Raw genomic sequence first — 57,237 nt, forward strand, 5'->3', positions numbered from 1 at the left:
GCCCGGGTGGACGGCGAGCCGTGGCGGCTGGTGCGGGTCGCGCCGCTCGACCCGGCGGCGTCCGCGACGGCCGGGCCGTACTGCTGCTCGCCCAGCCACGGCGGCCTGCTGGTCCGTTTCACCGGCTGGCGGCGGGGGCCAGCGGACGAGGCGCTGCACCCGGAGGGTTAGCCCGGTCACCGGCGGGTGTGAGCAAGACTCACCCGGGTACTACCCCCGGATCTCCGGCACCCGTGTGGAAGGACCGCCATGGCCCTCGCCCAGAACGTCGATCCGAACCAGTTCACCGGGCTGACCGGGTGGGTGGCGAGCGTGATCGACGCGTGGGGCGCGGTCGGCGTGGCGCTGCTCGTGGCGCTGGAGAGCATCATCCCGCCGATCCCGAGCGAGATCGTGCTGGCGATGGCGGGCTACCTGTCCGCCGAGGGCCGGTTCAACGTGGTGGTGATCGTGCTGGCCGCGACCGCCGGTTCGCTGCTCGGCGCGCTGGTGCTCTACTGGCTCGGCGCGGCGCTCGGCGAGGACCGGCTCAAGCGGTGGCTCGACCACATCCCGCTGGTCGACCTGGAGGACCTGGAGAAGGCGGACCGCTGGTTCGAGCGGCACGGCCGCTGGGCGGTGCTGATCGGCCGGGTGGTGCCGGTGGTCCGCAGCCTGGTGTCGATCCCGGCCGGCGCGAACCGTATGCCGCTGGGCGAGTTCATCCTGCTCACCACGCTCGGCAGCGGGGTGTGGAACACGCTGATCGTGGGCGCCGGCTTCCTGCTCGGCTCACGCTGGGAGGACGTCGACCGCTACAGCCAGTGGTTCAACTACGCGATCTTCGCGGTCTTCGGCGTGATGATCGTGAGCTGGGCGGTGAAGAAGGTGCGCCGGCGGCGCGCCCGGCAGTCGGTGACCACCGGGCGCTGACCGCCGGGTCGATCAGCGGCGGAACGTGAACCAGTTGACGTTGACGAAGTCCGACGGCTGGCCGCTGCTGAACGTGAGGTAGACGGTGTGCCGGCCGGTCACCGCGCCCACGTTGCCGGGCACCGAGGTCCAGGTCTGCCAGCCACCGGTGTTGCCGACCGCGAAGCTGCCGATCGGCGTCGCGGTGGGGCTGTCCACCCGCACCTCCACCAGGCCGCTCACCCCGGCCGCCGCGCCGGACGCGACCCGGGCCACGAAGTCGCGTGGCGGCGTGGAGCCGAAGTCCACGTTGTCGTAGCGGGCCCAGTCACCGTTGGCCAGGAAGCCGATGTCCTGCCCGCCCTCGGCGCACGTCTCCACCTGCACGCCGTTCTGCGCGTTGAACGACTCGGCCTGGATGGTCGCGTACGCGTCCCGCACCCCGCCCGGCGGCGGCGTGGTCGGCGTCGGCGACGGGTTGCTCCCGCCGCCCCGGGAGTAGACCGCCACGTAGTCGACGAGCATCGGCCGGCCGGAGACGGTCGACGCGGTCGGCGTGGCGGAGCCGGCAACGCCGTTCGGGAAGCCGCCGCCCATCGCCACGTTGAGCAGCAGGAAGTAGCCGGCGTGACTGGTCATCTGGGTCCAGTACGGCTCACCGACCTGGGTCTGGGTGACGGTGTGGAACTGCTGGCCGTCGACGTACCAGCGCAGTTGCTGCGGGCTCACCGAGGTGTCCCACTCGAACCGGTAGGTGTGGAACGCCGACTGGCAGGTGCTGCCCGGGCAGGCGCGGGACGCGCCCCGGCCGTTGAACTCGTCGCACGGGCCGCCCGGCGCGACGCCGCAGTGCAGCACGCCCCAGACCGAGTTGATCCCGTTGACGTTCTCCATCACGTCGAACTCGCCGATGCCGGGCCAGTTCTGGTAGTTGCCCCGGTAGGGCGAGCCGAGCGCCCAGAACGCCGGCCAGTAGCCGGCCGCCGCCGCGCCGGTGACGTTGGGCATCTGGATGCGGCCCTCGATCGCCAGCACGCCGCCGCTCGACGGCTTGAAGTTGCTGCGTACCGTCTCGATCCGGGCCGACGTCCAGCGGCCGGCGCTGTCCTTCAGCGGGGTGATGCGCAGGTTGCCGGCACCGTCCTGGGACAGGTTGGCGGTGCTGGAGGTGTAGGTCTGGATCTCGCCGGTGCCCCAGTTTGCCGGGCCGCCCGGGTAGCTGGTGCCGGTGTCGACGATCCAGTTGGCGGACGAGGGCAGCGTGCCGGCCGCGCCGGTGAAGTCGTCGCTCCACACCAGGTTCCACCCGGCGGGCGGGGACGGCACGGCGGCCTGCGCGGTCATCTGGACGCCGGCGAGCGCGGTGGTGGCGGCGAGCACGGTCGCGGCCAGGGCGAGCCGGCGGCGGGACCGGGGCACGGTGGTGGGGGCGGCCGGGGCCGCCGGAATCGGGTTCATCGGGGTGCCTCTCTGCGGGGACGGGGCGGAGAGCGCTCTCTGAGAGCGATTTGTACGCGCCTGCCCCCGCATTTGTCAACAATCTTCAATGAATGCCGGTGGCGGCGACGGTCAGGAGGACTCGCGGACCAGCGGGAAGGGCAACGTCTCCCGGATCGAACGGCCGGTCAGCAGCATCACCAGGCGGTCCACGCCGAGCCCCAGCCCGCCGGTCGGCGGCATCGCGTACTCCAAAGCGGTGAGGAAGTCCTCGTCCAGCTCCATTGCCTCCGGGTCGCCGCCGGCCGCCTGCAACGACTGCGCGGTGAGCCGCCGCCGCTGCTCGGTCGGATCGACCAGCTCGGAGTACGCCGTGCCCAGCTCCATCCCGTACGCCACCAGGTCCCAGCGTTCGGCCAACCGGGGATCACGCCGGTGCTGCCGGGTCAACGGCGACACCTCGGTCGGGAAGTCGAGATAGAACGTCGGCGCCTCGGTACGCGCCTCGACCAGCCGCTCGTACAGCTCCAGCAGCACCGCGCCGGCCGACCAGCGCGGATCGAACGGCACCCCGGCCGCGTCGGCCAGCTTGCGCAACGCGGCCAACTCGGTGTCGGCGGTGACCTCCTCGCCCAGCGCGGCCGAGACCGCCTCGTGCACCGTGACCGCCCGCCACTCGCCGCCCAGGTCGACCAGCTCGCCGCCGGGCCGGCGGGCCACCGGCGCACCGTGCACCGCGGTCGCCGCCGCCACGATCAGCTCCCGGGCCAACGCCCGCATGTCCTGGTAGTCGGCGTACGCCTGGTACGCCTCCAGCACGGTGAACTCCGGGTTGTGGGTGGCGTCCACGCCCTCGTTGCGGAACGCCCGGCCCAACTCGTAGACCCGCTCGATGCCGCCCACGGCGAGCCGCTTCAGATACAGCTCCGGCGCGATCCGCAGACTCAACCGCAGGTCGTACGCGTTGATGTGGGTGACGAACGGGCGGGCGTTCGCGCCACCGTGCACCCGTTGCAGGATCGGCGTCTCCACCTCCAGGAAGTCCCGCCCGGCCAGCCCGACGCGCAGGCTGTGCAGCGTCGCGCTCCGGGCCCGCACCATCTCCCGGGCCGCCGGGTCCAGCGCCAGGTCCAGGTACCGCTGCCGGACCCGGGCCTCCGGATCGGCCAGCCCGTGGTGCTTGTCCGGCAGCGGGCGCAGGCACTTGGCGGTCAGCTCCCAGCCGGTCACCCGCACCGACACCTCGCCACGTCGGGTCGCGTACACCTCGCCGGTGGCGCCCACGTGGTCGCCGATGTCGACAGTCGACCGCCACCGGTCCAGGTCGTGCTCCAGCATCAACTGAAGATCGCCGCTGCCGTCCCGGATCGTGGCGAACAGGACCCGCCCGTGGTCGCGGACCAGCAGCACCCGCCCGGCCACCGCCACCGTCTCGCCGGCACCGGTGTCCGGGGCCAGCCCGGCGTGCCGGTCCCGCACCGCCGCGCAGGTCGCGGTGCGCGGATAGCCCACCGGGTACGGGTCGACGCCGGCGGCCCGCAACCGGTCGAGCTTCGCCACGCGTACCCGGATCTGCTCCGGCCGACGCGCGGCGGGCGGCTCCGGCGGGACGGCCCGGACCGCCGCGGCGGCCGGCGGCACGTAGCCGATCCCACCGCCGGCCGGCGGCACCCCGTGCAGCGGCGTGGGCCGCCCACCGGGCAGGGCCAGGAAGCCCTCCGCGGCGACCGCCGCGAGACCGACCCGAGCCAGCTCGCGGCGCTCGGCGAAGCAGAGGTAGCGCGGCGTCCAGTGCGGTTGGTACTTCGCGTTGGAGAGGTAGAGCGACTCGAGCTGCCACCAGCGGGAGAAGAAGAGCAGCGTGTGCCGCCAGGCCCGGATGATCGGACCGGCGCCGATCCGCGCGCCCTGCTCGAACACCGACCGGAACGCGGCGAAGTTGAGCGACACCCGGTCGACGCCGAGGCGCGGGCCGGCGGCCAGCAGCGCGGCCACCATGAACTCGGTGACGCCGTTCTCGGCGGCGCGGTCCCGGCGCATCAGGTCCAGCGAGACGCCGTGCGTGCCCCACGGGCTGAACGAGAGCAGCCCGCGCACCCGGCCCGCGCCGTCGCACGCCTCGACCAGCACGCAGTCACCGTCGGCCGGGTCACCGAGCCGGCCCAACGCCATCGAGAAGCCGCGCTCGTGCCCGGTGTCCCGCCACGCGGTGGCCAGCCCGGCCACCTCGGCCAGCTCCTCCGGCGGGATCTCGGCGTGCCGGCGGACCCGGGCGGTGTAGCCGGCCCGCTCGACCCGGTGCACCGCCTGCCGGACCGGCCGCATGTCCCGGCCGTCCAGGTCGAACTCCCGGGTGTGCAGGATCGCCTCGTCGCCGAGCTGGAGCACCTTCAGGCCGTGCCGGCGGTACGCCCGCGCGCCGGCCTCGCTGGCGCCGAGCACCGCCGGCGTCCAGGCGTACGCCCGGGAGTGCTCCAGCCACGCCTCGATGGCCGGCCCCCACGCCTCCGGGTCGCCGACCGGGTCGCCGCTGGCCAGGCTGACGCCGTTGACCACCCGGTAGGTGAGCGCGGCCTTGCCGCTGGCCGAGAAGACGGCGGCCTTGTCCCGCCGGGTGGCGAAGTAGCCGAGCGAGTCCCGCTCGCCGTGCCGGGCCAGCAGCTCCCGGATCCGCTCCTCCTCACCGGCGTGCAGCACCGCGTTGGCCCGCTGCGAGCGGACCAGCGTGAACAGCGCGGCCAGGAACGCCGTCGCGCCGAACGCGCCGAGCAGCAGGTTGACCCAGCCGGGCGCCTGCCCCCGACGGGTCAGGTCCAGCGTGATCGCGCCACCGAAGACCTTCTCCACCGCGTAGCCCAGCCGGTCCGACCAGGTGTGCAGGCTGCCCGGCTCGACCAGGAGCAGCAGATAGCCCAGGCCGACGAAGACGGCGGCCAGGCCGGCGAGCACGCCCAGCGCACGCCAGGTGCTGCCGGACCGGACCCGGGCGTAGAACTCCCGCCGCGCGGCCACCAGCAGCGCCACCGCGGCGGCGGCGAACGCGATGCCGACCCAGACGCCGATCGTCTCCAGCGTGCCGAAGAGGCGCTGGCCGGCGGCGTGGTTCAGCTCGTTGGCGCCCACCAGCAGCAGCAGCCCACCTGCCGTCAGGCCGACCACCAGCGTGAGACTGAAGTAGACCAGCAGCACCCACCAGGCCAGCCGCTTGCGCCGCCTCGCGGCGGCGGCCAGGACGCCGAGGAAGACCGCGTACGCGAGGTTCGCCGGCGCGGGCACCAGCAGCGCGTCGATCGCGGTGCGGACCGGTTGGACGTCGGCGGCCACCGCGCTGCTCAGCGCCGCCAGCGCGCAGACCGCCGCGATCACCGCGAGCAGGATCGCGAAGCCGCGTGGAACCTGGGCGCGAACGCCGGTCACCGTGCGCGACGTGCCGTTCGGAGTCACCACGACCTCCTCCGGCCCGGCGACCGCCCGCCGGGCCGGCTCATCGTAGTCCCGCGTCCCGTCACCCGACGGCCCTCCGCGGCACGGCGGCACACGACCGACCGGGCGAATCGGGCCGACACGCCGTCCGACGCGTTTTCGGGCATCGACACGGTGGGTAACAGAGCGTCGACCACGCGGCACGGTGTCGCGGCCGGTCGGAAAGAGGCGGTGGTGGCGATGAGCGGCTCAGTGGCGGAGCGGGAACGGCACGCCGCCGAGGGCGGGACGGACCTGCTGACGGTCGGCGTGGAGGAGGAGTTCCTGCTCGCCGATCCACACACCGGCACCGCCGTGCCCGCCGTCGAGCTGGTGATGGAGCAGGTGCCGGCCGAGCTGCGCGGCCAGGTGGAACGCGAGTTCCAGACCAGCCAGATCGAGATCGGCAGCCCGCCGGGGCTGGAGCTGTCCTCGATCCGGCACTCGCTGGGGATGCTCCGCGCCGAGTTGGCCGACGCGGCCGAGCGGGCCGGCGTACGCCTGCTGGCGATCGGCACCGGGCCGGTCGACGGACCGGTGCCGGCGGTGGTGGACAAGCCGCGCTTCGACCGGATGATCGAACGGTTCCGGCTGCTGGTGCCCGGTCCGGGCAACAACGGCATGCACGTGCACGTCGGCGTGCCGGACCCGGACACCGGCGTGCAGGTGCTCAACCACGTCCGGCCCTGGCTGCCGACCCTCCAGGCGGTCACCACCAACTCCCCGTTCTCCCGGGGCGAGGACACCGGCTACGCGAGCTGGCGCTCGATCGAGTGGGAACGCTGGCCGTCGGTGGCGCCCACGCCCTACCTGGAGTCGCACGAGCACTACCAGCGGCTGATCCGGCAGCTCATCGCCAGCGGCGTGATGCTCGACGAGGGAATGCTCTACTGGTACGCCCGGCTCTCCGCCAAGTACCCGACCGTGGAGATCAGGATCGGCGACGTCTGCCCGTCGGTGGACGACGCGGTGCTGGTGGCCGCGCTGGTCCGGGGCCTGGTCGCGACCGCGCTTACCGACATCGCGGCCGGCCGGCGGGCCGTCAACACCGACCACCACCTGCTGGTCGCCGCGCACTGGCGGGCCGCCCACGACGGGCTGGAGGGCCAGGGCGTCGACCTGACCGACGGCGAGCTGCGCCCGGCCTGGGAGCTGCTGGAGCGACTCGTCGACCGGCTCCGCCCGGAGCTGGAGCGGCACGGCGACCTCGACCGGGTGACCGAGCTGCTGGACGGGCTGCACCGGCACGGCAGCGGCGCGGCCCGGCAGCGGGCGGTGTTCGCCAAGACCGGCAAGCTGGTCGACGTGGTCGCGGACGTGGCCCGGCAGACCCGTGGTTGAGCTGCCCCGCGGCCCGGTCGGGGCGTGACAGGATGAGCGGCGTGGCGGAGCGGATGATCGTCGTCGGCGGGGACGCCGCCGGCATGTCGGCGGCCTCCCAGGCGCGGCGCCGCCGCGACCGGGCGGACCTGGAGATCGTCGCGTTCGAGCGGGGACACTTCACGTCCTACTCGGCCTGCGGCATCCCGTACTGGGTGAGCGGCCTGGTGCCGGAACGCGACCAACTCGTCGCCCGCACCCCGGCCGCGTTCCGCGACGACTTCGACATCGACGTCCGGACCCGGCACGAGGTCACCGCCATCGACCTGGGCCGCCGCGAGGTGGTCGCCCGGGACCTCGACGGCGGCGGCGAGGTCCGCGCCGGCTTCGACACGCTGGTGTACGCCACCGGCGCCACCCCCGTGCAGCCGGAGTGGGCCCGCGACGAGGTGGCCGGCGTGTTCGGCGTGCAGACGCTCGACGACGGCGCCGCGGTGCTCGACTGGCTCGAACGCGAGCCCCGACCGCGGCACGCGGTGGTGGTCGGCGGCGGCTACGTCGGCGTGGAGATGGCCGAGGCGCTGGTGCACCGCGGGCTCACGGTCCAGTTGGTCGAGCAGTCCGCGCAGCCGATGGCGACCGTGGACCCGGACATGGGCGAGCTGGTCGGCGAGGCGATGCGGCAGGTCGGCATCGGCATCCGCACCGGGACGACGGTCACCGGCCTGGAGGAACGGGACGGTCGGATCGCCGCGGTGGTCACCGACGCGGGGCCGATCCCCGCCGACGTCGTGGTGCTGGGTCTCGGCGTACGCCCCAACACCCGGCTCGCCGAGGCCGCCGGCCTGCCGCTCGGGCCGTCCGGCGCGATCCGGGTGGACCGCCGGATGCGGGTGCCCGGCGCGCCCGGCGTCTGGGCGGCCGGCGACTGCGTGGAGAGCCTGCACCGGGTCAGCGGCATGCCGGTGCACGTCCCGCTCGGCACGCACGCCAACAAGCAGGGCCGGGTCGCCGGGATCAACATCGGCGGCGGGTACGCCACGTTCCCCGGCGTGATCGGCACCGCCGTCACCAAGGTCTGCGAGCTGGAGGTCGGGCGCACCGGGCTGCGCGAGCGGGACGCCACCGAGGCCGGGTTCGAGTTCGTCACGGTGACGGCCGAGTCGACGAACCGGGCCGGCTACTACCCGGGCGCGCAGAAGATGACCGTGAAGCTGATCGCCGAGCGGCCCGGCGGGCGGCTGCTCGGGGCGCAGATCGTCGGCTGGTCCGAGGCGGCCAAACGGATCGACGCGCTGGCCGTGGCGCTGTGGAACGGCATGACGGTGGACGAGATGACCGCGCTCGACCTCGGTTACGCGCCCCCGTACGCCCCGGTCTGGGACCCGGTGCTGATCGCCGCCCGCAAGGCCGTCGACGCCCTCGCCGAGCGGTAAGGAAGGGCCCCTTCTTAACGCCTCCGGTAGAGAAGGGGGCCCTTCTCACCTTCCGGTTCCGGCTCTGTCGGAGGGCGGGGTTAGCGTGTGCGCGCTGTCGGTTCGGCACTCGCTCGGAGGTAACCCCCATGTCGCAGGAGACGACCTACCTTGAACTGTCCGAAGTGGACGGAGGCGCGCACAAGTTCTACGAGGTGGTGGTGGACGACGCGGCGATGACCGTCCGCTTCGGACGGATCGGTGACCAGGGGCAGGTGAAGACCAGCGCCTACCCGGACAACGCCCGGGCCCGGGCCGCCGCGGCGAAGAAGATCGGCGAGAAGGTCCGCAAGGGCTACGTCCCCGCGGTGCCCGGCGTACGCCGGAAGCGGCCGGTCTCCCGCCGGGAGATCGTGAGCACCCGCTCCACCGCCCGTACCGCCCCGGTCCTCTGGCGGTACGCCTCGGGCGCGCCCGCCTTCGGCATCTTCGTGGACGGGCGGCACTGCATGGTCGGCAACGAGCACGGCGTGATCACCACGCTGGACCACGACGCCCGGATGGTGAACCAGGTCCGGCTCCCCGACGGCGTGAAGTGCATCGTCGCCGACGACGCCTGGGTCTACGCCGGCTGCGACGACGGCAACGTCTACGACCTCTCCGGCAAGGTGCCCCGGGCGGCGTACGCGATCGCACCGGAGATCGACATCTACTGGCTGGACATCCACGACGGCATCCTCGGCGTCTCGGACCGCGAGGGCGGCGTCGCCGCGTTCGACCACGAGGACGAGTTCCTCTGGCGCCGGGCCGGGCGCGGCCGGTCCGCCTGGATGGTGCGCTGCGACGCCGACGCGCTCTACCACGGTCACTCGCAGGGCGTCACCGGCTACGACTGGCGCACCGGGCGGGAGCTGTGGCACACCGGCACCGGGGCGGTGCTCTTCGGCTGGCAGGAGCGCGACACGGTGTTCGCCGGCACCGGCACCCGGGAGGTGGTGCGACTGCGCAAGGACGGCCGGGCCGAGCGGACGTACCGCTGTGACGCCCCGGTCTTCTCGTGTGCCACCGCCGAGGACGGTCGGTACGTCTTCGCCGGGGACAGCGCCTCCTCGATCTACTGCTTCGACGCGGCCGGCAACCGGCTGTGGAAGCTCGGCACCGGCTGCGGCTCGGCGTACTCCATGCAGTATCACGACCAGCGGCTCTACGTGGTGACCACCAGCGGCTACCTGGCCTGCATCGACGCCGGCGAGGCGGCGATCCGGGCGGCCGAGGCGGGCGACGTGCCCGAGGTGGTGGACGTCAAGGCACCGGCTCGGCTGCCCGAGCCGGCCGCCTGGGCCACGGTCGAGGTGACCACCGACAGCCGGGACGGCGTGCTGGTGCAGTGCGTCGAGCACGGCGGCCGGCTGCGGGTCCACGTCCTCTCCGACGGCTATCAGCGGGACTGGTCGGTCCAGTTCCCCAAGGGCATCCGGGAACCCGGGGCCCGCTACCTGGTCAGCGAGGTCCGCGAGTCCGGCCGGGGTGGCTTCTACCGGGCGTACGGCGACATCCGCCGGCTGCGGTGACCGGGTCCCGGCGGGGCGGGGCGGGGCGGGTCGGGGCGGCGCCGGTCGCCGCACTCGGTCAGGATGGCCGGATGCGGTGGGAGATCCCGGACGGGTTGCGGTGGACCGAGCGGACGCCGCTCGGGCGGGCCTGGCTGGCGGAGCTGCCGGACCGGTTGGCGGAGTGCGTGGCGCAGTGGGAGCTGACGGCCGTCGGGCCGCCGTTCGCCTACGCGTTCGCCTCGCTGGCCCTGCCGGCCGAGCTGCCGGACGGCACGCGGGCGGTGCTGAAACTGCAGTACCCGGACGACGACAGCGTCCACGAGGCCACCGCGCTGGCACACTGGGCCGGCCGGGGCGCGATCCGGCTGCTCGCCCACGACGCCGACCGCCGCGCGCTGCTGGTGGAGCGCTGCGACCCGGGCGTACCACTGCACACGCTGGCGCTCGACGACGCGCTCGACGCCGCGGTCGGCCTGCTGCCCCGGCTCGCGGTGCCGGCCGGACCACCGCTCACGCCGCTCGCCGAGGAGGCGGCCGGCTGGGCCGAGCGGATGCCGGCCAACTGGCGACGGACCAACCGGCCGTACGAGCGGCGGCTGCTCGACGCCGCCCTCGGCCTGCTCGCCGAGCTGGCCCCGGACCAGGGCGAGCAGGTGCTGGTCAACCAGGATCTGCACGCCGGCAACGTGCTGGCGGCCGACCGCGAGCCGTGGCTGGTCATCGACCCGAAGCCGCTTGTCGGTGAGCGGGAGTTCGCGGTGGTGCCGCTGGTCCGCGGCGCCGAGCTGGGGCACTCCCCCGCGGCGGTGCGGCACCGGCTCGACCGGCTCAGCGCCGAGCTGGGCCTGGACCGGGCCCGGGTCCGCGGCTGGGCGATCGGCCAGACGCTGGCCTGGAGCGTCGGCGGCGACCAGGTCTTCCCCGGCAACATCGAGGCGGCCCGCTGGCTGCTCGACGAGTGCTGACTCAGCCGGCCTGGCAGGTGGGGCACCAGTAGAGGTTGCGACCGGCCAGCGTGCCCCGGCTCACCGGGGTGCCGCAGACGTGGCAGGGCTCGCCCGGGCGGCGGTAGACGTACACCTCGCCGCCGTGCCGGTCGACGCGCGGTGCCCGGCCGGTGGCCTCCGGCAGGTCCGCGTCGCGCACGGTGTCGATCCGGCCGCGCTCGACCGCGCGGGTCATCAGCATCACCAGGTCCGCCCAGAGTTCCGCCCAGCCGGCCGGCGTCAGCTCCCGTCCGGGCAGCAGCGGTGGCAGCCCGGCGCGGAACAGCGCCTCGGTCACGAAGATCAGCCCGGTGCCGGCCACCACGGACTGGTCCAGCAGCAGCGCGGCGAGCGGGGTGGGGCTGCGCCGGATCCGCGCGTACGCCCGGTCCGGGTCGGCGTCGGCGCGCAGCGGGTCCGGGCCGAGCCGGCCACGCAGCGCCGCCACCTCGGGCGGAGTGAGCAGCTCGCAGGCGGCGGGGCCGCGCAGCTCCAACCAGTTGCGGTCGCTGTGCAGGCGCAGCCGGAGCTGGCCGACCGGGGCCGGCGGCTCCCCCGGCCCGTCGGCGAACCTGCCGTACAGCCCGAGGTGCACGTGCAGCGTCAGCTCGCCGGCGTAGTGGTGCAGCAGGTGCTTGCCGTACGCCTCGGTGCCGTCCAGGACGGTGCCGGTGAGCCGGGCCGCGCCCTCGGCGAAGCGCCCCTGCGGGCTGTCGGCGTGCACCTTGTCGCCGGCGAACAGCTCGGCGTGGCGGGCGGCGAGTCGGTGGATGGAGTGTCCCTCTGGCACGGGTGCCAAGCGTAGTCAGCGGTTCTCACCGCTGCCGGCTGACCGCCGCCAGGTCGAGCAGGTGGGCCAGGCGGTACCGCAGCACCCGCGCCTGCCCGACCGACAACACCACGGCGGAGGCCGCGCCGCTCAGGCGCACCATCGTCTCGGCGGCGGGATGCAGCGCCCGCACCAGCCCCACCTGGACGACGGACGACTCCGAGCGGTTGGTGTCCACCCGGCCGGCCCGGGAGCAGTGTCGGCCGCGGAGCCGGCAACGGTCCCGGTCGCACCAACGCGGGTGGGCCAGGTCGTCCGGGGCGGCGAGGGCACCGGTCGGATAGACGAACACATGCCCGCAGGGCCGCGACATCCCAGGACCCACACCGATCGGGTACGCGTCCAGCCCGGCCCGGCCCAACACGGCGACGGCGTGCGGGGTGTGTGCCGCGCAGGTGTACGCGCAGGCGTCCAGCGAGTCCGTCGTGTACAGCTCGATCCGCAGCGTCGCCGGTGCTCCGCACTCGGGCAGGGTGGGTAGGTTGCTCACGGGTCGCCTCCTAGCTGGGCGATCAAGGCCCCCGGCCAACGCCGCAATCGCTGACCGGGGGCCACTTTCGTGCCGTTCGACCAAACGTACATCCAATAGACGTCTAGATGCTAGACGTCTATTGGCTGGACATCCCCGGGCACGTACAGATCATGTGCGTGTCTACGCTGCCGCCCATGACGAGTCCGCTCAACAGCGTGCCGCTCTACCGGCAGTTGGCGGACCTGCTTGCCAAGCAGATCGAAGAGGGCACGTTACGTCCAGGACAGCCGCTGCCGAGTGAACTCCACTTGCAGCAGACCTACGGCGTAGCCCGGGGAACCGTGCGGATGGCGATGCGTGAGCTGCGGGATCGCGGTCTCGTCGTCACCGTTCACGCACGGGGAACCTTCGTCGCTGAGCAGCGGTAGCGACCGCAGCGCGGGACGCCATTGAATCGACGTCTGTCGAATGACAGACTGACTCCGGTCGCGCTCGGGAGCCGGTGCGAGCCGCTCGATCCAGCAGGAGAGTGACGCGCGGGGTGGTGCGCCACCCGGCGCCGGGCAGTCCTCTCCGGCAGTCCGCCGTGCCGCCGTCGCGCCGCCGGGCCGGTTGAACGCCACCACCGCCGGCCGCGCCGCGGGGGCCGCAGTTCAGCTCAGGAGCGCAGATGATCCGTACCCTCGGCGCGGCTCTGGCCGCCGCCCTCACCCTGACCGGCCTGGCCGCCTCGACCGGCGCCGCCCGCCCGCCCGCCACCGTCCTGACGACGCCCGCGCCCACTCCGACGCTGGTGTGCCCGCCGGCGCTGCCGGTCGGGGGCCAGGTGACCGGCGCCACCGCCACCAGTCTCACCATCAGCTACTCGATGCTGCTCAGCCCGCCCTGCGGTTACGACCCGCCGCTGGTCGTCAGCCTCTTCACCAGCCGCGAGGACGCCACCGGCTGGCGTAATCCGGTGGCCGAGGCCGTTACCGGGCCGGAGCGGTACGGGACGGTGACCGTCGGCGGGCTGACCCCGGACACCGACTACTGGTTCCGGTTCAGCGACCCCCACGGCACGCGCGACCCGTACTTCATCGGTGGACCGGCGCGGACGCTGCCGACGTCGACGTGCACCGCGACGGTCACCATCGACAGCCGGTGGTACGGCGGCTTCATCGCCACGGTCACCGTGCGCAACACCGGGACCCAGCCCACCGGCGGCTGGGTCGTCTCGTGGCGGTGGACCGGTGACGAGCGCATCGAGTCGATCTGGGGCGGGGTGGCGGAACGCGCCGGCGAGAACGTCACGGTCCGCAACGCCTCCTGGAACGGGACGCTGGCGCCGGGCGGCTCGACCACGTTCGGCGTGCTGGTGGCCGCCAGCAGCGCGTCCGCCGGCATCTCGCCGGTCTGCGGTCGGTGACCGGCATGCGGTCGACGGATCGGGCGGTCCCCCACGGAGGGAACGACCGGATGAGCCGGGGCGGACGACTCGGGGCGGTCCTGGCGGCGCTCGCCGTGGCCGTCGCGGCGGCGCTTGTCGGGCCAGCCACGGGCGCGCAGGCGGCGCCGGTGACCGTCACCAACGGCACGCAGTTCACCGACACGAGCGGCGCGGTGGTGCACGCCCACGGCGGCGGCGTCCTCAAGGTCGACAACTACTACTACTGGTTCGGCGAGAACCGGAACCCGGACAACACGTTCCGGGCGGTCTCCGTCTACCGCTCCACGGACCTGCGCACCTGGGAGTTCCGCAACAACGTGCTGACCCAGGCGTCGGCGGCCGAACTGCAGCGGGCCAACATCGAACGGCCGAAGGTCATCTACAACGCCGGCACCGGCCGGTTCGTGATGTGGATGCACAAGGAGAACGGGTCCGACTACAACGAGGCCCGGGCCGCCGTCGCGTCGTCGGCCACGGTGGACGGCAACTACACCTACCACGGCAGCTTCCGGCCGCTCGGGCAGCACATGTCCCGGGACATCACGCTTTACAACGACAACGGCACCGCGTACATGATCTCGGCCGCCAACGAGAACCGCGACCTGAACATCTACCGGCTCACCTCGGACTACCTCAACGTCGCCGGCCTGGTGGGCAACTTCTGGGCCGGCGCGACCCGCGAGGCGCCCGCGATGTTCAAACGGGGCGGCACGTACTTCCTGCTGACCTCCGCCGCGACGGGCTGGAGCCCGAACCAGGCCCGGTACGCCACCGCGCCGAGCATCTCCGGTCCGTGGAGCGGCTGGACCGACGTGGGCAACGGCACCACGTTCAACTCCCAGCCCGCCTTCGTGCTGCCGATCCAGGGCACCGCCACCACCAGCTACCTCTACCTGGGTGACCGGTGGGCGGGGGCGTGGGGTGGGCCGGTCAACGACTCGCAGTACGTGTGGCTGCCGATCTCGTTCCCGACCAGCACCAGCATGAGCCTGACCTGGTACCCGTCGGTCACCATCGACACGGCCGCGGGGACGGTGACCGGCGACACACCGGTCTCGTACCGGGTCACCGCCCGGCACAGCGGTCGGGTGCTGGACGTGATCGGCAACTCCACCGCGAACAACGCCGAGGTCAAGCAGTGGGCGTGGAACGGCGGCGGGAACCAGCGGTGGGAGTTCCAGGACGTCGGCGGCGGCTGGTTCCGCCTGGTGAACGCCAACAGCGGCAAGTGTCTCGACGTCGCCGACGCGTCCACCGCCGACGGCGCGAACATCATCCAGTACACCTGCGGCGGCGGCGCGAACCAGCAGTGGCAGTGGGCCGCGGTCGGCAGCTGGTTCCAGCTCCGGGCCCGGCACAGCGGCAAGTGCCTGGACGTGGTCAACGCCGCCACCGGCGACGGCGCGGACGTCCAGCAGCTCACCTGCGGCGGGGGCACCAACCAGCAGTGGTCACGCACCCAGTCCTGACGACGCCCACGTGACGGAGCCGGGCTGTCCCCGCCGGCCGGACGCCGGCCGGGCGGGCCCGGTTCCGTCACCGGGTGTCGACTTCCGCACGTCTGGGTACCTCCGCACTGTCATGCGCGGCCTCCGCGCCTGGATCAGGAGGTACCAACGTGAACATCCTGTCCCGCCGGAACTCTCCGGCGCGTAGTACCGATGTGAACGGCGACGGGGTCGTGGACGCCCACGACGGGCCCCCGGCCGCCGACGGAACCCCGCTCGCGGACGGAACGGCCGACCGGCCGGTGGTGACCGACCGCGACGCGGTGCGGACCACGTACCGCAGCGGCGCGACCGCCACCGAGGCGGAGCGGGCCGCCGACGCCGGACCGGTCGCCGACGCGAGGCCGGTCACCGACCCCGGACCGGTCACCGACGCCGCGCGCGTCGAGACCGCGCCCCGCACCGGTGAGGCGGAGCGGCGGGCGGCGCAGCGGGCCGCCGCGGCCCGGGCGGCGACCAGCCGGCCGTCGGGTCGGAGCACGCGGACCGTCGACCCGGAACCCACCCGGGAGCAGGCCGTCGACCTGGACGGGGACGGCCGCCCGGACCGTGCCGTCGACCTGGACGGCGACGGTCGCCCCGATCGTGCCGTCGACCTGGATCGGGACGGCCGCCCGGACCGTCCCGTCGACCTGGACGGCGACGGCCGCCCCGACCGGGAACTCGACCCGGAGCTGACGAAGAAGCCGCGGGCCAGCCTGCTCGCCACGCTCGGTCTGATCGTGTCCGTGGTCGGCGCGCTCTTCGTGCTCTCCGGCACGCTGGCCGGCTACGGCATCGGGCTCGGCGCGGTCGGCGCGGTGCTCGCGGTGCTGGGTCTGATCGCCACCCGACGCCGGCACGTGGCCGGGAAGACCGACGCGCTGATCGGCATCATGGTCGGCCTGGCCGCCGTGGTGCTCGGCATCGTGGCGATGACCGGCCAGTTCGACTGGCCGACCACGGACGGCGAGTGGGCGGGCCGCTTCCGCGAGTGGCTTGATTCACAGTTTGTCGATCGATTCTGAGGGCACTGTTCCACTCGCCGGCAGCGACCGGCAGCCCGACAAAAGCTCCGGTGGTTCACCGGGCAGCTCCGGTGGTTCACCGGCAGGGCAACACCCTTTCGGGGGGCGGCGATTCGCCGCCCCCCGAAGTGTTTTCCCCGTCCCGCCGACGTGTGGACTCCCCGCCCACTCCCACTACCAGAGACAAATGTTCCACCCGTCGAGATCCCCATAGATCTTGGTACGTTTCGGCCCCCATAGGGGCCATTTCCTACCAAGATCTCGGCCGTTCGGGCTTTTCGGGCGCAGTACGCCCGCGTGCCGGGGTGGCTGGGGCGGGAGGGCTGGGGGCGACGGGACGGCTGGAGGCGAGTCGCGCGCCGGCTGCGGGAGCGCGCGGACTGACGCCAGTTCGCCGAGCCGGCGGCAACCTGAGGCGCCCGACGCGCGAGGGAAGCACGACGAGGAAGTAGAACGGGCGGAGTGCGTGGACGCAACAATCGGTCGATGAAGCGTCGTTAGACGCAATGATCAGCTGCTCGACGCACGGTTTCGCGGTGGAAGTCGACGCACCGGGCCGCATACGGTTGACCCACGGCGCCAGCCCGTGGGCCGACCGTGGCCGGGCGCGCCCGACCCTGGGAGCACCACATGACGATGGACGTTACCCGCCAGCGCTTCCTGATGTGCCGGCCGACGTACTTCGCCGTCGACTACGCGATCAACCCGTGGATGGACCCCACCGCCCCGGTCGACGCCGACCTGGCGATCCGGCAGTGGGAGCAGCTCCACCAGACGTACCTCGACCTGGGCCACGAGGTCGAGCTGATCGACCCGGTCGCCGGCCTGCCGGACATGGTGTTCGCGGCCAACGGCGGCACCGTGATCGACGACAAGGCCATGGCGGTGCAGTTCCGCGACCCGCAGCGCGCCGACGAGGCGCCCGCGTACCGGGCCTGGTTCGAGGCCGCCGGCTTCGAGATGTACGACCCGAAGCACCTCAACGAGGGCGAGGGCGACGTCCTGCTGGTCGGCGACCACCTGCTCGCCGGCACCGGGTTCCGCACCGCGCACGCGTCGCACGCGCAGCTCCAGGAGGTCTTCGGCTACCCGGTGGTCACCATGCAGTTGGTGGACGCCCGCTTCTACCACCTGGACACCGCGCTGACCGTGCTCGACGAGCGGACCGTGGCGTACCTGCCGGAGGCGTTCTCGCCGGGCAGCCAGGCGGTGCTGCGCCGGCTCTTCCCGGACGCGATCCACGCGACCATGGCCGACGCCGAGGTGCTGGGCCTGAACGCGGTCAGCGACGGCCGGCACGTGGTGCTGCCGGCGCAGGCCACCGACCTGGCCGCGAAGCTGCGCGACCGGGGTTACGAGACCATCGGGATCGACCTGTCCGAGCTTCGCAAGGCCGGCGGCGGACCGAAGTGCTGCACGTTGCGACTCCGTCAGGGAAAGGCGATCAAGTGATCATCGACGACATGCTGCGGACACCCTCCGCGGTCCGGGACGCGGAACGCCACACGGCGCACAACTACCACCCGCTGCCCGTGGTGATCTCCTCGGCGGAGGGCGCCTGGCTGACCGACGTGGACGGCCGCCGCTACCTGGACTGCCTGGCCGGCTACTCGGCGCTGAACTTCGGCCACCGGCACCCGAAGCTGATCGAGGCGGCGCACGCCCAGCTCGACCGGCTCACGCTGACCAGCCGCGCGTTCATCCACGACCAGTTCGCCGACTTCTGCCGGGAGCTGGCCGCGCTCTGCGGCAAGGAGCTGGTCCTGCCGATGAACACCGGCGCCGAGGCGGTGGAGACCGGCATCAAGGTCGCCCGCAAGTGGGGCTACCAGGTCAAGGGCGTCACGCCGGGCCAGGCCAACATCGTGGTGGCGGAGGGGAACTTCCACGGCCGTACCACCACCATCGTCAGCTTCTCCACCGACGAGGACGCGCGGGCCGACTTCGGGCCGTACACGCCGGGCTTCACCGTGGTTCCCTACGGCGACCTGGCCGCGCTGACCGCGGCGATCGACGAGAACACGGTGGCCGTGCTGCTGGAGCCGATCCAGGGCGAGCAGGGCGTCGTGGTGCCGCCGGAGGGCTACCTGCCCGGCGTGCGCGAGGTCTGCACCGAGCGGAACGTGCTGTTCATCGCCGACGAGATCCAGTCCGGGCTGGGGCGCACCGGCGCCACGTTCGCCTGCGACCTGGAGGGCGTCGTCCCGGACATGTACCTGCTGGGCAAGGCGCTCGGCGGCGGCATCGTGCCGGTCTCCGCGGTGGCCGCGAACGCCGACGTGCTGGGCGTGCTCCAGCCGGGTCAGCACGGCTCCACGTTCGGCGGCAACCCGCTGGCCTGTGCGGTCGCCACCGAGGTGGTCCGGCTGCTCGCCACCGGCGAGTTCCAGCGCCGCTCGGCCGTGCTGGGCGAGCGGCTGAAGGCCGGCCTGGAGGCGCTGCTCGGCAAGGGCCTCGTCGCGGTCCGGGTGCGCGGCCTCTGGGCCGGCGTCGACATCGACCCGGCGCTGATGAGCGGCCGGCAGGCGTGCGAGCGGCTGATGGAGCGCGGGGTGCTGGCCAAGGACACCCACGGCTCGACCATCCGGCTCGCCCCGCCGCTGGTGATCACCGCCGACGAGATCGACCACGCGGTGGCGCAGCTCACCGCCGTGCTGGCCGGCTGACGGCGTACGCGGAAAAGGGCGCCGGGACCACGACGGTCCCGGCGCCCTTCGCGCTCGTGGGTCAGGGACGCGGCAGCCGCATCGCCATGGTCGGCGCCTCGGCCATCACCGAGTTCGGCGTGTACGTCGCGTCGCTGGCCGTCTCGGCGGCCCGCCCGATCTGCACGCCCGGGTAGAGCTCGATCAGGTCGCCCTCGCCCAACGACCGGGACTGCTGGGGCGGCAGCGGGATCCGCTCCGTCTCGACCATCGACCCGCCCGGCCGGATGCCGGAGCCGTTGGTGCTGGTGTCGGTGACCACCACCTCGCCGCCGCGCCCCAGGTCGAACCGGACGTGGCTGCGGCTGATCCAGCGGCGGGCCTCGTCGTTGAGCCACTGGCCGAGCGTCACGCCGCCGGGGCCGTCCGGGGCCCGGCCGACCGCCACCGGCTCGGCCTCGGTGAGCACGAACCGCTTCCGCACCAGCCCGCCGATCCGCACCGCCAGCACCTCGCTGCGCGGGCGCTGCCCGGCGTCGGAGAGGCGGCTGCCGTGCCGGGGGCAGGTCGGCGCGCCGGTGCGCAACGTGGGCGGCGGCTGTTCGGACGGGGTCCGGTCGATCGCGGCCAGGTCGGCGAAGGCGCCGCCACCCCCGCCGCCGCCGAACAGCGCGCAGCCCGGCTCGGGGCAGCGCCACTGCCGGGAGAGCAGCTTGACGCCGGCCGGTGAACGGGAGCCGGTGACCGGGTCCTGGCCGCCGCCGACGTGCGCGATGAACACCGGCCCGCCGGCGCCGGGCACCGGCGCGAGCACCCGGCCGGCCTGGCCGACCCACGGGTAACGGCCGACGAGCCCGTCCAGCCGGGCGCGGGTGAGCACCGGCAGGCCGAGCAGGTCGGCCACCTCCAGCATCCGGTCGCCGGGCTGGTCGAGCACCTCCACCAGGCCGTCGTCGGCCCAGCGGCGGACCACCATCCGCTCGTTGGAGGTCAGGTCGGCGTCGGACAGCAGCGCCCGGTGCACGATCGCGTAGACCTGGACGCTGTCCTCGCCGATCTGCCGGGACAACGCGTCGATCACCATCCCGAGCCGCAGCAGGCTGGCCGGCCGCCCGCCGTCCAGGTTCTGCCAGCGGATCACCTCGGCCAGGTCGACCACGGCCCGCGCCAGCAACGGGTCGGTGCAGACCCGCCCCTCGATGGCGTCCAGCACCTTGCTGATCTCGAATCTCATGCCGCGCTCCGCACCATGTCGTCGCTTGACCCGGTCGGGGCCGGTCGCCCACCGGGCCGCGCGTCACCCCGGCGACGCGCCGTCCCACCACTGCGACGACCCTACCGGCCGCGTCCGACGGCGGCGTTCCCCCGCACGCCGGAAGCGGCGCACGCCACCGGCCGGGCCGGGCGGGGACACCCCTCGACGCCCCCGCCCGGCCCGCCCGACTCAGCCCGCGCGCAGCGGTCGCCCCACGTCGTGCAGATGCGCCAACCCCTGCCGGTACGACTCGACCAGCCCGGCCTCCGCGTACGGGATGCCCTGCTCGGCGCAGTACGCCCGGACCAGCGGGCGGGCCCGGCGCAGGTTGGCGCGCGGCAGGTTCGGGAACAGGTGGTGCTCGATCTGGTGGTTGAGGCCGCCCAGCGCCAGGTCGACGAACCGGCCGCCGCGCACGTTGCGGGCGGTGAGCACCTGCTTGCGGAGATAGTCGAGGTCGTCGTCGGCGGTGGGCATCGGCATGCCCTTGTGGTTCGGGGCGAACGCGCACCCCATGTAGAGCCCCCAGAGTCCCTGGTGCACGGCGGCGAAGAGCAGCGCCTTGCCCGGTGACATCACCGCCAGCAGCAGGCCGACGTAGCCGGCGGTGTGCGCCGCGAGCAGCGTCGCCTCCACGGCCCGGTGCCGCACCGGTACGCGCCACCGGCCGTCCGGCTGCCGACCGACCAGCGCCCGTACGCTCGCCACGTGCAGCGCCAGCCCTTCCAGCAGCAGCATCGGGAAGAACAGCCACGCCTGCCGCCGGGCCAGCCACCGGCTCAGTCCCCGGGTCGCCTGCGCCTGCTCGTACGTCCAGACCAGCGCGCCCGCGCCGACGTCCGGGTCCTCGTCGGCGTGGTTCGGGTTGGCGTGGTGCCGGTTGTGCTTGTCCACCCACCAGCCGTAGCTGAGCCCCACGGCGAGGTTGCCGGCGACCAGGCCGGCCACCTCGCTGGGCCCGCGCCGGCGGAACATCTGCCGGTGCCCGGCGTCGTGCCCGAGGAACGCCACCTGGGTGGTGGCCACCGCCATGACGGCCGCCAGCGGCAGTTGCCACCAGGAGTCGCCGACGACCGCCACCAACGCCCAGCCGGCCAGGAACGCGCCCAGGGTGAGCGCGATGCGGACCGCGTACCGGCCCGGCCGCCTGTCGAACAACCCGGCCTCGGCGACCCGGCGGGACAGCCGCGCGTAGTCGCTGCCCCGCCGGCCCTCCGGTGCCGCCACCGTCGAAGTCGTCATCCGCGATCCCCCCGCTTGGCCGTGGGCCCCGTCCGATCGTGACCCTCGGTGACCATCGTGCCGAAATTCGTGGCCCTGGGTAATCCCGTCATCCCCCGAACCACCGGTGGGGTTGCCCCCACCCCCGTGGGTTGCGGTCAGGTCAGGCGGGTGACGGCGGCACGCAGGCGGGCCAGGTCGCGGCGGCGTCGCTCGTACGTGGCGGCCAGACCGATCAGCGCCAGGCCCCCCAGCGCGAGGAAGACCCAGCGGGGCAGCAGGTCCCAGCTCCGGGCCAGCTCGTGCAGCGCCAGCGGCACCAGCGTGGCCGCGCCCAGCAGGACCGGCGCCTGCCAGCGCCGGACCGCGCCGCCGAGCACCGCGCCGAGCGCCACCGCGCCCAGCGCCAGCCGGCGCAGCGGCTGCGGGTCCGGTGCCGCCAGCACCGAGACCAGGCTGGGCAGCAGCGCCGCGCCGAGCCCCGGCCCGAGCGCCAGCCAGCTCGTCAGCCCGGGCCGGCGCCGCAACGCGAACAGGCCCGCGCCGAGGGCGAGCGCCGCCGCCGGCACCGTGTACGCCTCCAGCACCGCCACCCCGCCGGCCGCCAGCAGCAGCCAGCCGCCGAGCAGCTCGCTGCCGCCCGCGACCGCCGCGAGAGCGGCGCGCCGGCCCGGCGTCTCACCACGGCGCAGCACCCGGACCGCCACGACGACGCCCCAGAGTGCGCAGACCGACGCCGCGTACCGCAGCGCGCCGCCGGTGAGCAGCAGCGCGAGCAGCGCCACCGCCTGCGCCACCCCGTCCAGCACCGCACCCGTCGCCGTCCACCGCGTCCACTGCGTCGATCTTGGAGTTGTGGCGCCCACGATGTCGGAATCGCGCTTCTTGCGAACGACCACAAGTCCAAGATCGACGAATCGGGGCGTGACCCGCAGCGCCGGCGCGGCGTGCAGGGTCACCGCCGCGACGGCCAGCACCGCGAACCCGGCGGTACGCAACGGCAGGCCGCCGGCCAGCGGCGCGGTGACCGCGAAGGCGGTGGCCGCGGCCACCGCGCCCATCCAGCCGCCGAGCCGGACCGCGCCCGACCACCCGGTCACGCCCACCACCACGCCGGCCACCACCAGCGCCCCCAGCCCGGCCAGCGTCCCCGCCCGGGTGGCGACCAGCCCGCCGAACCCGAACCCGCCGAGCACCGCCCCCGTCAGCACCAGCACCGGCAACCACCAACCCGGGGCCGACGTCGGGCGCGCCCCCGCCGGTTTCGCCGTTCGCGCCCCCGCCGGGCCCGGGACCGACGCCGGAGCGTCGCCCACCGAGGTGGCCTGGCCCGGACCCGCCGTGGCGGCGGTCAGCAGCGCGGCCAGGCCGGTGCCGAACGCCACCGCCGGCACCACCGGCCAGGGCGCGCCGGCCGCCGCGAGCAGCACCGGCAGGGCCACCGCGCCGAACGGCAGCGCCGCCCGCACGCGCCGGCCGACCGGCGTCCCGATCCGGGCGTACGCCGCCGCGGCGACGCCGAGCAGCAGCAGGGTCAACCCGGCCCGGGCCGCCTCCGCCGGAGCCGCCGTGCCGGCCGGTGCCCCGGACCAGGGCCGGACCGGCAGCTCCCCCAGCACCGCCAGCGCGCCCGGCGCGGCGGCCAGCCCGGCCAGCCCGGCCAGCGCCGCGCCGACCACCCGCGGGGCGTACGCCGGCCGGGTCGTCCCACCGCCAGCGGCCAGCGCCAGCAGCACTCCCGCCGCCGCGTAGAGCGCCACCGGTTCCCGGCCCGGCACGACCAGCGGCCCGAGGCCGAGCGCGGCGAGCGCCACCGCGAGCGCCGTCGAGGCGTACCCGGTCAGGTCGGGCCACCGGCGGCGGACCGCCAGCACGGCGACCACCGGCACCACGACGGCGGTCGCCCCGCCCCGCAGTTGCCACCAGGTCGGCGCGTGAAGGCCGAGCAGCGCGACGGCCACCGCCGCCGGTACGGCGAGCAGCGCCACGGCCAGCGCCAGCCCGGCGACGACCGGCTGGGCGCCCGCACCGCGCCGGCCGAGTGCCGCCACCGCCACGCCGAGCACTGCCGTCACCGCGAGCACCGCGACGGCACCGGCCGGCGCGGCGCAGCCGACCAGCAGCGCGTGCCCGACCAGCACCGCCCCCGCCGACGCGGCGACTCCGACGACGACCCGGCCCCGGCGCGGCCGGGCCACGGCACCCAGCAGCAGCGCGGCGGCCACCGTGAGGTCGGCGACCAGAACCGCCGGCCACGGCGTGCCCACCACGGCCGGCGCGGCGAGGACGGCCAACCCGGCGGTCACCACCCCGACCAGCGGTCGGGCGGCCCGGGGCGTCAGCAGCGCCACCGCGCCGGCGACGAGCAGCAACGCGGGCGGCAACTGCCAGCCCCAGGACGGCACGGAACCGCCCGGCCGGGCCCGGACCGCGGCGACCGCGACCGCCGCGGCCGTCACCCCGGTCAGTACGACGGTGACCTGTCCCAGCCCGGCGGCCACCGCGAGCGCACCGATCCGCGGCCCGGTCCGCAGCCGCGCCGGAAGCGCCCGGACCGCGCCGGCCAGCACCGCCACCGTGAGCCCGGCCGCGAGCAGCAGCAGCCCGGGACGCTCGGCGGCGACCGGACGTACAAGCGCGGCGGCCAGCACCGGCACCAGCAGCCCGGCGGCCACCGCGCGCCACATCCGGCCACCGGCCGCGTACGCGCCCGCCACCAGGGCGAGCGTCACCACCAGCAGTGGACCGCCGGCCAGCAGCGGGGTGCCGCCCGCGCGGCCGACCGCCAGCGGCACCAGCGCGAAGCCGGCGGCCAGGGCCAGCGCCGCTCCGTGCCCGAGCCAGCCCAGCACCTGCCCGGCCCACACCGCCCCGCCGGCCGGGCCCGTGCCGGCGCCACCCCCCAGGCGCGCGCCGCCGGCACGGGCGGTCCGGCGGCGCAGGGCGACCACCACCGCCAGGTCACCGAGCGCCAGCACGGTCAGGGCCAACGCCCAACCGGCCGCCGCCGGCCGGGCCGCCGCCACCGCCAGCGGCAGCACCGGCTGGGCCGCCAGCCACGCCGCGAACCACGGCGCGGTCAGGCGGCTGAGTCGCCCGTAGCCGGCCGCCACGGCAGCGCTGACGGCCGCGACCAGCGCGGCGTACCGGCTGCCCGGCCAGCCGGCGACCCCGAACAGGTCCACCGACCAGGCGGCGTACCCGTCCAGGAGCACCAGCAGCAGCCCCACCGCGGCGATCGTCTCGGCGGTGCCGCGCAGCCCGCGCGCCCGGGCCAGCAGCGGCGCGGCGAGGGCCAGCACGGTGACGGCGAGCAGGATCAGCGCCCGGCCGGCCACCCCGAACGCGGCCCAGGCGACCGCGGTGAAGACGATCGCGGCGGTGCCGAGCAGCAGTCCTCCGAGCACGAAGAGCAGACCCTGCACCGCCCGGCCGGACGTCTCCGCGCCACCGGCCCGGGCCGTTCCGGCGACGGGCGGCGCCGGCCGCACCGGCTGCACCGGCCGCACCGGCCGCACCGGCTGCGACGGGTGCACCGGCTGCGACGGGTGCACCGGCTGCGACGGGTGCATCGGCGCCCCGGCGGTGACCGTCCGGGGCGCGGGGATCTCCAGGCGGATCCGGGCGGCCAGCGCCGCCCGTCGCTGCCGGACCGTGGACAGCCGGCCGGCCAGCTCCTGGTACGCGACCCGGGCCGCGTCCACCCGCGGGGTCAGCGCGGCGATCTCCCGGTCCAGCCGGACCACCTCGGCGGCGGGCGGGTAGGGCGGGCGACCGCAGGCGCGGCAGCCGGCGACGAGGTCGGCCGGTGCGCCGCACCCGGGGCAGGGGTAGCCGGTGTTCTCCACCCGGTCAGCCTCGCCGGTGGCGGGGCGGGCGGACAGAGTAGGGGTACCTAGGGCCGGGTGTGTTCGCGTACCCAGGCGGTGTAGTCCGGGTTGCCGCTGTCCTCCCGGGCGACCAGGATCTCCGGCACCTCGTACGGGTGGCTGGCCCGGATCTGGTCGACAAGCGCGTCCACCCGGTCCGGCGTGGTCTTGAAACGCACCGACCACTCGGCGGTGGTCTGGATCGCCGACTGCCACCAGTAGGTGCTGTCCACCGGGCCGCCGACCTGGGCACACGCCGCCAGGCGGCCGGCGACGGCCGCAGCCGCCAACACGTCCGCCACCCGGCGGGCATCCACCACCGTCGTCACCACGCAGATCTGGTCCACCAGCGCACCCTACGCGGCGTCCGGGCCGCGCCGCCGTATCCGGGCACGAAAGCCGCTCAGGCGTCGACCGTGCCGTCCCGGGTGGCGGCGATCCACTTGTCGATCCGGGCCCACCAGTCGAACAGCCAGTCGATGCGCTCCTGCTTGCCGGCGGGGATCTCCTCCGGCGGCACGGACCAGAACCGCATCACGATCCGCTTGTCCATCGGCAGCTCACGCCACACGTCCGCGACCGTGAGCAACTGGTCCAGGCCGGTGTGCGCCACGAAGATCACCCCGGCGTCCGGCGCGGCGTCCAGCGCGGCCAGCAGTCCACCGGGCTGCGGGGCGAGCACGTGCTGCATCCGCTCGGCCCGCAGCGCCATCCGCTCCAGCCCGAGCGACCGCAGCCGGGCGATCGCCCGCAGCCGGCGCGACGGGGTGAAGTTGCCGCCCTCGGGGAAGATCACGAAGGCGTCGTCGTCGTCGAGGCCGGTGGCCAGGTGGCTGATCTGCCGTACCGCCGAGTCCCGGCCGTCCGCGCCGGGCGCGATGAACCGGTTGGGCAGCCGGTTGAGCAGCACGTCGATCGCCGGGTCCCACTGGAGGCTCTCCTTGAGCACGATCCGGGGCTCCCGGTGGAACCAGTTCACCAGCGCGTGGATCAGGATGAACGAGTCACCCGGCCCGGCGTGCCGGCAGAGGACCAGCTCGGGGCGGCCGGGCAGCGCGGTGTCCGGGTCGGTGCCGACCACGTCGATGCTCAGCCGCAGCGTCCACCGGGCCTGCCAGAACAACACCCGCAGGAAGCGGCCGGCGACCACGTAGTGGGCCCGCTGGAACGCCGGCGAACGCTTGTACCGGCCGAACCCGGACGCCAGCCAGAGCACGAAGAGCGTGAGCAGCGCGGCGGCGTCCCAGACCAGGTAGACGGTGCCGATCCAGAGCAGCCGCAGCGGGCGCAGCCGTCCCGGCACCAGCGGCGACGCGGCCAACGCCAGCAGCGCCCAACCGGGCAGCGTGGTGACCACGGCGACGGCGAGCAGCACGACGCCGGGCGCGAGCAGCAGTCGGCGTACCCAGCGGGGTGGCAGCGGCATCAACGCTCCAGCGCGGTGTCCAGGTAACGGCGGGAGGCGGTGTACGCCCGGCTGATCCGCCGCCCCACGGCCGCCATGTCCCGGTACGCCCACGGGCTGTCGTCGCGCGGCTCCAACCCGCCGGTCGGCAGCACGTGCACCTCGACGCCGTCGGGCAGCGCCGCCATCTCCCGGGCGAACCGGTGCCGGCGGGCGATCTCGAACGCGACCTGGGCGACCTCCCACGGCCGGCGCGGCGGGCTCAGCTCGCGCTCGATCCGGCCCACCTGGAGCACGAAGATCTGCGTCGCGCCGGCCGCCACCGCCTCGCCGACCGGGATCGAGTTGACCACCCCGCCGTCGATGTAGTGCTGGCCGGCGATCTGGGCGGGTGGCAGCAGCCCGGGCACCGAGGCGGACGCGAGCACCGCCGGCACCACCGGCCCCTCGGAGAACCAGTACTCGGCGGCGCGCTCGATGTTCGCCGCGCAGCACCGGAACGGCACGGCCAGGTCGGCGAACGTGGTCGCCTCACCCAGTTCGCTCTCCAGCAGGCGGCGCAGTGGGCGGGGCGAGTGCAGGTGGGTCCGCGCGGCGAAGCGGCGTAGCTGCCGGGCGACCGAGTCGCCGTACACCTCGCTCGCCTCCGGGGAGGCCCAGAGCCGGACCAGCCGGTCGGTGACCGCCTCGGTCGGGTCGGCGGCGACCAGGGCGCCGTTGACCGCGCCGATCGAGGTGCCGAGCACCAGGTCGGGCCGGATCCGGGCACGGAACAGGGCGCGCAGCATGCCGACCTCGACCGCCCCCAGCACTCCCCCGCCACCGAGCACGAACGCCACCGGACCGCCTGCCATGCCGTTCATCCTGGCACGGGCCGCGCAGTCCGGCCCGGCGTGCCCGGCCGGGCACGGTGGGCCACGGCCGACGCGCGGATCGTGACCGGCTTCCGGACGCCCGTTGACAGGCCGGACACATTCCCGCAACCTGGTAGCGCTCCCGAGCCCAGGCAGGTGCGAGGTGAAGGCGACACTCCAAGCCGGCCGTCTGCTGGCCCGGCGGTACCGGCTCATCGACCGGATCGGCGCCGGCGGCATGTCGGTGATCTGGCGGGCCCGCGACGAGGTGCTCGACCGGGTGGTGGCGGTGAAGGTGCTCGCCCCCTCGCTCGCCGCCGACGCCCGGTTCCGCGACATGGTGCGCGAGGAGGCCCGCTCGGCCGCGCAGCTCGACCACCCGCACGTCACCGCCGTGCACGACTACGGCGAGACGGTCGCGCCGGACGGCTCGATCACCTCGTTCGTGGTGATGGAGCTGCTCAGCGGCGAGGAGTTGGAGCACCGGCTGACCGAGGGGCCGCTGCCCTGGGCGGCGGCGGTGGAGACGGGCGCGCAGGTGGCCGAGGCGCTGGCCGCGGCGCACCGGCTCGGCATCGTGCACCGCGACGTCACCCCCGCCAACGTGATGATGACCGGCGTCGGGGCGAAGGTGCTCGACTTCGGCATCGCCACCCGGGTCGGGGCACCGGACGAGGACGAGGACGGCGGCACGTTCGGCACCCCGGCGTACGTGGCGCCGGAACGGCTGGACGGGGCACCGGCCCAGCCCGCCACCGACGTCTACTCGCTCGGCGTGCTGCTCTTCGAGACACTGACCGGCCAGCCGCCGTACCCGGCGGACACCTGGGAGCAGCTCAGCGCCGCGCTGGCGGAGCACGCGCCGCCCACGCTGGACGGCGTACCCGGGCTGCCCCGGCCCGTCGCGGAGATCTGCCTGCGTTGCCTGGCCCGCGATCCGCGGGACCGGCCCACCGCGCACCGGGTGGCGGCCGTGCTCCGCGACCAGTTGCTCCCCGCCGATCCGCAGGCCGCCACCATGCTGGCGCCGACCATGACGCTGCCCGCGCTGAGCCGGACAGCGGCCCCGCCGACCCAGCCGGTCCCCGCCCCGCCCGGTCCGGCGGGCGGACCCGGTCCGGCGGGCGGACCCGGTCCGGCGGGCGGACCCGGTCCGGCGGGCGGACCCGGTCCGGCGGGCGAACCGGCGCCGGTCGGTGGGCCGGGCCGACGCCGCGTCCTCGCGCTGGCGGGGGCCGGGGTGGTGCTGGTCGCCGCCGCCGCGTTGCTGGTGCCGGCGTTGACGCCGGACCGGCCGGTCGAGCCCCGGGTGCTGCCGACCGCCGGGCCGGTGGAGACACCCACCGGCGTGCCGACCGGTGACGGGGACCCGGCCACCACGCCGCCGCCCGAGCCGACCCGCGCGCCGGCCACCACCGTCCCGGCCGCGCCGACCGACGAGCCGGCGGACGCGGCCGAGCGGGTGGACGGGCTGATCGAGGCCGGGCTGACCGACGGTCAGATCCGCAGCGACGTCGGCGTGGACCTGCGCAACCTGCTGCGCAACGCGGTGGCCGCGAGCGGCGAGGACGAGGTGACCGCCGCGGTGGAGCGACTCCGCGGCAAGATCGCCGAGCGTCGACGCGAGGGCAGCATCACCCCCGGGTACGCGCGGCAACTCGACGCCGCGGCAGCGGCGCTCGTGGTCGGGCGCACCTGACCGGTCAACCGGTGACGAGCCCCGCGACCGCCCGCGGGCCGTCGGTCGTCGCCCGCCCGGCCAGGAAGCCCCGGTACACCGCCTCGTACCCGGCGGCCATCCGCTCCACCGAGAAGCTCTCGGCGACGTGCGCGACGCAGTCGGCCGGGTCCAGGTCGGCGACCGCGCGCAGCGCCGCCGGCAACTCGTCGGCGGCGTCGCACACCAGCCCGGTGACCCCGGTACGGACCAGTTCCGGCACCGCGCCCCGGCGCAGCGCCACCACCGGCGTACCGGTCGCCATGGCCTCCACCATCACCATGCCGAACGGCTCCGCCCACTGGATCGGCATGATCAGGCAACGCGCGTCGAGCAGCAGCCGCAGCACCGCCTCGCGCTCGGCGTTCACCACAAGCGTCACGTCCTCGCCCAGCAACGGCTCCACCACCTGCTCCAGGTAGCGGCGCTCGGTCGGTTCGTTGCACTTGCCGGCCAGGGTGAGCGGCAGCCCGGCCGCCCGGCAGGCCCGGATCGCCACGTCGGGGCCCTTGTCCGGGCTGAACCGGGCGAGCCAGAGCACCGGCCCGGCCCCCGGCGCGCGCTTGTGCGGGAAGTCCCGCAGCGGCATCGCGTTGTGCACCGTGCCGACCCACGGCAGGCCCGGGTTCGCCCGGCGCTGGGCGTGCGAGATCGCGATCAGGCCGACCCCCCGGTCGGTGTTGCTGAGCACGGTGCCGTACTCGCCGACCGGGTTGCCGTGCACGGTCGCCACGGTCGGCACCCGGCGGCGGCCGGCCACCATCGGGCCGATGGTGCTGTGGTCGTGCACCAGGTCGAAGTCGGCCGGGTCGACCAGGTGGTCGACGTGCGCCAGGTGGGCCAGCTCGGGCAGCGACTCACCCAACCGGTCGAACTGCAGTTCGGCGCAGGTGGAGACGAACTCGGCGGCGGTGCCGTGCTCGGTGCCGGCCCCGAACAACGTCACCGCGTGCCCGCGGTCGACGAGCGCGTCGACCAGCCCGGCCACCAGGGTCTCCAACCCGCCGTAGCCGGGTGGCGGCACCGACAGCCACGGCGGGACCACCATCGCGATCCGGAGCGGCCCGGCCCGCGCCCGGTCAGGCGGTGGCTGGTCGACGGCCACGAGTCCCTCCCCCGCTGGTCCCCGGCGTACCCGATCGGCGGCGGGTTCCCGACGCGGCACGCGGTAAACGGCGTTCGCGCCCGGACCGGTCACCGGGCCGGTCACCGGGCCGGTGACCAGCTCACCCGGACCGGGTGAGCCACGAAGAGGGGCGGTGGGCGACGAAGCCAACCCCCTTGGCTCCGTCGCCCACCGCCCCGGGAGGGAGGTAGGTCTTGCGGACTATGACGTTTCGGCGAGCGTCACGGTTGCCGTCTCGTCGGATCCGTTTCGCTTGAACTGAAGTTCGACCCGGTCGCCGACCTTGCCGGCCTGCACGGCGCCGACCAGGTCGTTGGAATCGTTGATCACCTTGTCGCCGAACTTGGTGATCACGTCACCCCGCTGGATCCCGGCCTTCTCGGCGGCGCTGCCCGGGGTGACCGCGGCGACCATCGCGCCGCCGTCCTCCGCGGCGTTCACGCTGACCCCGAGCGACGGGTGGCTGATCTTCTCGCCGCGCTGGAGCTTCTCGGCCACGTCCTTGGCCTTGTTGCTCGGGATGGCGAAGCCGACACCGATGTTGCCGTTGCTGCCCTGCCCGGCGGTGGCGATCGCGGTGTTGATGCCGATCACCTCGCCCCGGGTGTTGACCAGCGCGCCGCCGGAGTTGCCCGGGTTGATCGGGGCGTCGGTCTGCAACAGGCCGGAGATCGAGCTGGCCCCCTGCTGCGGGGTCTGCTGCTGGCCGCCCTCACCAGCGGAGATGGTGCGGTCGCGGGCGCTGAGGATGCCGGCGGTCACCGAGCCCTGGAGGCCGAGCGGGCTGCCCAGCGCGAGCACCTGGTCACCGACCTGCATGCCGTCGCTGTCGCCGAACTTCGCCGCCTTCAGGTCACTCACGCCGCTGGCCTTGACCACCGCGAGGTCGGTCTTCGGATCCGTGCCGACGATCTTCGCCGAGGCGTTCTTGCCGTTGGCGAAGACCACCTTCACCGTGTCGCCGCTGGCGGAGGCGACCACGTGGTTGTTGGTCAGCACGAACCCGTCGGCGCTGAGGATCACCCCGGAGCCCTCACCGCTGTCCGTCATGATCGTGACGATGCTGTCCTGCACGGCAGCCGCGATCTTGGGCAGGTCGGCGCTGTTGATCACCGGAGCGGCGGAGTAGGTGCGGGTGACGCCGCCGCCGTCGTCGAGCGCGAGGGCCAACGCGCCGCCGGCCACGCCCGAGCCGAGCATCAGGGCCAGCGCCAACGCGCCGGCGCCGACGAACTTGCCGGCCCGGCTGGGCCGCGCCGGCTGGTGCTGTCCCCACGGCGGGACCGGCTGCCCGGCCTGGTGCGGGGGGTACGGCTGCGCCTGGTACGTCGGAACGGGTCCCCCGGTGTGCGACGACGGGTAGCCGGAGCCGCCCTGCTGCGCCCACCCGCCCTGCTGCGGCGACCCGTACCAGTTCTGTGGTTGCCCCGAGGCGGGGTACGGCGGCGCGGAGGGCTGGGCGTACGGGCTGCCGGACGGCTGGGCGTACGCGCCACCCGGCGCGTACGGGCTGGCCGGCGCGGCGGAGGACGGCGCGTACGGGTTGGCCGGCGTGTCGGACGACGGCGCGTACGGGCTGGCCGGCGTGTCGGACGACGGCGCGTACGGGCTGGTCGGTGCGTCGGCGTGGGCGGTGGTTCCGGCGGCCGGGGAGTCGGCCGGAACCGACGCGGCGGCCGGAGTGGAGTCCGATGTCCCGCTCTCGACGCGGGGCAGCTCGGCGGTGTGGTGCGACGGCTGGGCGTCGGCAGGTGCCGGCGACCGCTGCGGCTCGGTCTCGTGGTCGGTCATGCCTACAGCTTTCCCCGCCGCACTGTCACCAGCCTGGAATCCGCCTGAATGTTTTCTGTAAGTCACTCGCCCGACTCCGGCGTCTCCGGCAGCAGCGGCAGTTTCACCCGGAACGTGGCCCCGCCGCCCGGCGTGGCGACCGCCTCGACGGTGCCGTGGTGCGCCGCCACCAGCGCGGCGACGATGGCCAGGCCGAGGCCGGTGCTGGTCGGCCCGGCGGCCCGCCGGGTCCGGGCCGCGTCCACCCGGTAGAACCGCTCGAAGACCCGTTCGGCCTGCTCCGGGGTCAGGCCGGGGCCGGTGTCCGCCACCTCGACCACCGCGACGTTCCCCGCCTCGGCCCGCAGCCGCAGCGTGACCGCGGCGTCCGGCGGGGTGTGGGTGAGCGCGTTGGTCATCAGGTTGCCGATCACCTGCCGCAGCCGGGCGTCGTCACCGAGCACCACCAGCGGGCCCGCGCCCGGTTCCAGCTCCAGTTCGATCCGCCGTTCCGGGTCGACCACCCGGGCCGCCTCCACCGCGTCCGAGGCCAACACCGGTAGCTCCACCGGGGCCAACGCGATCGGCCGTTCCCGGTCCATCCGCGCCAGCAGCAGCAGGTCCTCGACCAGCAGCCCCATCCGGGACGCCTCGTCCTCGATGCGGCGCAGCAGGTCGGCGGTCTGCTCCGGGGCCCGGGCCGCGCCCTGCCGGTACAGCTCGGCGAAGCCCCGGATGGTGGTCAGCGGTGTCCGCAGTTCGTGCGAGGCGTCCGCGATGAACTGCCGCATCCGTTCCTCGGACCGGCGGGCCCGCGCCTCGGACGCCTGCGCCAGGGCGGCGGCGTCCCGGGCGCCCGTCTCGGCGCTGCGCGCCGCCGCCTCGGAGGCGGCCCGCGCGGTGAACGCGGCCTCGATCTGGGCCAGCATCGTGTTCAACGCCCGGGAGAGCCGACCCAGCTCGGAGGTGGGGCAGGGCCGCCCCTCCTCCGGGTCGGGCACCCGCCGGGTCAGGTCGCCGCCGGCGATGGCCCCCGCGGTCCGCTCGATCTCCACAAGCGGCTTGAGGCTGGTACGCACGATGCCCGCGCCCACCGACGCCAGGATGATCAGCACCGCGCCGCCCACCAGCAGGTCTATCCAGAGCAACTGCCGCACGGAGAGGTCGACGTCGTCGAGGTTCTGCCCGATCGCCCGGTACGAGTCCTCGCTGTCCTGCCGGATCATCATCCGCCACCGGACCTGCCGGTCCGCTCCCTCGACGGTGAACGCCTCCCCGTTGGCGTGCTCCTCGTACCAGCGCTGCTGCTTGATGCCGGCCGGCAGGTCCTGCTCGCTCAGCGCCCGGTCCCGGGCGAACGCCACCCGCTGGTACGTGCTGTTCCACTGGGCCACCATGTAGTCGGTGGGCAGCGTGTTCAGGTTCTCCTGGCTGACCGTCACACCGCGGTCGAGCTGGTCGTTCAGCTCGCCGTCGATCCGGCCCACCAGATAGTTGTGCAGGAAGTACGCGGTGGAGACGCTGATCACGAGCAGGGCGCCGGCCACCAGCGCGAGCACGGCGGTGACCAGCTTGAGCCGGAGCGGGATCCCGCGCAGCCAGCTCTTCGCGTCGTGGACGGCGTTCACGCCGCCGGCTTGCGCAGCACGTACCCCACCCCACGCAGTGTGTGGATCAGCCGGGGCTGGGTGTTGTCGACCTTGCGCCGCAGGTAGGAGATGTACGACTCGACGATGTTGTCGTCGCCGCGGAAGTCGTAGTTCCAGACGTGGTCGAGGATCTGCGCCTTGCTGAGCACCCGGTTGGCGTTGAGCATCAGGTAGCGCAGCAGCTTGAACTCGGTCGGCGAGAGCTGCACCCGCTGGCCGGCCCGGTGCACCTCGTGGGTCTCCTCGTCCAGCTCCAGGTCGGCGAACGTGAGCCGGGACGGCGCCTGCTCGCCGGTCGCGGTGCGCCGCAGCACGGCCCGGATGCGGGCGGTCAGCTCCTCCAGGCTGAACGGCTTCGTGACGTAGTCGTCGCCGCCCAGCGTCAACCCGCGGATCTTGTCGTCGGTGGCGTCCCGCGCGGTCAGGAACACCACCGGGGTACGCGTACCACCCTCGCGGAGCATCCGGATGACCTCGAAGCCGTCGAGGTCGGGCAGCATCACGTCGAGCACGACCAGGTCGGGCCGGTGATCCTTGGCGGCGTGCAGCGCCGCGCTGCCGCTGGTCGCGGTCGCCACGTCGAAGCCCGCGAAGCGCAGGCTCGCGGAGAGCAGTTCGAGGATGTTGGGATCGTCCTCGACGACGAGCAGTCGAGCCTCGGTGTGGGTAGCCGCCATGGCCCCATCATCCGTGCTCCGGCTGCGGTCGCGCTGGGTGGTGGCTGGAAACAACCTGTGAGCTCAGCGGAGCAGTCGCCGCAGCCCGTCGAGCGCGCCGTCGAGCAGCCGGATCGCGGTCCGGAGCTGGTTGTCGCTGAGCCGCCCGGCCCGCACCAGCGCGCCGACCTCGACGGTGAACGCGGCCAGCCGCTCGTCGAACTCGACGAGCAGCGGTGCCTCCGCCGGTCGGGCCGCCCCGTCGTGGTCACCGGGCCGGGTGGCCGGTGGCGGCGTCCAGCGGCCCTGCCGGGTCTGCCGGGTCACCTCGCGCAGCTCCCGCTTCAGGTCGCGCACCGAGCCGCGTACCTCGGTGCGGATCTCACCGGCCAGCGCGGAGAGGTCCTCGACGGAGGCGCTGATGTCGGCCTCCAGCGTGGCCAGCTCGTCGGCGCGTTGGCGCAGCTCGGCGCGGCCCGCCTCGGTGATCTCGTAGACCTTGCGCCCGCCCACCGCGGTGTGCGTGACCAACTCCTCCACCTCCAGCCGTTGCAGGCGGGGGTAGATGGTGCCGGCGCTGGGCGCGTACAGGCCGAGGAACCGCTCCTCCAGCAGGCGGATCAGCTCGTAGCCGTGCTTCGGCCCGTCGTCGAGGAGCTTGAGCAGGTAGAGCCGGAGCCGCCCGTGGGTGAACACGGCGGTCACGGCAGGTCCTCCACGTCGTCGGCGTCCGCCACCGGGCGGGCCAGCAGCGCGATGCTGCCGGACGTCGCGGACGCCCAGAGCTTACCCGCGCCCCCGCCCAGCACGCCGTGGCTGTCCTTGACCGCGCCGAACCCGTGCTGGCCGCCGCAGATCTGCGGAAAGCCACTGGTGATCCGGCCGGAGGTGGTGTGCAGGTGCACGCTGAGGTCGCTGTCCTCGCGGACCCGGACGGTGATGCTGCCGGAGATGGCGCTGAGCCGGATCTCGCTGCCCCGCGGGTTGTCCAGGTCGCAGGTGATCGAGCCGGAGACCGCGTGGGCCCGCACCCGTTCGGGCGCGCTGTCGGCCAGGATCAGCTCCCCGGAGACCGTCTCCAGGTCGAGGTCGCCGCCGATGCCGAGCGCCTCCACCGGACCGGAGACCACCTTGGCAGTGGTGCGTCCGCGCAGCCCCATCAGGGTGACCTGGCCCGAGGTGACGTCGACCCGGGTGTCCCGGCGCAGCCCGGAGGCGACCAGCGCGCCGTCGATCAGGTGCAGGTCGGCGAGCGCCTGGGCCGGCACGGCGACCGACACCTCGGCGCGGAACCGGCGGCGGAGCTGACCGAGCCACCAGAGCACGCCCGGCCAGCGGGGCATCCGCTCGTGCCGGACGGTCAGCCGACCGTCGCGCAGCTCGACCACGATCGGCCGGCGGCTGATCCGGGTGACGTCGACCCGGGCCGGGCCGTCGGCGGCGACCACGTTGAGCCGGCCGCTGACCAGCCGCACCTCCAGCCGGGTGACCGGCTCGTCGAGCGTGAGCCGGCGCGGACTGTCGACCGTCCAACTGGCCATGGCGTCCTCCCCTCGCCGACGTGCCGGACGACACGTCGAGTGACGGGAGGAGCATAACGCGATACATCGCGACTCATCAAGACCTGCATCGCGACCGTATCGCGTCTACCCCGAAATCTTGGCACGCGAGATCTTGGTACGAAACGGCCCCCGGAGGGGCCGATGCGGTCCAAGATTCACTCCCGTCCCAGCCTACGGAAGATCCATCTTTGCTGGTGGGAGCGCTGGGCGAAGGACGAACTGTCAGGCCACCAGATCGACGACCGCCTCGCCGGGCACCGGCCTCGCGGGAAGCGGGCGGCTCGCGGGAAACGGGCGGCTCGCGGAGAGCGGGCGGGAGACCGGTGTCCGGATGGGCGGGGCCGGATGGATGGCGACCTCGGCGGCGCGGGCCAGCAGCCGCCGGTCCGCCCCGTCGGCCGGGTGCAGCGCGGCGGCCACGGTCACCGACACGGTCAGGTCCCGGGCCGCCAGCACCCGCCGCAGCGACGCCCAGAGCGTCTCCGCGCCGAGGAAGGCGGGCAGCGTGCTCGCGTCACCGGCGTGCCGGTAGCCGATGCCCAGCGGCACCACCGGCGCCCCGGCGACCACCGCAGCCTCGAACATCGCCGGCCGGAAGCCGCGCGTCGGGCGGCAGCCGGACGGCGCGCCGCACCAGGTGGTGCCCTCCGGGAACACCGCCACCGGATGCCCGGCGCGCAGCGCGTCGGCCACCCGGGCGACGGTGACCGGCAACGCGCGCGGCCGGGACCGGTCCACGAAGATCGTGCCGGCCGCCGCGGCCAACGCGCCCAGCACCGGCCAGCGGCGCACCTCCCGCTTGGCCAGCATCCGGGCCGGCGACACCGCGAGCACGGCGAGGATGTCCAGCCAGGAGACGTGGTTGGCGACCAGCAGGGCACGGCGGCGCGGCGGCCGGCCCCGGACCACCAGCCGCACGCCGAGGGCGCGCAACGTCGTACGGGCCCAGGCGCGCAGCGCGGCCCGCCGGTCGGCCGCCGGCAGCAGCGGCAGCACCGCGGCGAGGCCGGCCCCGACCACGAGCATGACGAGTACGCCGAGCAGCCGGCCGACCCGGCGGAGCGCGGAGACGTCCGGGGCGGCAGCGTGGGGCAGGCACCGCGGCCCGCAGCCGGACGCGGGGCGCCACAGATCGTCGCCGAGCGGTGTCACGACGCCACCTCGCCGAGGAAGTGCCGCAGGTGCCGCGGGTTCATCCGGTCCAGCGAGAAGAGCACGTAGAAGTCGGCGCAGCCGAAGTCCGGGTCGTACGCCGGCTCGCCGCCGATCCAGGCACCGAGCCGCAGGTAGCCGCGGAGCAGCGGCGGGACCAGCGCCCGGCGCTCGGCCGGGGTGAGCGCCGCCGGCGCGGGTGCTGCCGGCGCCTCGGCGAACCAGGGCCGGCGCGGGGTCACCCGTAGCGGCGGCGGGGCGAGGTGCCGCTCGGTGACCTGCGCCCACACCTCGGCGGCGGCGGTCCCGCCGTCGGCGACCGGCACCGAGGCGCAGCCGCCCAGCCAGCGGGAGCCGCGCAGGTGCAGGTAGCGGCAGATGCCGGCCCACATCAGGTTGATCACGGCGCCGGTGCGGTGGTCGGGATGCACGCAGGAGCGGCCCGCCTCGACCAGGTCGTCGCGCAGCGGGGCCAGTGGGGTCAGGTCGAACTCGCCGTCGGCGTACCGGCGGTCGGTGCGGCCGGGCGGCAGCAGGCGGTAGGTGCCGACCACCTCGCCGGTGTCCTCGCGCAGCACCACCAGGTGGTCGCAGTGGGCGTCGAACCCGTCGGTGTCGAGCCCGGCCGCGTCGGGCGGCAGGGTGGCGCCGAGTTCGCCGGCGAACACCTCGTGGCGCAGCCGTTGCGCGGCCGCGACCAGGGTCGGGTCGTCGGCGATCAGCAGGGTGTAACCGCTGGTCGTGATGGGTGCGCCAGCGGCGTGCAGAACAGCCATGGGTCCTGTGTAGGGGCTACGGGTTGCCGGGCCCGGGGTGAGGGGTGTCGATCCGGTGAACGCCGGTCGGCGGCGGCGTGCGGACCCGGGCCGGCGGGTGTGCGAGGCTGCCGGGCGAACACCGGCGACGACGCCGGCGGACCATCATCCGGAGGTGCACGTGCTGGTCGAGGCCCGTTTCCACGGCCCGGACGGTTCCGGCAACGGCGGCTGGAGCGCCGGGATCTTCGCCGCGCTGGTCGACGACCGGGGCCCGGTGCAGGTCACCCTGCGCCGGCCGCCGCCGCTGGACACGCCGCTGACCGCCGCCGACGGTGGTATCCACGATCCGGCGGGCCGGCTGGTCGCCGAGGTACGCCGGGTCGAGCCGGTGGACGCGGTGGTGCCGCCGGTGGACCCGGCCACGGCCGAGGCCGCCGCGCTGGCGTACCCCGGTCTGGTGGACCACCCGTTTCCGCGCTGCTACGTCTGCGGCCCGGACCACCCGGACGGCCTGCGGATCTTTCCCGGCCGGCTGCCGGACGGGCGGACCGCCGCGCCGTTCCGCGCACCGGCCGACGTGGTGCCCGCGACGGTCTGGGCGGCGCTGGACTGCCCGGGCGGCTGGGCGGTGCTCTCCGCCGGCCGCCCGTACGTGCTGGGCCGGATCGCCGCGCAGATCACGGCGCTGCCCCGGCCCGGCGACGCGTGCGTGGTGACCGGGCTCGCGGTCGGCGGCGAGGGGCGGAAGGCCGAGGTGCACACCAGCCTGTACGGTCCGGACGGTGCGCTGCTCGGCCGGGCGCGCGCCACCTGGATCGCGCTCCCGGCCGGCTGATCTCCTCCCTGAGGAGGACGGCGCGTACACATCCCGCCTGATTGACCCGGTTGCACCGGGTTGGAAGGCTGAGCGGGGCGCCTCCGCAACGGCGTCCCACCGGCGTGCGTCCAGCGCGCCGGGGCAGGAGAGGAGAATGATGTCCGACGGGCAGCCACGCCCCAGTGCCGCGACCGGCCAGATCATCGTGTCCGGCTTGACCAAGCAATACAAGAACGTCCGCGCGGTCGACAACCTGTCGTTCACGGTCGAGCCGGGTCGGGTCACCGGCTTCCTCGGCCCGAACGGCGCCGGTAAGACGACCACGCTGCGCATGTTGCTCAACCTGGTCACGCCGACCGCCGGCACGGCCACCATCGGCGGCCACCGGTACGCCGACCTGACCGACCCGCTGCGGACGGTCGGCGCGGTGCTGGAGGCGTCCAGCGCGCACAAGGGCCGCACCGGCATCAACCACCTGCGGGTGATCTGCGCGGCGGCCGGCCTGCCGAAGTCGCGGGCGGACGAGGCGTTGGCCCTGGTCGGGCTCTCTCCGGCGGCGAAGCGCAAGTTCAAGGGCTACTCGCTGGGCATGAAGCAGCGGCTCGGGATCGCCGCCGCGATGCTCGGCAACCCGCAGGTGCTGATCCTGGACGAGCCGGCCAACGGCCTGGACCCGGAGGGCATCCGCTGGATGCGGGGCTTCCTCAAGGGCCTGGCCGCCGAGGGCCGGACGGTGCTGGTCTCCAGCCACCTGCTCTCCGAGATGCAGCTCCTCGCCGACGACGTGGTGATCATCGCGGCCGGCAAGCTGGTCCGGCAGGGGCCGGTCGAGCAGGTGATGGGCTCGATGACGCACGGCGCCCGGATCCGGGTGCGCACCCCGCAGGCGGACGAGCTGGCCGCCGCGCTGCGCGAGCAGTCCGCCACCGTCGACGCCGACCCGAACGGCGCGCTGCTGGTCAGCGGCGTGGACGCGCCGACCGTGGGCCGGATCGCGCTGGCCGCGAAGGTGGAGCTGCACGAGCTGACCACCGAACGTCCCGACCTCGAAGGGGTCTTCCTGGAGCTGACGGCCGGAAAGGCGGAGATCCGATGACGCTGGTCCGATCCGAACTGCTCAAGATCCGTACCACCAGCACCTGGTGGGTCTTCGGGCTGATCAGCCTGCCCTTGTGGGCGCTGGCACTGGGCTTCAACTGGTTGCAGACCGACGCCCTGACCAGTGGGAACGTGGGCGACGTGTCGGGCGAGCAGGCCGACCAGATCCAGGCGGTCTCCAGCGCCGACAGCATCGCCGCCAACCTCTACACCAACGGCCAGTTCTTCGGCCTGCTCATCGTGATGCTGCTCGGCATCGTGGTGGTGACAAGCGAGTTCTTCCACCAGACGGTGACCACCACGTTCCTCACCGCCCCGCACCGCACCGCGGTGATGCTGGCCAAGCTCGCCGCCGCCGGCGTGCTGGCGCTCTGCTTCTGGATCGTCACCACGGTGCTCAACCTGATCTTCGCACCGTTGATCCTGAACGCGGTGGACGTCGGCTCGCAGCTCGACAGCGGGGCGGTCTGGCGCGCGGTCGCGCTCAACGGGCTGGCCTACCTGCTCTGGTCCGTGCTCGGCGTCGGCCTCGGCGTGCTGATCCGCAGCCAGATCGGCGCCACCGTGACCGGCATCCTGCTCTACCTGGGCGGCACCATCGGCGCGGCCATCGCGATCGGCCTGCTGGCGGAGCGGTTCGGCGACTGGATCAACGAGCTCCAGTTGCTGGTGCCGTCGCTGGCCTCCGGCCTGATGGTGAGCGGCGCCGAGATCCCCGGCAACCCGCCGCGCTGGGCCGGCGCGGCGGTGCTGATCGGGTACGCGGTGGTGACCGGCGTGATCGGTGTGCTGACCATCCGGCGACGCGACATCTCCTGATCCGTCGTTCGGATTCGGCCCCGGTCGGTGACCCGTGTCACCGACCGGGGCCGTCGTCGGCTAGCAGGAGTCGGGACGACACGCAGCGTTTGCCGAACTTCTGGCATCTTCTGTGAAACGGGCCACCAGCCGGAGGCGAGAATGCCGGTGGCAATCGCACGGCGTAGCCTGGGATCCGTCCCCTGTGCGCCGGAGTGCCGGGCACGGGGCCCCACCGCGTGACATTCACAACCGCGTGAAAGAGGCGATTAGCGGCCGTGTCGACCCAGCAGACATCGCAGGAGAACCCACTGGCGGGTTTCGGCCCGAACGAGTGGATCGTCGAGGAGATGTACCAGCGCTACCTCGCCGACCCGTCGAGCGTCGACTCGGCCTGGCACGACTTCTTCGCCGACTACCGGCCGGCGCCGGGCGCGGCGACCCCGCGCCCGGACGGCCAGGCCAAGCCCGCGGCCAAGCCGGCCGCCCGGCCGGAGCCCGCCGAGCAGCAGGAGGCCGTCGCCACGGTCACCGAGCAGCCGGCCCCCGCCAGGGCCGAGCCCGCGCCGGCGAAGCCCGCCGCGAAGCCGGCGACGAAGGCGCCCGAGCCGGCCCCGGCGAAGAAAGCCGCCCCGGCCAAGCCGGCCGCCGCCAAGGCGCCGGCCGCGAGCGCCGCCGGCACCACCCCGCTGCGGGGCGTCGCCGCCAAGATCGTCCAGAACATGGACGCGTCGCTCGCCGTCCCGACCGCCACCAGCGTGCGCGCGGTCCCGGCGAAGCTGCTCGTCGACAACCGCATCGTGATCAACAACCACCTGGCCCGTGGCCGCGGTGGCAAGGTCAGCTTCACCCACCTGATCGGGTACGCGATGGTCCGGGCGCTGATCGAGCACCCGGAGATGAACAACTCCTTCGCCGAGGTCGACGGCAAGCCGGCGATGCTCCGGCCGGAGCACGTCAACCTGGGCATCGCCATCGACCTGGCCAAGCCGGACGGCTCCCGCAACCTGGTCGTGCCGTCCATCAAGGCCTGCGAGCAGATGGACTTCCGGCAGTTCTGGCAGGCGTACGAGGACGTGGTCCGGCGCGCCCGCCGCAACGAGCTGACCATGGAGGACTACTCCGGCACCACCATCTCGCTGACCAACCCGGGCGGCATCGGCACGGTGCACTCGATCCCGCGTCTGATGCAGGGGCAGAGCGCCATCATCGGCGTCGGCGCGATGGAGTACCCGGCCCCCTACCAGGGCATGAGCGAGGCCACCCTGGCCGACCTCGCGGTCAGCAAGGTCATCACGCTGACCAGCACGTACGACCACCGGATCATCCAGGGCGCGCAGTCCGGCGAGTTCCTGAAGGTGATGCACGAGCTGCTGCTCGGCGAGCACGGCTTCTACGACGAGATCTTCACCTCGCTGCGCATCCCGTACGAGCCGGTGCGCTGGATGCGCGACGTGGCCGTCGACAGCGAAGGCCAGATCAACAAGACCGCGCGGGTGCACGAGCTGATCCACGCGTACCGGGTGCGCGGTCACCTGATGGCCGACACCGACCCGCTCGAGTTCAAGATCCGCAAGCACCCGGACCTGGACGTGCTCCAGCACGGGCTCACGCTGTGGGACCTGGACCGCGTCTTCCCGGTCAACGGTTTCGCCGGCAAGCAGCGGATGAAGCTGCGTTCGATCCTCGGCGTGCTGCGGGACTCCTACTGCCGCCGGGTCGGCATCGAGTACATGCACATCCAGGACCCGGAGGAGCGGCGCTGGATCCAGGAGCGGGTCGAGCGCAAGTACGAGAAGCCCAGCTCCGACGAGCAGAAGCACGTGCTCAACCGGCTCAACGCGGCCGAGGCGTTCGAGACGTTCCTCCAGACCAAGTACGTCGGCCAGAAGCGCTTCTCGCTGGAGGGCGGCGAGTCGCTGATCCCGCTGCTCGGTGAGGTGCTGGAGTCCTCCGCCGAGGCCGGGCTGGACGAGGTCGTCATCGGCATGGCCCACCGCGGCCGGCTCAACGTGCTGGCCAACATCGTCGGCAAGCCGTACGAGAAGATCTTCTCCGAGTTCGAGGGGCACCTCGACCCGCGGTCCACGCAGGGCTCCGGCGACGTGAAGTACCACCTCGGCCAGAACGGCAAGTTCACCACCCCGGACGGCGACCACGCGGTCAAGGTGTCGGTGGTGGCGAACCCGTCGCACCTGGAGGCCGTCGACCCGGTGCTGGAGGGCATCGTCCGGGCCAAGCAGGACCGGATCGACCTCAAGCTGGAGGGGTACACCGTGCTGCCGCTGGCGGTGCACGGTGACGCCGCCTTCGCCGGCCAGGGCGTGGTCGCCGAGACGCTCAACCTGTCCCAGCTGCGCGGCTACCGCACCGGCGGCACCGTGCACGTGGTGGTCAACAACCAGGTCGGCTTCACCACCGCCCCGGAGTACAGCCGGTCCAGCCTCTACAGCACCGACGTGGCCCGGATGATCCAGGCGCCGATCTTCCACGTCAACGGCGACGACCCCGAGGCCGTGGTCCGGGTCGCCCGGCTGGCCTTCGAGTACCGGCAGGCGTTCAACAAGGACGTCGTGATCGACCTGGTCTGCTACCGCCGGCGCGGGCACAACGAGGGCGACGACCCGTCGATGTCCAACCCGCAGATGTACAAGATCATTGACTCGAAGCGGTCGGTCCGCAAGCTCTACACCGAGGAGCTGATCGGGCGCGGTGACATCACCGTGGAGGACGCCGAGGAGCTGCTGCGGGACTACCAGGCACAGCTCGAACGCGTCTTCAAGGCCACCCGGGACGCGGCCACCACGCCGCGCCAGCTCAGCCGCCCGAAGCGGGAGGAGGAGCCGGAGCCGCAGGTCGACACCGCGACCGACGCCTCCGTGGTCAAGGCGATCGGCGAGGCGCACGTCAACCTGCCGGAGGGCTTCACCCCGCACAAGCGCATCCAGCAGCTCCTGGAGCGGCGCCGGAAGATGTCCGTCGAGGGCAACATCGACTGGGGCTTCGGCGAGATCATCGCGTTCGGCGCGCTGCTGCACGACGGCGTCACCGTCCGGCTCGCCGGGCAGGACTCGCGCCGCGGCACGTTCGTCCAGCGGCACGCCTCGATCGTCGACGCCCGCACCGGCGACGACTACCTGCCGCTGAAGACGTTCACCGCCGACGGCGAGCGGTCCCGCTTCTTCGTGCACGACTCGCTGCTCTCCGAGTACGCCGCCATGGGCTTCGAGTACGGCTACTCGGTGGAGAACGTCAACGCGCTGGTGGCCTGGGAGGCCCAGTTCGGTGACTTCGTCAACGGCGCCCAGTCGGTGATCGACGAGTTCATCTCCTCCGGCGAGGTGAAGTGGGGCCAGCGCTCCGCGGTCACCCTGCTGCTGCCGCACGGCCACGAGGGCCAGGGGCCGGACCACACCTCCGGCCGCCCGGAGCGCTTCCTCCAGCTCTGCGCCGAGGACAACATGCGGGTGGCCATCCCGACCACCCCGGCGAGCTACTTCCACCTGCTGCGCCGGCAGGCGCTGTCGCCCAAGCGCAAGCCGCTTGTGGTGTTCACGCCGAAGTCCCTGCTGCGGCACAAGCTGTGCGTGTCGCCGGTGGAGGACTTCACCACGGGCACGTTCCAGCCCGTGCTGGCCGACACCGCCGCCCCGGCGCCGGAGCAGGTCAAGCGCGTGCTGCTCTGCTCGGGCAAGGTCTACTACGACCTGTTCCAGGCCCGGCAGGAGCGCGGCGTCACCGACACCGTGATCCTCCGGATGGAGCAGCTCTACCCGCTGCCGGTCGACGAGGTCCGGACCGCGCTGGCGCAGTACCCGAACGCCGAGGACTTCGCCTGGGTCCAGGAGGAGCCGGCCAACCAGGGCGCCTGGTCGTTCGTGGCGCTCAACCTGCTGGAGCACCTGCCCGAGGTCCGGCTGCGCCGCATCTCCCGGCCGTCCGCCGCCGCTCCGGCGGTCGGCTCGGCGAAGATGCACGAGGTCGAGCAGAACGCGCTGATCGAGGCGGCCCTGCCCCGCCCGTGACACCCCGACGCAGCGGCCCGTCCCTCCACCGGGGCGGGCCGCTGCCGTACGACGAGAGGACGACCGTGTACTTCACCGACCGTGGCATCGAGGAGCTGGTCGAGCGCCGGGGCGACGAGCAGGTCAGCCTGGAGTGGCTGGGCGAGCGCCTGCGCGACTTCGTGGACCTGAACCCGGAGTTCGAGACGCCGATCGAGCGGTTCGCCACCTGGCTGGCCCGCCTGGACGACGAGGATGACGAGTGACGGTTCGCGTTTGACTAGTTCCGCTGCGTGACGTCCACTGTTGAGGTATGGACCCCGGGAACCGCAAGCCACCGCAGGACGCGGTGACCGTACGCCACCTGCGCCTCGGCATCGGATCGGTGGGCCTCGCGCTGCCGGTCGTGCTGGTGGTCGGCCACGTCGCCGCCACCCGACGCCTCACCCTGCTGGACTCGCTCAGCGGGTACTACCACTCCGAGATGCGGGACGTCTTCGTCGGCGCGATGTGCGCCGTCGGCGTCTTCCTGATCAGCTACCGGTACCGCCGGCCGGAGGACCTGCTGGGCACCTGCGCCGGCGTACTGGCGATCGTGGTGGCGCTCTTCCCCACCGCGACGGGCGTGCCGGCCGCCACGGTCGACGGCGTCGACCGGACGGCCGGCGTGGTGCACCAGGTCGCCGCCGCCGGCCTCTTCGTCCTGCTCGCGGTCTTCTGCCTGGTCCTCTTCGTCCGCCCGGACCGGGCCGGGGTGCCGCCCCGGCGCGCGGCGCAGGTCTTCTACCGGGCCTGCGGCGGGCTCATCCTGCTCGCCGTCGCGCTCGCGCTGGCCAGCACGCGGCTCCCGGCCGACGTCCGGCACACGCTCAAGCCGGTGCTGTGGTGCGAGACGCTCGCCGTCTTCGCCTTCGGCGCGGCCTGGGTGGCGAAGAGCGACGCGCTGCTGCGCGCCGCCGAGCCGGTCGGCGGGCCCGACGTCCCCGAGCCCCGGACGACCACGCCGGCGTGACCGACGGTCAGGCGGCGGCCCGCCGCGCGGTCGCGTCGAGATTTCCGGTACGCCGCAGCTTCTGCCAGCCCAGCCGGCCACCGGTCAACGCGGTGACCACCGACTGGATCAGCACCAGGTACATCAACTGCCGGTAGACGAACTGCTGCAACGGCAGCACCCACCCCACGCGATCTTGCAGTTGCTGCCCCGGCAACTGCCGCTTTCCGGTCGCACGAGGGGCCGCAACCGCAAGATCGGCGGGAGGAGGAGGCGGGGACAAGGACCCGGGCGGAGGGCTGGGCGATCTTGTAGCGTGAGGTCGTGGCGCGCAGCGTGTACCTGACCGGCGTGGGGTCCGGCGGAGGAAAGTCGACGGTGGCGCTCGGCCTGGCCGAGCTGCTGTCCCGGCAGGTCGAGCGGATCGGCGCGTTCCGGCCGCTGGTCGCCGGCGGTGACACCCCGGACCCGATCCTGGCCCTGCTCACCGAGCGCTACCGGGTGGAACTGCCGGTCGCCGAGCTGCACGGCGCGACGTACGCCGAAGCCACCGCGCTGGTCACGAACGGCCGGCGGGAGGAGCTGATCTCGGCGATCGTGGCCCGCTACCGCGAGGTGGAGCGGCGCTGCCCCGCCGTCGTGGTGGTCGGCAGCGACTTCGCCGACGGGGACGGCGCCGGCCCCCGCGAGCTGGCCTTCAACGCCCGCCTGGCGATCGAGTTCGGCAGCGTCGTGGTGCCCGTGGTGGACGGGTTCGACCAGCCGCCCGAGGCCATCGCGGCGGCGATGCGCGGCGCGTACCACGATCTGGCCGACCTCGGCGCGACAGTGGTGGCGGTGGTCGCCAACCGGGTGCCCGGCCCGATGACGCTGCCCGAGCTGCCGGTCCCCGCGTACGCGATCCCGGAGGTGCCGACCGTCTCCGCCCCGACGGTGGCCGAGGTGGCGACCGCGCTCGACGCCACCCGGCTCGCCGGCGACCGGGCCGCGCTGGACCGCGACGTGCTCGACTACGTGGTCGGCGCGGCGCACGTGCCGACGCTGCTGGACCACCTCACCGACGGCGCGCTGGTGATCACCCCGGGCGACCGGGCCGACCTGCTGGTCGCCGCCGGCGCCGCCCACGTGGCCGGGCAGGTGTCGCTGGCCGGGCTGGTGCTCACGCTCGGCGAGCAGCCCGACCCGCGCGCCATGCGGCTGGTCGAGCGGATGAACACCGGGCTGGCGGTGCTGTCGGTGACCAGCGACAGCTACGACACCGTCGAGGCGTCCAGCCGGATCGAGGGCCGCCCCAGCACCGCCAACCCGCGCAAGGTCGAGGCGGCCCTGGGCGCGTTCGAGCGCTGCGTGGACACCGACGACCTGGCCGCCCGGCTCCGGGTCACCCGCTCCGCGCGGGTCACCCCGCTGATGTTCGAGAACGACCTCATCGACCGGGCGCGGGCCCGACGCCGCCGGCTGGTGCTGCCCGAGGGCGCCGAGGAGCGCATCCTGCGCGCGGCGGAGGTGCTGCTGCGCCGCGGCGTCGCCGAGCTGACGCTGCTCGGGCGGCCGGACGAGATCGCCCGGCGGACCCGCGAGCTGGGCGTCGACGTCGGCGACGCGCAGCTCGTCGACCCGACGACCAGCGAGTGGCGCGACGAGTTCGCCGCCGCGTACGCGAAGCTGCGCGCCCACCGGGGCATGACGCCGGAGCTGGCGCACGACATCGTGGCGCAGCCCAACTACTTCGGCACCATGATGGTGCAGGCCGGCCGCGCCGACGGGATGGTCTCCGGCGCCACCCACACCACGGCCGCCACCATCCGGCCGGCCTTCGAGATCATCCGGACCGTGCCCGGCGTCTCGGTCGCGTCCAGCGTCTTCTTCATGCTGCTCGCCGACCGGGTGCTGGTCTACGGCGACTGCGCGGTCAACCCCGACCCGGACGCCGCCCAGCTCGCCGACATCGCCATCTCCTCGGCCGACACCGCGGCCCGGTTCGGCATCGAGCCGCGGGTGGCGATGCTGTCGTACTCCACCGGCAGCTCCGGCGCGGGCGCGGACGTGGAGAAGGTCGCGGCGGCCACCGAGCTGGTCCGGAAACGCCGGCCGGAACTGCTGGTCGAGGGGCCGATCCAGTACGACGCGGCGATCGACCCGCAGGTGGCCGCCACCAAGCTGCCGGACAGCCCGGTGGCGGGCCGGGCCACCGTGTTCATCTTCCCGGACCTGAACACCGGCAACAACACGTACAAGGCGGTGCAGCGCTCGGCCGGCGCGGTGGCGGTCGGCCCGGTCATGCAGGGCCTGCGCCGACCGGTCAACGACCTGTCCCGGGGCGCGACCGTGCCGGACATCGTCAACACGGTGGCGATCACCGCCATCCAGGCCGCCACGGAGGCGTCGGAATGAGCCGCATCCTGGTCCTCAACAGCGGATCCTCATCGGTCAAGTACCGGCTGTACGACGGCGACGAGGTGCTCGACAAGGGCACCGTGGAGCGGGTCGGCGAGCCGGGCGGCGGGCCGGCCGACCACGAGAGCGCAGTCCGGGAGATCATCGAGCGGCTCGACCTCGACGGGCTGGCCGGCGTCGGGCACCGGGTGGTGCACGGCGGACGGCGGTTCAGCGCCCCGGTGCTGATCGACGACGCGGTCGTCGCCGGGATCGAGGACCTCGTCCCGCTGGCCCCGCTGCACAACCCGGCCAACCTGGCCGGCATCCGGGTCGCCCGGGAGGCGCTGCCGGACACCCCGCAGGTGGCCGTCTTCGACACCGCGTTCCACCACACGCTCCCCGAGGCCGCCGCCACGTACGCGATCGACCGGGCCACCGCCGAGCGGTACGACATCCGCCGTTACGGTTTCCACGGCACCTCGCACGCGTACGTGTCGCGGCGGGCCGCCGAACTGCTCGACCGGCCGTACGCCGAGCTGAACACCATCACGCTGCACCTGGGCAACGGGGCGAGCGCGTGCGCGGTGCGGGGCGGTCGCAGCGTGGCCACCTCGATGGGCATGTCCCCGCTGGAGGGCCTGGTGATGGGCACCCGCAGCGGCGACCTCGACCCGACAGTCATCTTCCACCTGCGCCGCGAGGCGGGGATGGGCGTGGACGAGATCGACGACCTCCTCAACCACCGCAGCGGCCTGCTCGGGCTGACCGGTGTCAACGACATGCGGGAGGTGCTGGCCCGCCGGGACGCCGACGACCCGGCCGCGGCGCTGGCGTTCGACGTCTACTGCCGGCGGATCACCGGCTACGTGGGCGCGTACTACGCGCTGCTCGGACGCGTCGACGCGATCGCGTTCACCGCCGGGGTCGGCGAGCACGCCGCCCCGGTGCGGGCCGCGTCGCTGGCCGGCCTGGAGCGGCTCGGCATCGCCGTCGACCCGGCCCGCAACGACGACACCGGTGACCGGCTGATCTCGCCGACCGGTGCCGAGGTCGCGGTGCTCGTGGTCGGCACCGACGAGGAGCGGGAGATCGCCCGGGAGACCCGCGAGGTGCTCGCCGCCTGATCGCGGTCGACGCCACCGCGCCACCGCGTCGTCGAGGTCCGTCGTCCCGGCGCGTCCGTCGCCACGCCGACATCCCGGCGCGGACGGCGCCACGCCGACATCCCGGCGCGGACAGCGCCACGCCGACATCCCGGCGCGGACAGCGCCACGGCGTGCCGGCGTGGACCAGCGCCACGGCTCACCGGCCGTGGGGGCCGGGTCAGCCCAGGGCGACCCAGGCGACCAGGGCGACGACCACCACGGCGGCGACGGCGAGACCGGCGATCAACGGCAACCGGGACGGCGCGGGCGCCGCCGCGGCCGGCTCGGGCGTGTCCACGAAAGCGCGGAACTGCGCGGTGTTGCCGCTGGGGTCGGTGTAGTTCTCAGCCATGCGGGTGACCCTAGCGAAGCCCACCGCCCACCCGTGCCCCGCCGGGCCGGACTCGGCCTGCCCGGGCGGCCGGGGCGGGCAAAGCCCGGCCGGGTGGTGGAGGCGCGGCCCGGCCGGGTGGCGGGGGCAGCCGCCCGGACGGCGGGCGCGGTCGGCCCGCTCGGCTGCCTACCGTGCAGGCATGACGGGGCGGCGGCTGGTGGCCGTGTTGACGACGGCGCTGCTGGCCGGCTGCGGGTCGGCGGTCGCCACCACCGGTCCGGTCCCGGCCGGCGTCCGGACCGCGCCGGAGCACCCGTACGCGGTGGGGATGCGGCAGTTCACCATCGACCCGGACGGCCCTCGTCCCCTGCCGGTCACCGTCTGGTACCCGGTGGACCCGGCCGCCTTCCCCGAGCCGGTCACCGTCCTCCCCGCCACGCCGCACCCCGCCGACACCCAGGGGCCGCGATCCCCCGGACCGCACTCCCCCGGACCGCACTCCCCCGACCCTTCCGGAGCACGCTCCCCCGACCCCTCCGGACGGGACCGGGGAGCCGTTCCACCGAGCCCCGGCACGGAGGCCGGGCCGATGGTCCGGACGCGGGCGCCGGTGGCCGCCGGGCGGTTCCCGGTGGTCGTCTTCAGCCACGGACTGCGCAGCCTGCCCGCGCTGCACGCGCGGCTGACCACCCGCTGGGCCGCCGCCGGTTTCGTGGTGGCGGCACCCACCTACCCCCGTACCAACCTGCGCGCCCGCGCCTTCACCCGCGACGACGTGCGCAACCAGCCGGCCGACGCCCGGCGACTGGTCCGTCACCTGGTCCGCCTGGGCGCCCGCCCCGGCGACGCGCTCGGCGCGCACCTGGCCGTGGACCGGTTCGCCGCCGCCGGGCACTCGGCCGGTGGCCACACCACGCTCGGCATGTTCGTCGCCGGGCGACGGTCCCCGCTGCGGGCCGGGATCGTGATCGCCGGTGGCCGGCCGGTCGCCGGCATCGCGCGTCCGTCGACGCCGATGCTGTTCGTGCACGGCGCCGCCGACCGGATCGTGCCGGAGTCGATCGGCCGGGCCGCGTACGCCCGCTGCCTCGGGCCGGCCGCCTTCCTCAGCCTGCCCGGTCAGGGCCACGGCGAGTACCTGAACCCGGGCCGCCCCGGCTTCACCGAGGTGCTCGCGACCACCACGGACTTCCTCCGCTGGACGCTCTACGCCGACCGGACGGCGCTGCGCCGCCTCCCCACCGACGCCACCACCCCCGGCGTCACCACGTTCACCACCCGCGCCCTCCCCACCTGACCCTTCCCTCCCGACCACCCCCTCGTTGCGCAAGGAGTTGGCGTCGCCCGGGCCGGCGATCGCGGACGCCAACTCCTTGATCATCGGGGCCGGGCGGTCGGGACGGTGGGAAGGGGCGGAGCAGGGTAGCTTCGGCTGATGGACGGGCTGGTGGAGCGGCAACTGGGCGCGATCCGCGAGGTGGTCGAGCTGGCCGGCGCGGACGGCATCGAGGTGTGGCTGCGCGGCGGCTGGGCGATGGACTTCCACCTCGGCGCCGTGAGCCGACCGCACGTCGACGTCGACTGGTACTGCTGGCGGCGCGACGCCGAGCGGTTGGCCGTCCGGCTCGGCGGGCAGGGCTGGCGAGCCGACCCGCGGATGCCGGCCGCGCAGCAGCTCGACCTGCTCCGGGGCGACGTCGAGTTGAGCTTCGCCTACCTGGAACGGGACTCCGCGGGCCGGGTGGTGGTCGGCGCCGGGCCGTGGGCGGGCACGCCCCTGCCGGCGGGGATGCTCGACGCGCCGGCCGGCCGGATCGGGTCGCTCACCGCACCGGTGATCAGCGTCACCGCGCAGATCGAGTTCAAGGAGATGTTCCCGGTCTGGATGCCGGAGCGGCCCCGCCGCGCGAAGGACGCCGCCGACCTGGCCCGCCTCCGGGCCTCGGTCGGCGACCGTCAGGCGGGCTGACCCGGCCGCCGCTCACCGCCCGCCCAAGGTGTTGAGCGGGGGCCCCTCCTCTACCGCAGGCGTTAACAGGGGGCCCCGCCTTACGGCCCGGCCGTCGGTGGACGCGAGGCACAATCGGGAGCATGCGCTGTCGTCCCGTCGCTATGGCCACCGCCGTCGCCCTGCTCGGCGCCGGTCTGGCCGGCTGCTCGGAGCCGACCGCCCCGACCGGGCGGCCCGCCCCCGACACGTCCCCGAACAGTGCCACCCCGACCCCCCGCGTACCCGCCGGCAAGGCGCCCGCGACGAGCTTCGCGGTCGGCGTACGCCACCTGAAGCTGAACCGCGATGGTGATCGACCGTTGCCGGTATCGCTCTGGTATCCGGCGGCGGGCCCGGCCGGCGGCGCGGCGAAGCGGTCCGTCCCGGCGGCGGCCGGGCGGTTCCCGGTGGTGGTGTTCAGCCACGGGCTGGGCGCCCGGCCCGAGGACTACCAGGTGTTGCTGACGCGCTGGGCGGCGGCCGGGTTCGTGGTGGCCGCGCCGCGCTTCCCGCACACCGGCCGGGGCGGCGACGGCAACCCGCTCGACGTGCTCAACCAACCGGCCGACGTGTCGTACGTGCTGACCCGGGTGCTCGCGCTCGACGCGACGGCGGGCGATCCGCTGCGCGGCCGGCTGGACCCGGACCGGGTGGCCGCGACCGGGCACAGCGCCGGCGGGGTGACCACCATCGGGCTGTTCACCACCGGCCGGGACGAGCGGCTGGACGCGGGCATCGTCTTCGCCGGCACGGCGCTCGGCGTGGGCACCGCGTTCGCCGGCGCCGCCGCCCCGCAGTTGTTCGTGCACGGCGAGGCGGACGAGGTGGTGTCGTACGCGGCGGGCAAGGCGGTCTTCGACGCGGTGCCGTGGCCGAAGGCGATGCTCAGCCTGCCGAAGGGTGACCACGGCCGGGCGCTGCTCGGGGACGGGAAGGCGCTGCGGGTGGTCGCCGACACCACGGTCGAGTTCCTGCGCTGGACGCTCTACGGCGACCCCACCGCAAAAACCCGCCTCCCCGCCGACGCCACCCGAGCCAACCTCGCCACCCTCGACAACCGGCTGTAAGGAAGGGCCCCTTCTTAACGCCTCCGGCAGAGAAGGGGCCCCTTCTCATCAGGCCGGCCTCACGCCGTGTGGTCGACGACCACCTTGCCGAAGACCTCGCCGGAGTGCAGCCGGGCGAACGCGTCGGAGATGTCACTGAACGGCACCACCCGGTCCACCACCGGCCGGACCGCGTGCTCGGCGCAGAACGCGAGCAGCTCGGTCAGCTCGTCCGGGGTGCCCATGGACGTGCCGAGGATCTCCAACTGCATGGCGAAGACGCGACGCAGGTTGACAGTGGGCTCGTGCCCGGCGGTCGCGCCGGAGACCACGATCCGGGCCATCGGCGCGGCCGACTTCAGCGAGTGGTCGAACGTGGCCGCGCCGACCGTCTCGATCACCACGTCGACCCGCTCCGGCAGGCGCGCGCCGGGCTCCAGCGCGGTGGCGCCCAGCTCGGTGATCCGCTCCCGCTTGGCGGCGTCGCGGCTGGTCGCGTACACCCGCTTGCCGAGTGCGACGGCGAGCGCGACCGCCGCGGTGGCCACGCCCCCGCCGGCGCCCTGGACCAGCACCGACTCGCCGTCGGCGACGCGGCCCTTGGTGGTGAGCATCCGCCACGCGGTGAGCCAGGCCGTGGGCAGGCACGCCGCGTCGGTCGCCGCCAGGCCGTCGGGCAGCGGCAGCAGGTTCATCCGGGGTACGGCGACCAGCTCGGCGAACGTGCCGGGGAAGTGCTCGGAGAGGATGGAGACGCCGCGCGGGTCGCCCGGGGTGGGCACCACCGGGTAGATGACCACCTCGTTGCCGTCCGGGTCGGTGCCGACCGCGTCGCAGCCGAGGATCATCGGGAGCTGGTCCGCGGTCAGGCCCACGCCACGCAGCGACCAGAGGTCGTGGTGGTTGAGCGAGCTGGCCCGCACCCGCACGGTGACCCAGTCGTCCTGCGGGTGGACCGGCTCGGGACGGTCGCCGACGGCGAGCGCGGCGAGCGGGTTGTCGGCGTCGAAGGCCGAGGCATAGGCGGCACGCATGATCGGCACGGTAACAAGCTGAGCGGGCGTTAAGAAGGGGCCCTTCCTATGCGAAATGCGATAAGAAGGGGCCCCTCCTTACACCTCAGCGGCGGGCGACGCCGTCGCGGCGCGCGGCTTCGGCGACCGCGTCGGCGACCGCCGGGGCGACGCGCGGGTCCAGCGGGGACGGCACGATCGCGTCCGCGGTCAGCGACCCGGCCACCACGCCCGCGATGGCGTCGGCGGCGGCCACCTTCATCCCGTCGGTGACCCGGGTGGCCCCGGCGTCCAGCGCGCCCCGGAACACGCCCGGGAAGGCGAGCACATTGTTGATCTGGTTGGGATAGTCGCTGCGCCCGGTGGCGACCACCGCGACGTGCCGGGCGGCCACCTCGGGGTGCACCTCCGGCGTGGGGTTGGCCAGCGCGAAGACGATGCCGCCGGGGGCCATGCCGGCCACCGCCGCCTCCGGGATCTGCCCGCCGGAGACGCCTACCAGCACGTCCGCGCCGCGCAGCGCCTCGGTGACGTCGCCCTGGCGGCCCTCGGCGTTGGTCAGCTCGGCCAGCTCGGCCTTGGTGCCGGTCAGCTCGCGGTGCCGGCCGATGATGCCGCGCGAGTCGCAGACCACCACCCGGGCCGGGTCGACGCCGCCGGCGATCAGCATCTTCGTCACCGCCACGCCGGCCGCGCCGGCGCCGCTGACCGCGACCCGCAGGTCACCGAGCTTGCGGTTGAGCAGCGTCGCCGCGTTGCGCAGCGCGGCCAGCACCACGATCGCGGTGCCGTGCTGGTCGTCGTGGAAGACCGGGATGTCGAGCGCCTCGTCCAGCCGGCGCTCCACCTCGAAGCAGCGCGGCGCGCTGATGTCCTCCAGGTTGATGCCGCCGAACGAGGGCGCGAGCGCCTTGACCGTCGCCACGATCTCGTCCACGTCCTGGGTGTCCAGGCAGACCGGCACCGCGTCCACGCCGCCGAACTGCTTGAACAGCACCGCCTTGCCCTCCATCACGGGCAGCGCGGCGCGTGGGCCGATGTTGCCCAGGCCGAGGACGGCGGAACCGTCGGTGACCACGGCGACGGTGTGCGACACCCAGGTGTAGGTGTCGGCGAGCGCGGGGTCGGCGGCGATCGCCTCGCAGACCCGGGCGACCCCCGGGGTGTACGCGAGGGAGAGGTCCTCCCGGCTGGTCAGCGGCACGGTGGAGGCGACGGCCATCTTGCCGCCGAGGTGGAGCCGGAAGACGGGATCAGCGGGGTCCGGGGTGGACGCAGACATGGTGACTCCAGGATCTGTCGAGCAGACGGACCGGCCGGCGCGGTCAGCGGTGGTCAGCGACCGGCGGGGCGGCGGTGCGGGGGTCACCCGGGCACGTTCCGAGCATAACCACGCACCGGCTCCCAGGATGTGAGCGGGGTCATATCCATGGCTACCCCTGCCGGCCCCTGATCCGTCCCGGACGCGGCCACCACCGCGCCACCACCCGACCCTGGACGTCGGCCACCCCGTACGCCCGGGAGTCGTCGGTGACCAGGTCGTTGTCGCCGCGCAGCCACCAGCCACCGTCCCGTGGCTCGACCGCGCGCTTCACCACCAGCAGGTCCGGTCGGCTGCGGAAGACCGCGACCACCACGTCGCCGGCGCGGACCGGCCGGCCACCGGTGCGGACCAGCACCGCGTCGCCGTGACGCAGCGTCGGGGACATGGACGGGCCGGTGATCAGCACGGGCAGCACGGGTTTCACCTCCCGCCCGCTGGAAAGCATCTCCAGGAGTAATGTCGTCTTGGATCATCGCAAACATCCCATGGAGGACCCTGATGCGCCTTCCTCGCATCCTCACGCCCCGGGTGACCGCCAGTGCCCACTGTGACCTGCCCTGCGGCGTCTACGACCCGGCCCAGGCCCGGATCGAGGCCGAATCGGTCAAAATGATCTGCGAGAAGTACCAGGCGAACACCGACCCGGAGTTCCGGACGCGCGCCATCCTGATCAAGGAGCAGCGGGCCGACCTGGTCAAGCACCACCTGTGGGTGCTCTGGACCGACTACTTCAAGCCGGCGCACTTCGAGAAGTACCCGCACCTGCACCAGCTCTTCAACGAGGCCACCAAGCTGGCCGGTGCGGCCGGCGCCAAGGGCGGCACCGACCCGGCCAAGGCCGACGAGCTGCTCTCGAAGATCGACGAGATCTCCAAGATCTTCTGGGAGACCAAGCAGGCGTGACCTCGCCTGGCACGGCACCGACGATCCGGCCGGTACGTCCCGAGGACGTACCGGCCGTCGTCGCGATGGTGCACGAACTCGCCGCGTACGAGCGCGCCCCGGAGCAGTGCCACCTCACCGTCGAGCAGCTCGACGCGGCGCTCTTCCCGAGCGCTCCGGCGCTGTTCGGGCACGTCGCGGTGGACGCGGCGGACGCACCGGTGGGCTTCGCGCTCTGGTTCCTCAACTTCTCCACCTGGGCCGGTGTGCACGGCATCTACCTGGAGGACCTCTACGTCCGCCCGGACGCCCGGGGCACCGGCGCCGGGCGGCAACTGCTGGCCACGCTGGCGGCGATCTGTGTGGAGCGCGGCTACCAGCGACTCGACTGGTGGATGATCAACTGGAATCCGGCGGCCCGCTTCTACGCGTCCATCGGGGCCACCCCGATGGACGAGTGGACGCCGTACCGGCTGGCCGGGGCCGCGTTGCGCGACCTCGCCGCGCGGGCGACGCCCGCGCCCACGCGCCCGGCCGCCCGACCGGGTAGAGTCCCGCACCGGGGGGATGAGGCGTGACTCAACTGACCGGGCAGCCGACGACGGACGACGACGTCGTGCACCTCACCGTGCCCGCCGACGGTGGTTACCTCGGCGTGCTCCGCACCGCCACGGCCGGGCTCGCGGCCCGGCTCCAGTTCGCCCTCGACGAGATCGAGGATCTGCGCATCGCGGTGGACGAGGCGTGCGCCATGCTGCTCGCGATCGCCACCCGCGACGCCGAGCTGGAGTGCCGCTTCGCGGTCACCGAGGACGCGCTCACCGTCGAGGTGACCGTGCCGACCGTGCGGGGCGCCACGCTGCCGTCCGAGTCGTCCTTCGCGTGGAAGGTGCTCACCGCGCTGACCACCGGGGCCGGCGCCAAGGCGGTCGACGGGCGCGCCACCATCTCGCTGCTGACCCGTCGCGCCGGCGGCTACTGAGCGTCCGGCCGCGCGCCGAAGCCGAGCGCCCGGTTGGTGGGACCGCTCACCAGCAGCGCGACCATGCCGATCCCGAGCGCCATCAGCGGCAGTCCGAGCCAGCCCAGCCCGCCGGAGATCATGTACCACCCGATCGGCAGCAGCATGAGCTGGAGCACGATGGCCGGTGCGCGGGCGCCGGACCGACGCCGGGACAACGCGCCGCCGAGCGCCCAGAGCACGACGGCCCCGGCCACCGCGAACGCCGTGATCAGCAGCGCGGAGGTGAGGTCCGTGGTGCGGGCGGTGAGGTCGGACCAGATCAGCCACACCGCGATCAGCCCGAGCGCCACCGCCTCGACGCGCAGCAGGAGCACCGCCGCGCGGAGCGGGCCGGGGACCGGGTCCGAGTCGATCGTCACGGCCGCCACGATACCGGTGGGTAGGCGCGGTAATGTGCCGCCCATGCGGGCCGTCCTGGTGGTCAATCCGAAGGCCACCACCACG

At 74.0% G+C, this 57,237-nt stretch carries 51 protein-coding genes and 1 pseudogene (2 of these 52 running past the window's edge); 28 read left to right on the forward strand and 24 right to left on the reverse strand.

The features are described from left to right. Together AB0B02_RS20930 and AB0B02_RS20935 are read left to right on the forward strand one after the other, a co-directional pair. Nucleotides 1–171 carry the 3' portion of a DUF1349 domain-containing protein gene (locus AB0B02_RS20930; protein WP_281937677.1) on the forward strand. 477 nt of this gene lie to the left of the window's left edge, so 171 of the gene's 648 nt are visible here — the last part of the coding sequence; its start codon lies off the left edge, out of view; the stop codon is at nt 169–171. Nucleotides 172–249: 78 nt separating this feature from the next. Continuing rightward, the gene (locus AB0B02_RS20935; protein ID WP_281937678.1) at nt 250–912 is read left to right on the forward strand and encodes a DedA family protein; all 663 of its coding nucleotides are present in this window, start codon (nt 250–252) and stop codon (nt 910–912) included. 12 nt (nt 913–924) lie between these two features. Here AB0B02_RS20935 and AB0B02_RS20940 read toward each other — a convergent pair whose 3' ends face one another. Both AB0B02_RS20940 and lysX read right to left on the reverse strand, forming a co-directional pair. Further along, on the reverse strand, nt 925–2,349 hold the full coding sequence (locus tag AB0B02_RS20940; RefSeq protein ID WP_281937679.1) for a carbohydrate-binding protein: 1,425 nt from the start codon (nt 2,347–2,349) through the stop codon (nt 925–927). A gap of 111 nt (nt 2,350–2,460) precedes the next feature. Beyond that, nucleotides 2,461–5,772, reverse strand: a complete 3,312-nt coding sequence (lysX, locus tag AB0B02_RS20945; RefSeq protein WP_281937680.1) for a bifunctional lysylphosphatidylglycerol synthetase/lysine--tRNA ligase LysX — start codon at nt 5,770–5,772, stop codon at nt 2,461–2,463. A 210-nt stretch (nt 5,773–5,982) separates the two neighbouring features. Here lysX and AB0B02_RS20950 point away from each other — a divergent pair, with 210 nt between their 5' ends. From AB0B02_RS20950 to AB0B02_RS20965, 4 genes are all read left to right on the forward strand, one after another. Continuing rightward, on the forward strand, nt 5,983–7,131 hold the full coding sequence (locus AB0B02_RS20950) for a glutamate--cysteine ligase (protein WP_357302828.1): 1,149 nt from the start codon (nt 5,983–5,985) through the stop codon (nt 7,129–7,131). A 41-nt stretch (nt 7,132–7,172) separates the two neighbouring features. Then, nucleotides 7,173–8,546, forward strand: coding sequence for an FAD-dependent oxidoreductase (locus AB0B02_RS20955; RefSeq protein WP_281937681.1), 1,374 nt, complete (start codon nt 7,173–7,175; stop codon nt 8,544–8,546). 128 nt (nt 8,547–8,674) lie between these two features. Then, nucleotides 8,675–10,096: a WGR domain-containing protein gene (locus AB0B02_RS20960; RefSeq protein WP_357302629.1), complete on the forward strand. Its 1,422-nt coding sequence runs from the start codon at nt 8,675–8,677 to the stop codon at nt 10,094–10,096. Between the two features lie 71 nt (nt 10,097–10,167). After that, entirely contained in the window at nt 10,168–11,043 is an 876-nt protein-coding gene (locus AB0B02_RS20965) for an aminoglycoside phosphotransferase family protein (protein ID WP_357302632.1), read from the forward strand. Between the two features lies 1 nt (nt 11,044). On the opposite strand, the gene AB0B02_RS20970 is transcribed toward AB0B02_RS20965, so the two are convergent. Both AB0B02_RS20970 and AB0B02_RS20975 read right to left on the reverse strand, forming a co-directional pair. Beyond that, entirely contained in the window at nt 11,045–11,854 is an 810-nt protein-coding gene (locus tag AB0B02_RS20970) for a DNA-formamidopyrimidine glycosylase family protein (protein WP_281937687.1), read from the reverse strand. A gap of 25 nt (nt 11,855–11,879) precedes the next feature. Further along, nucleotides 11,880–12,383 (reverse strand): hypothetical protein, encoded by a 504-nt coding sequence (locus tag AB0B02_RS20975; RefSeq protein ID WP_281937689.1) that lies wholly within the window; start codon nt 12,381–12,383, stop codon nt 11,880–11,882. A 176-nt stretch (nt 12,384–12,559) separates the two neighbouring features. Between AB0B02_RS20975 and AB0B02_RS20980 the strand changes: the two genes are divergently transcribed. From AB0B02_RS20980 to rocD, 6 genes are all read left to right on the forward strand, one after another. After that, the gene (locus AB0B02_RS20980) at nt 12,560–12,793 is read left to right on the forward strand and encodes a GntR family transcriptional regulator (protein WP_281937691.1); all 234 of its coding nucleotides are present in this window, start codon (nt 12,560–12,562) and stop codon (nt 12,791–12,793) included. 242 nt (nt 12,794–13,035) lie between these two features. Further along, complete coding sequence (locus AB0B02_RS20985; RefSeq protein ID WP_281937692.1) at nt 13,036–13,773, forward strand: cellulose binding domain-containing protein; 738 nt, start codon at nt 13,036–13,038, stop codon at nt 13,771–13,773. A 5-nt stretch (nt 13,774–13,778) separates the two neighbouring features. Further along, on the forward strand, nt 13,779–15,263 hold the full coding sequence (locus AB0B02_RS20990; RefSeq protein ID WP_357302638.1) for an RICIN domain-containing protein: 1,485 nt from the start codon (nt 13,779–13,781) through the stop codon (nt 15,261–15,263). Nucleotides 15,264–15,412: 149 nt separating this feature from the next. Then, complete coding sequence (locus AB0B02_RS20995; protein ID WP_357302641.1) at nt 15,413–16,309, forward strand: DMT family transporter; 897 nt, start codon at nt 15,413–15,415, stop codon at nt 16,307–16,309. Between the two features lie 636 nt (nt 16,310–16,945). After that, nucleotides 16,946–17,761, forward strand: coding sequence for a dimethylargininase (ddaH, locus tag AB0B02_RS21000; RefSeq protein ID WP_281938580.1), 816 nt, complete (start codon nt 16,946–16,948; stop codon nt 17,759–17,761). Then, nucleotides 17,761–18,975, forward strand: coding sequence for an ornithine--oxo-acid transaminase (rocD, locus tag AB0B02_RS21005; protein WP_357302831.1), 1,215 nt, complete (start codon nt 17,761–17,763; stop codon nt 18,973–18,975). The genes ddaH and rocD overlap by 1 nt, the downstream gene beginning before the upstream one ends. Before the next feature lie 61 nt (nt 18,976–19,036). Here the strand turns inward: rocD and AB0B02_RS21010 are convergent, their stop codons facing one another. From AB0B02_RS21010 to AB0B02_RS21035, 6 genes are all read right to left on the reverse strand, one after another. Continuing rightward, nucleotides 19,037–20,188: an FHA domain-containing protein gene (locus AB0B02_RS21010; protein WP_281937696.1), complete on the reverse strand. Its 1,152-nt coding sequence runs from the start codon at nt 20,186–20,188 to the stop codon at nt 19,037–19,039. A gap of 210 nt (nt 20,189–20,398) precedes the next feature. Next, nucleotides 20,399–21,451 (reverse strand): acyl-CoA desaturase, encoded by a 1,053-nt coding sequence (locus AB0B02_RS21015; RefSeq protein ID WP_281937697.1) that lies wholly within the window; start codon nt 21,449–21,451, stop codon nt 20,399–20,401. A gap of 137 nt (nt 21,452–21,588) precedes the next feature. Further along, nucleotides 21,589–25,278: a hypothetical protein gene (locus AB0B02_RS21020; RefSeq protein ID WP_357302646.1), complete on the reverse strand. Its 3,690-nt coding sequence runs from the start codon at nt 25,276–25,278 to the stop codon at nt 21,589–21,591. Between the two features lie 47 nt (nt 25,279–25,325). Beyond that, on the reverse strand, nt 25,326–25,646 hold the full coding sequence (gene cutA, locus AB0B02_RS21025) for a divalent-cation tolerance protein CutA (protein ID WP_107160928.1): 321 nt from the start codon (nt 25,644–25,646) through the stop codon (nt 25,326–25,328). 56 nt (nt 25,647–25,702) lie between these two features. Continuing rightward, nucleotides 25,703–26,725 (reverse strand): 1-acyl-sn-glycerol-3-phosphate acyltransferase, encoded by a 1,023-nt coding sequence (locus tag AB0B02_RS21030; protein WP_281937701.1) that lies wholly within the window; start codon nt 26,723–26,725, stop codon nt 25,703–25,705. Beyond that, entirely contained in the window at nt 26,725–27,558 is an 834-nt protein-coding gene (locus AB0B02_RS21035) for a patatin-like phospholipase family protein (RefSeq protein ID WP_357302650.1), read from the reverse strand. Before AB0B02_RS21035 ends, AB0B02_RS21030 begins: the two co-directional genes overlap by 1 nt. 163 nt (nt 27,559–27,721) lie before the next feature. On the opposite strand from AB0B02_RS21035, the gene AB0B02_RS21040 reads away from it, so the two are divergent. Further along, nucleotides 27,722–29,257, forward strand: coding sequence for a serine/threonine-protein kinase (locus AB0B02_RS21040; RefSeq protein ID WP_357302653.1), 1,536 nt, complete (start codon nt 27,722–27,724; stop codon nt 29,255–29,257). A gap of 4 nt (nt 29,258–29,261) precedes the next feature. On the opposite strand, the gene AB0B02_RS21045 is transcribed toward AB0B02_RS21040, so the two are convergent. The 8 genes from AB0B02_RS21045 to AB0B02_RS21080 form a co-directional block, all read right to left on the reverse strand. Next, nucleotides 29,262–30,323 (reverse strand): glycosyltransferase family 4 protein, encoded by a 1,062-nt coding sequence (locus AB0B02_RS21045; RefSeq protein WP_357302834.1) that lies wholly within the window; start codon nt 30,321–30,323, stop codon nt 29,262–29,264. A gap of 279 nt (nt 30,324–30,602) precedes the next feature. Continuing rightward, nucleotides 30,603–32,192, reverse strand: coding sequence for a trypsin-like peptidase domain-containing protein (locus AB0B02_RS21050; RefSeq protein ID WP_357302656.1), 1,590 nt, complete (start codon nt 32,190–32,192; stop codon nt 30,603–30,605). 62 nt (nt 32,193–32,254) lie between these two features. Beyond that, the gene (locus AB0B02_RS21055) at nt 32,255–33,799 is read right to left on the reverse strand and encodes an ATP-binding protein (RefSeq protein WP_357302659.1); all 1,545 of its coding nucleotides are present in this window, start codon (nt 33,797–33,799) and stop codon (nt 32,255–32,257) included. Further along, the gene (locus AB0B02_RS21060) at nt 33,796–34,497 is read right to left on the reverse strand and encodes a response regulator transcription factor (protein WP_107160940.1); all 702 of its coding nucleotides are present in this window, start codon (nt 34,495–34,497) and stop codon (nt 33,796–33,798) included. The genes AB0B02_RS21055 and AB0B02_RS21060 overlap by 4 nt, the downstream gene beginning before the upstream one ends. A gap of 63 nt (nt 34,498–34,560) precedes the next feature. Further along, nucleotides 34,561–35,181: a PadR family transcriptional regulator gene (locus tag AB0B02_RS21065; protein WP_107160942.1), complete on the reverse strand. Its 621-nt coding sequence runs from the start codon at nt 35,179–35,181 to the stop codon at nt 34,561–34,563. Continuing rightward, entirely contained in the window at nt 35,178–36,017 is an 840-nt protein-coding gene (locus AB0B02_RS21070) for a DUF4097 family beta strand repeat-containing protein (RefSeq protein WP_281937714.1), read from the reverse strand. Before AB0B02_RS21070 ends, AB0B02_RS21065 begins: the two co-directional genes overlap by 4 nt. A 243-nt stretch (nt 36,018–36,260) precedes the next feature. Then, nucleotides 36,261–37,190 (reverse strand): lysophospholipid acyltransferase family protein, encoded by a 930-nt coding sequence (locus tag AB0B02_RS21075; protein ID WP_357302664.1) that lies wholly within the window; start codon nt 37,188–37,190, stop codon nt 36,261–36,263. Then, the gene (locus AB0B02_RS21080; RefSeq protein ID WP_357302667.1) at nt 37,187–37,966 is read right to left on the reverse strand and encodes a GNAT family N-acyltransferase; all 780 of its coding nucleotides are present in this window, start codon (nt 37,964–37,966) and stop codon (nt 37,187–37,189) included. Before AB0B02_RS21080 ends, AB0B02_RS21075 begins: the two co-directional genes overlap by 4 nt. A 160-nt stretch (nt 37,967–38,126) precedes the next feature. On the opposite strand from AB0B02_RS21080, the gene AB0B02_RS21085 reads away from it, so the two are divergent. From AB0B02_RS21085 to AB0B02_RS21110, 6 genes are all read left to right on the forward strand, one after another. Continuing rightward, nucleotides 38,127–38,783, forward strand: coding sequence for a hypothetical protein (locus tag AB0B02_RS21085; RefSeq protein ID WP_357302837.1), 657 nt, complete (start codon nt 38,127–38,129; stop codon nt 38,781–38,783). 139 nt (nt 38,784–38,922) lie between these two features. Next, nucleotides 38,923–39,861, forward strand: a complete 939-nt coding sequence (locus AB0B02_RS21090) for an ABC transporter ATP-binding protein (protein ID WP_281937717.1) — start codon at nt 38,923–38,925, stop codon at nt 39,859–39,861. Beyond that, nucleotides 39,858–40,682 carry an ABC transporter permease gene (locus AB0B02_RS21095; RefSeq protein WP_281937719.1) on the forward strand — a complete coding sequence of 275 codons (825 nt, stop codon included), beginning with the start codon at nt 39,858–39,860 and terminating at the stop codon, nt 40,680–40,682. The genes AB0B02_RS21090 and AB0B02_RS21095 overlap by 4 nt, the downstream gene beginning before the upstream one ends. A 257-nt stretch (nt 40,683–40,939) precedes the next feature. Then, on the forward strand, nt 40,940–44,686 hold the full coding sequence (locus tag AB0B02_RS21100; RefSeq protein WP_281937721.1) for a multifunctional oxoglutarate decarboxylase/oxoglutarate dehydrogenase thiamine pyrophosphate-binding subunit/dihydrolipoyllysine-residue succinyltransferase subunit: 3,747 nt from the start codon (nt 40,940–40,942) through the stop codon (nt 44,684–44,686). 65 nt (nt 44,687–44,751) lie between these two features. Then, entirely contained in the window at nt 44,752–44,931 is a 180-nt protein-coding gene (locus AB0B02_RS21105; RefSeq protein WP_089009804.1) for a DUF6104 family protein, read from the forward strand. A 47-nt stretch (nt 44,932–44,978) separates the two neighbouring features. Continuing rightward, nucleotides 44,979–45,677 carry a DUF998 domain-containing protein gene (locus AB0B02_RS21110; protein ID WP_357302672.1) on the forward strand — a complete coding sequence of 233 codons (699 nt, stop codon included), beginning with the start codon at nt 44,979–44,981 and terminating at the stop codon, nt 45,675–45,677. A gap of 7 nt (nt 45,678–45,684) precedes the next feature. On the opposite strand, the pseudogene AB0B02_RS21115 reads toward AB0B02_RS21110, so the two are convergent. Beyond that, nucleotides 45,685–45,864: pseudogene (locus tag AB0B02_RS21115) on the reverse strand (hypothetical protein); the annotation flags it as partial. Between the two features lie 116 nt (nt 45,865–45,980). On the opposite strand from AB0B02_RS21115, the gene pta reads away from it, so the two are divergent. After that, the gene (pta, locus tag AB0B02_RS21120) at nt 45,981–48,050 is read left to right on the forward strand and encodes a phosphate acetyltransferase (RefSeq protein ID WP_357302675.1); all 2,070 of its coding nucleotides are present in this window, start codon (nt 45,981–45,983) and stop codon (nt 48,048–48,050) included. Then, on the forward strand, nt 48,047–49,159 hold the full coding sequence (locus tag AB0B02_RS21125) for an acetate kinase (protein ID WP_357302678.1): 1,113 nt from the start codon (nt 48,047–48,049) through the stop codon (nt 49,157–49,159). The genes pta and AB0B02_RS21125 overlap by 4 nt, the downstream gene beginning before the upstream one ends. A gap of 199 nt (nt 49,160–49,358) precedes the next feature. Here the strand turns inward: AB0B02_RS21125 and AB0B02_RS21130 are convergent, their stop codons facing one another. After that, entirely contained in the window at nt 49,359–49,532 is a 174-nt protein-coding gene (locus tag AB0B02_RS21130) for a hypothetical protein (protein ID WP_357302680.1), read from the reverse strand. A gap of 181 nt (nt 49,533–49,713) precedes the next feature. Between AB0B02_RS21130 and AB0B02_RS21135 the strand changes: the two genes are divergently transcribed. The 3 genes from AB0B02_RS21135 (at nt 49,714) to AB0B02_RS21145 (ending at nt 52,571) form a co-directional block, all read left to right on the forward strand. Then, nucleotides 49,714–50,811, forward strand: coding sequence for an alpha/beta hydrolase (locus AB0B02_RS21135; RefSeq protein ID WP_357302683.1), 1,098 nt, complete (start codon nt 49,714–49,716; stop codon nt 50,809–50,811). Between the two features lie 138 nt (nt 50,812–50,949). Then, a complete protein-coding gene (locus AB0B02_RS21140) occupies nt 50,950–51,483 on the forward strand; it encodes an aminoglycoside adenylyltransferase (protein WP_281937735.1) in 534 nt (177 codons plus the stop codon). 122 nt (nt 51,484–51,605) lie between these two features. Further along, nucleotides 51,606–52,571: a chlorophyllase gene (locus AB0B02_RS21145; RefSeq protein ID WP_281937737.1), complete on the forward strand. Its 966-nt coding sequence runs from the start codon at nt 51,606–51,608 to the stop codon at nt 52,569–52,571. Nucleotides 52,572–52,630: 59 nt separating this feature from the next. On the opposite strand, the gene AB0B02_RS21150 is transcribed toward AB0B02_RS21145, so the two are convergent. The 3 genes from AB0B02_RS21150 to AB0B02_RS21160 all read right to left on the reverse strand — a co-directional run bounded on the left by AB0B02_RS21150 (nt 52,631) and on the right by AB0B02_RS21160 (nt 55,332). Next, nucleotides 52,631–53,593 carry a zinc-binding dehydrogenase gene (locus AB0B02_RS21150; RefSeq protein ID WP_281937739.1) on the reverse strand — a complete coding sequence of 321 codons (963 nt, stop codon included), beginning with the start codon at nt 53,591–53,593 and terminating at the stop codon, nt 52,631–52,633. A 76-nt stretch (nt 53,594–53,669) separates the two neighbouring features. Continuing rightward, the gene (locus AB0B02_RS21155) at nt 53,670–54,845 is read right to left on the reverse strand and encodes an NADP-dependent malic enzyme (RefSeq protein ID WP_281937742.1); all 1,176 of its coding nucleotides are present in this window, start codon (nt 54,843–54,845) and stop codon (nt 53,670–53,672) included. 151 nt (nt 54,846–54,996) lie between these two features. Further along, nucleotides 54,997–55,332: a S24 family peptidase gene (locus tag AB0B02_RS21160; RefSeq protein WP_107160970.1), complete on the reverse strand. Its 336-nt coding sequence runs from the start codon at nt 55,330–55,332 to the stop codon at nt 54,997–54,999. Between the two features lie 53 nt (nt 55,333–55,385). Here AB0B02_RS21160 and sodN point away from each other — a divergent pair, with 53 nt between their 5' ends. Genes sodN through AB0B02_RS21175 form a run of 3 tightly spaced genes read left to right on the forward strand, consistent with a single transcriptional unit; the run spans nt 55,386 to nt 56,751 of the window. Then, on the forward strand, nt 55,386–55,790 hold the full coding sequence (gene sodN, locus AB0B02_RS21165; protein ID WP_107160972.1) for a superoxide dismutase, Ni: 405 nt from the start codon (nt 55,386–55,388) through the stop codon (nt 55,788–55,790). After that, on the forward strand, nt 55,787–56,347 hold the full coding sequence (locus AB0B02_RS21170) for a GNAT family N-acetyltransferase (RefSeq protein WP_357302690.1): 561 nt from the start codon (nt 55,787–55,789) through the stop codon (nt 56,345–56,347). Before sodN ends, AB0B02_RS21170 begins: the two co-directional genes overlap by 4 nt. Beyond that, a complete protein-coding gene (locus tag AB0B02_RS21175; RefSeq protein ID WP_107160976.1) occupies nt 56,344–56,751 on the forward strand; it encodes an ATP-binding protein in 408 nt (135 codons plus the stop codon). The genes AB0B02_RS21170 and AB0B02_RS21175 overlap by 4 nt, the downstream gene beginning before the upstream one ends. Here AB0B02_RS21175 and AB0B02_RS21180 read toward each other — a convergent pair. After that, nucleotides 56,745–57,152 carry a hypothetical protein gene (locus tag AB0B02_RS21180; RefSeq protein ID WP_281937748.1) on the reverse strand — a complete coding sequence of 136 codons (408 nt, stop codon included), beginning with the start codon at nt 57,150–57,152 and terminating at the stop codon, nt 56,745–56,747. The two genes, AB0B02_RS21175 and AB0B02_RS21180, sit on opposite strands and share 7 nt — an antisense overlap. A 43-nt stretch (nt 57,153–57,195) precedes the next feature. On the opposite strand from AB0B02_RS21180, the gene AB0B02_RS21185 reads away from it, so the two are divergent. Continuing rightward, nucleotides 57,196–57,237, forward strand: partial view of a diacylglycerol kinase family protein gene (locus AB0B02_RS21185; protein WP_281937750.1) — the 5' end (the start) only. 909 nt of this gene lie beyond the right edge of the window; 42 of the gene's 951 nt are visible here — the first part of the coding sequence; it begins with the start codon at nt 57,196–57,198; its stop codon lies off the right edge, out of view.

The organism is Micromonospora sp. NPDC049240 (genome assembly GCF_040647835.1).
In the GTDB taxonomy this organism is placed as follows: domain Bacteria; phylum Actinomycetota; class Actinomycetes; order Mycobacteriales; family Micromonosporaceae; genus Micromonospora.

Excerpts from the sequence above, each read along its gene's own strand:
- AB0B02_RS20935 (WP_281937678.1), top strand. The coding sequence starts at position 250 with ATGGCCCTCGCCCAGAACGTCGATCCGAACCAGTTCACCGGGCTGACC.
- AB0B02_RS20940 (WP_281937679.1), bottom strand. The coding sequence starts at position 2,349 with ATGAACCCGATTCCGGCGGCCCCGGCCGCCCCCACCACCGTGCCCCGG.
- AB0B02_RS20960 (WP_357302629.1), top strand. The coding sequence starts at position 8,675 with ATGTCGCAGGAGACGACCTACCTTGAACTGTCCGAAGTGGACGGAGGC.
- AB0B02_RS20965 (WP_357302632.1), top strand. The coding sequence starts at position 10,168 with ATGCGGTGGGAGATCCCGGACGGGTTGCGGTGGACCGAGCGGACGCCG.
- AB0B02_RS20980 (WP_281937691.1), top strand. The coding sequence starts at position 12,560 with ATGACGAGTCCGCTCAACAGCGTGCCGCTCTACCGGCAGTTGGCGGAC.
- AB0B02_RS20985 (WP_281937692.1), top strand. The coding sequence starts at position 13,036 with ATGATCCGTACCCTCGGCGCGGCTCTGGCCGCCGCCCTCACCCTGACC.
- AB0B02_RS20990 (WP_357302638.1), top strand. The coding sequence starts at position 13,779 with ATGCGGTCGACGGATCGGGCGGTCCCCCACGGAGGGAACGACCGGATG.
- ddaH (WP_281938580.1), top strand. The coding sequence starts at position 16,946 with ATGGACGTTACCCGCCAGCGCTTCCTGATGTGCCGGCCGACGTACTTC.
- AB0B02_RS21010 (WP_281937696.1), bottom strand. The coding sequence starts at position 20,188 with ATGAGATTCGAGATCAGCAAGGTGCTGGACGCCATCGAGGGGCGGGTC.
- AB0B02_RS21015 (WP_281937697.1), bottom strand. The coding sequence starts at position 21,451 with ATGACGACTTCGACGGTGGCGGCACCGGAGGGCCGGCGGGGCAGCGAC.
- AB0B02_RS21030 (WP_281937701.1), bottom strand. The coding sequence starts at position 26,725 with ATGCCGCTGCCACCCCGCTGGGTACGCCGACTGCTGCTCGCGCCCGGC.
- AB0B02_RS21035 (WP_357302650.1), bottom strand. The coding sequence starts at position 27,558 with ATGGCAGGCGGTCCGGTGGCGTTCGTGCTCGGTGGCGGGGGAGTGCTG.
- AB0B02_RS21045 (WP_357302834.1), bottom strand. The coding sequence starts at position 30,323 with ATGGTGGTCCCGCCGTGGCTGTCGGTGCCGCCACCCGGCTACGGCGGG.
- AB0B02_RS21050 (WP_357302656.1), bottom strand. The coding sequence starts at position 32,192 with ATGACCGACCACGAGACCGAGCCGCAGCGGTCGCCGGCACCTGCCGAC.
- AB0B02_RS21060 (WP_107160940.1), bottom strand. The coding sequence starts at position 34,497 with ATGGCGGCTACCCACACCGAGGCTCGACTGCTCGTCGTCGAGGACGAT.
- AB0B02_RS21070 (WP_281937714.1), bottom strand. The coding sequence starts at position 36,017 with ATGGCCAGTTGGACGGTCGACAGTCCGCGCCGGCTCACGCTCGACGAG.
- AB0B02_RS21080 (WP_357302667.1), bottom strand. The coding sequence starts at position 37,966 with ATGGCTGTTCTGCACGCCGCTGGCGCACCCATCACGACCAGCGGTTAC.
- AB0B02_RS21090 (WP_281937717.1), top strand. The coding sequence starts at position 38,923 with ATGTCCGACGGGCAGCCACGCCCCAGTGCCGCGACCGGCCAGATCATC.
- AB0B02_RS21095 (WP_281937719.1), top strand. The coding sequence starts at position 39,858 with ATGACGCTGGTCCGATCCGAACTGCTCAAGATCCGTACCACCAGCACC.
- AB0B02_RS21110 (WP_357302672.1), top strand. The coding sequence starts at position 44,979 with ATGGACCCCGGGAACCGCAAGCCACCGCAGGACGCGGTGACCGTACGC.
- AB0B02_RS21125 (WP_357302678.1), top strand. The coding sequence starts at position 48,047 with ATGAGCCGCATCCTGGTCCTCAACAGCGGATCCTCATCGGTCAAGTAC.
- AB0B02_RS21130 (WP_357302680.1), bottom strand. The coding sequence starts at position 49,532 with ATGGCTGAGAACTACACCGACCCCAGCGGCAACACCGCGCAGTTCCGC.
- AB0B02_RS21135 (WP_357302683.1), top strand. The coding sequence starts at position 49,714 with ATGACGGGGCGGCGGCTGGTGGCCGTGTTGACGACGGCGCTGCTGGCC.
- AB0B02_RS21140 (WP_281937735.1), top strand. The coding sequence starts at position 50,950 with ATGGACGGGCTGGTGGAGCGGCAACTGGGCGCGATCCGCGAGGTGGTC.
- AB0B02_RS21145 (WP_281937737.1), top strand. The coding sequence starts at position 51,606 with ATGCGCTGTCGTCCCGTCGCTATGGCCACCGCCGTCGCCCTGCTCGGC.
- AB0B02_RS21155 (WP_281937742.1), bottom strand. The coding sequence starts at position 54,845 with ATGTCTGCGTCCACCCCGGACCCCGCTGATCCCGTCTTCCGGCTCCAC.
- AB0B02_RS21160 (WP_107160970.1), bottom strand. The coding sequence starts at position 55,332 with ATGCTTTCCAGCGGGCGGGAGGTGAAACCCGTGCTGCCCGTGCTGATC.
- sodN (WP_107160972.1), top strand. The coding sequence starts at position 55,386 with ATGCGCCTTCCTCGCATCCTCACGCCCCGGGTGACCGCCAGTGCCCAC.